43 protein-coding genes and 2 pseudogenes (1 of these 45 running past the window's edge) are annotated in these 57671 nt (G+C 63.3%); 27 read left to right on the top strand and 18 right to left on the bottom strand.

The features are described from left to right. Together NKJ40_RS09315 and NKJ40_RS09310 are read right to left on the bottom strand one after the other, a co-directional pair. On the bottom strand, positions 1-347 hold the 5' portion of the coding sequence (locus NKJ40_RS09315) for a LysR family transcriptional regulator (protein WP_352465825.1). 553 nt of this gene lie to the left of the window's left edge; 347 of the gene's 900 nt are visible here — the first part of the coding sequence; the start codon lies at positions 345-347; its stop codon lies beyond the left edge, outside the window. Between the two features lies 1 nt (position 348). Beyond that, complete coding sequence (locus tag NKJ40_RS09310) at positions 349-1548, bottom strand: amidase (RefSeq protein WP_352465824.1); 1200 nt, start codon at positions 1546-1548, stop codon at positions 349-351. A 563-nt stretch (positions 1549-2111) separates the two neighbouring features. Between NKJ40_RS09310 and odc2 the strand changes: the two genes are divergently transcribed. Continuing rightward, complete coding sequence (odc2, locus tag NKJ40_RS09305) at positions 2112-3245, top strand: ornithine/lysine decarboxylase (protein ID WP_023675424.1); 1134 nt, start codon at positions 2112-2114, stop codon at positions 3243-3245. A gap of 262 nt (positions 3246-3507) precedes the next feature. Beyond that, on the top strand, positions 3508-4071 hold the full coding sequence (locus tag NKJ40_RS09300) for a GNAT family N-acetyltransferase (protein WP_502903698.1): 564 nt from the start codon (positions 3508-3510) through the stop codon (positions 4069-4071). Between the two features lie 50 nt (positions 4072-4121). Here the strand turns inward: NKJ40_RS09300 and NKJ40_RS09295 are convergent, their stop codons facing one another. Continuing rightward, positions 4122-4406 carry an SCP2 sterol-binding domain-containing protein gene (locus NKJ40_RS09295; protein ID WP_352465823.1) on the bottom strand — a complete coding sequence of 95 codons (285 nt, stop codon included), beginning with the start codon at positions 4404-4406 and terminating at the stop codon, positions 4122-4124. Positions 4407-4676: 270 nt separating this feature from the next. Between NKJ40_RS09295 and NKJ40_RS09290 the strand changes: the two genes are divergently transcribed. The 3 genes and pseudogenes from NKJ40_RS09290 to NKJ40_RS09280 form a co-directional block, all read left to right on the top strand. Then, positions 4677-6458: a chloride channel protein gene (locus NKJ40_RS09290; RefSeq protein ID WP_352465822.1), complete on the top strand. Its 1782-nt coding sequence runs from the start codon at positions 4677-4679 to the stop codon at positions 6456-6458. A gap of 256 nt (positions 6459-6714) precedes the next feature. Continuing rightward, on the top strand, positions 6715-7827 hold the full coding sequence (locus NKJ40_RS09285; RefSeq protein WP_352465821.1) for a TauD/TfdA family dioxygenase: 1113 nt from the start codon (positions 6715-6717) through the stop codon (positions 7825-7827). 143 nt (positions 7828-7970) lie between these two features. Next, positions 7971-8153: pseudogene (locus tag NKJ40_RS09280) on the top strand (chloride channel protein); the annotation flags it as partial. 233 nt (positions 8154-8386) lie between these two features. On the opposite strand, the gene NKJ40_RS09275 reads toward NKJ40_RS09280, so the two are convergent. Both NKJ40_RS09275 and NKJ40_RS09270 read right to left on the bottom strand, forming a co-directional pair. Further along, positions 8387-11590 carry an efflux RND transporter permease subunit gene (locus NKJ40_RS09275; RefSeq protein WP_352465820.1) on the bottom strand — a complete coding sequence of 1068 codons (3204 nt, stop codon included), beginning with the start codon at positions 11588-11590 and terminating at the stop codon, positions 8387-8389. Beyond that, positions 11587-12717, bottom strand: coding sequence for an efflux RND transporter periplasmic adaptor subunit (locus NKJ40_RS09270; RefSeq protein WP_352465953.1), 1131 nt, complete (start codon positions 12715-12717; stop codon positions 11587-11589). The genes NKJ40_RS09275 and NKJ40_RS09270 overlap by 4 nt, the downstream gene beginning before the upstream one ends. Positions 12718-13039: 322 nt before the next feature. Here NKJ40_RS09270 and NKJ40_RS09265 point away from each other — a divergent pair, with 322 nt between their 5' ends. The 3 genes from NKJ40_RS09265 (at position 13040) to NKJ40_RS09255 (ending at position 17294) form a co-directional block, all read left to right on the top strand. Beyond that, positions 13040-13699: a L,D-transpeptidase gene (locus NKJ40_RS09265; RefSeq protein ID WP_352465819.1), complete on the top strand. Its 660-nt coding sequence runs from the start codon at positions 13040-13042 to the stop codon at positions 13697-13699. Positions 13700-13709: 10 nt separating this feature from the next. Then, positions 13710-14222 carry an OmpA family protein gene (locus tag NKJ40_RS09260; RefSeq protein WP_352465818.1) on the top strand — a complete coding sequence of 171 codons (513 nt, stop codon included), beginning with the start codon at positions 13710-13712 and terminating at the stop codon, positions 14220-14222. Positions 14223-14993: 771 nt separating this feature from the next. Then, positions 14994-17294, top strand: a complete 2301-nt coding sequence (locus NKJ40_RS09255) for a hypothetical protein (RefSeq protein WP_352465817.1) — start codon at positions 14994-14996, stop codon at positions 17292-17294. Positions 17295-17511: 217 nt separating this feature from the next. Here NKJ40_RS09255 and NKJ40_RS09250 read toward each other — a convergent pair whose 3' ends face one another. The 7 genes from NKJ40_RS09250 to NKJ40_RS09220 form a co-directional block, all read right to left on the bottom strand. Next, positions 17512-17613: a hypothetical protein gene (locus NKJ40_RS09250; RefSeq protein ID WP_352465816.1), complete on the bottom strand. Its 102-nt coding sequence runs from the start codon at positions 17611-17613 to the stop codon at positions 17512-17514. Between the two features lie 42 nt (positions 17614-17655). Beyond that, the gene (locus NKJ40_RS09245; protein ID WP_352465815.1) at positions 17656-17901 is read right to left on the bottom strand and encodes a MoaD/ThiS family protein; all 246 of its coding nucleotides are present in this window, start codon (positions 17899-17901) and stop codon (positions 17656-17658) included. Beyond that, complete coding sequence (locus tag NKJ40_RS09240; protein WP_352465952.1) at positions 17901-20165, bottom strand: xanthine dehydrogenase family protein molybdopterin-binding subunit; 2265 nt, start codon at positions 20163-20165, stop codon at positions 17901-17903. Before NKJ40_RS09240 ends, NKJ40_RS09245 begins: the two co-directional genes overlap by 1 nt. Before the next feature lie 2 nt (positions 20166-20167). Further along, the gene (locus tag NKJ40_RS09235; RefSeq protein ID WP_352465814.1) at positions 20168-20644 is read right to left on the bottom strand and encodes a (2Fe-2S)-binding protein; all 477 of its coding nucleotides are present in this window, start codon (positions 20642-20644) and stop codon (positions 20168-20170) included. After that, positions 20644-21504, bottom strand: a complete 861-nt coding sequence (locus NKJ40_RS09230) for an FAD binding domain-containing protein (protein ID WP_352465813.1) — start codon at positions 21502-21504, stop codon at positions 20644-20646. Before NKJ40_RS09230 ends, NKJ40_RS09235 begins: the two co-directional genes overlap by 1 nt. Positions 21505-21640: 136 nt before the next feature. Then, positions 21641-23284: an MFS transporter gene (locus tag NKJ40_RS09225; RefSeq protein WP_352465812.1), complete on the bottom strand. Its 1644-nt coding sequence runs from the start codon at positions 23282-23284 to the stop codon at positions 21641-21643. Between the two features lie 232 nt (positions 23285-23516). Then, positions 23517-24548: a histone deacetylase family protein gene (locus NKJ40_RS09220; protein ID WP_352465811.1), complete on the bottom strand. Its 1032-nt coding sequence runs from the start codon at positions 24546-24548 to the stop codon at positions 23517-23519. 141 nt (positions 24549-24689) lie between these two features. On the opposite strand from NKJ40_RS09220, the gene NKJ40_RS09215 reads away from it, so the two are divergent. The 9 genes from NKJ40_RS09215 to NKJ40_RS09175 all read left to right on the top strand — a co-directional run bounded on the left by NKJ40_RS09215 (position 24690) and on the right by NKJ40_RS09175 (position 36733). After that, on the top strand, positions 24690-26357 hold the full coding sequence (locus NKJ40_RS09215) for an amidohydrolase (protein ID WP_352465810.1): 1668 nt from the start codon (positions 24690-24692) through the stop codon (positions 26355-26357). Positions 26358-26496: 139 nt separating this feature from the next. After that, positions 26497-27597, top strand: coding sequence for an ABC transporter ATP-binding protein (locus tag NKJ40_RS09210; RefSeq protein WP_352465809.1), 1101 nt, complete (start codon positions 26497-26499; stop codon positions 27595-27597). Further along, on the top strand, positions 27597-28526 hold the full coding sequence (locus NKJ40_RS09205; RefSeq protein ID WP_292661567.1) for an ABC transporter permease: 930 nt from the start codon (positions 27597-27599) through the stop codon (positions 28524-28526). Before NKJ40_RS09210 ends, NKJ40_RS09205 begins: the two co-directional genes overlap by 1 nt. Next, on the top strand, positions 28519-29331 hold the full coding sequence (locus NKJ40_RS09200; RefSeq protein WP_352465808.1) for an ABC transporter permease: 813 nt from the start codon (positions 28519-28521) through the stop codon (positions 29329-29331). The genes NKJ40_RS09205 and NKJ40_RS09200 overlap by 8 nt, the downstream gene beginning before the upstream one ends. Before the next feature lie 42 nt (positions 29332-29373). Then, positions 29374-30402, top strand: a complete 1029-nt coding sequence (locus NKJ40_RS09195) for an extracellular solute-binding protein (protein WP_292661573.1) — start codon at positions 29374-29376, stop codon at positions 30400-30402. 62 nt (positions 30403-30464) lie between these two features. Beyond that, entirely contained in the window at positions 30465-31661 is a 1197-nt protein-coding gene (locus NKJ40_RS09190) for a serine hydrolase domain-containing protein (RefSeq protein WP_352465807.1), read from the top strand. A gap of 28 nt (positions 31662-31689) precedes the next feature. Beyond that, positions 31690-32871, top strand: a complete 1182-nt coding sequence (locus NKJ40_RS09185) for a serine hydrolase domain-containing protein (RefSeq protein ID WP_352465806.1) — start codon at positions 31690-31692, stop codon at positions 32869-32871. A gap of 119 nt (positions 32872-32990) precedes the next feature. Further along, positions 32991-35303: a Tex family protein gene (locus NKJ40_RS09180; protein ID WP_352465951.1), complete on the top strand. Its 2313-nt coding sequence runs from the start codon at positions 32991-32993 to the stop codon at positions 35301-35303. Positions 35304-35542: 239 nt separating this feature from the next. Then, positions 35543-36733, top strand: a complete 1191-nt coding sequence (locus NKJ40_RS09175) for an acyl-CoA dehydrogenase (protein ID WP_352465805.1) — start codon at positions 35543-35545, stop codon at positions 36731-36733. Positions 36734-37818: 1085 nt separating this feature from the next. On the opposite strand, the gene NKJ40_RS09170 is transcribed toward NKJ40_RS09175, so the two are convergent. Next, a complete protein-coding gene (locus NKJ40_RS09170) occupies positions 37819-38295 on the bottom strand; it encodes a hypothetical protein (protein ID WP_352465804.1) in 477 nt (158 codons plus the stop codon). 685 nt (positions 38296-38980) lie between these two features. Between NKJ40_RS09170 and NKJ40_RS09165 the strand changes: the two are divergent. From NKJ40_RS09165 to amaB, 7 genes and pseudogenes are all read left to right on the top strand, one after another. Continuing rightward, a pseudogene (locus tag NKJ40_RS09165) lies at positions 38981-42352 on the top strand (transglutaminase family protein). A gap of 6 nt (positions 42353-42358) precedes the next feature. After that, positions 42359-44770, top strand: a complete 2412-nt coding sequence (locus NKJ40_RS09160; RefSeq protein WP_352465803.1) for a circularly permuted type 2 ATP-grasp protein — start codon at positions 42359-42361, stop codon at positions 44768-44770. A gap of 7 nt (positions 44771-44777) precedes the next feature. After that, a complete protein-coding gene (locus tag NKJ40_RS09155; protein WP_352465802.1) occupies positions 44778-45662 on the top strand; it encodes a transglutaminase family protein in 885 nt (294 codons plus the stop codon). 119 nt (positions 45663-45781) lie between these two features. Next, complete coding sequence (locus tag NKJ40_RS09150) at positions 45782-46900, top strand: DNA topoisomerase IB (protein ID WP_352465801.1); 1119 nt, start codon at positions 45782-45784, stop codon at positions 46898-46900. Positions 46901-46985: 85 nt separating this feature from the next. Next, positions 46986-47360 carry a YciI family protein gene (locus NKJ40_RS09145; protein ID WP_254817007.1) on the top strand — a complete coding sequence of 125 codons (375 nt, stop codon included), beginning with the start codon at positions 46986-46988 and terminating at the stop codon, positions 47358-47360. Beyond that, entirely contained in the window at positions 47357-48619 is a 1263-nt protein-coding gene (locus NKJ40_RS09140) for an RNA polymerase sigma factor (protein WP_352465800.1), read from the top strand. Before NKJ40_RS09145 ends, NKJ40_RS09140 begins: the two co-directional genes overlap by 4 nt. 184 nt (positions 48620-48803) lie before the next feature. Beyond that, on the top strand, positions 48804-50315 hold the full coding sequence (gene amaB / locus NKJ40_RS09135) for an L-piperidine-6-carboxylate dehydrogenase (protein ID WP_352465799.1): 1512 nt from the start codon (positions 48804-48806) through the stop codon (positions 50313-50315). A 59-nt stretch (positions 50316-50374) separates the two neighbouring features. Here amaB and NKJ40_RS09130 read toward each other — a convergent pair whose 3' ends face one another. After that, positions 50375-51238 carry a hypothetical protein gene (locus NKJ40_RS09130; RefSeq protein ID WP_352465798.1) on the bottom strand — a complete coding sequence of 288 codons (864 nt, stop codon included), beginning with the start codon at positions 51236-51238 and terminating at the stop codon, positions 50375-50377. A gap of 707 nt (positions 51239-51945) precedes the next feature. Here NKJ40_RS09130 and NKJ40_RS09125 point away from each other — a divergent pair. Both NKJ40_RS09125 and NKJ40_RS09120 read left to right on the top strand, forming a co-directional pair. Then, the gene (locus NKJ40_RS09125; protein ID WP_352465797.1) at positions 51946-52758 is read left to right on the top strand and encodes a nucleotidyltransferase family protein; all 813 of its coding nucleotides are present in this window, start codon (positions 51946-51948) and stop codon (positions 52756-52758) included. Continuing rightward, positions 52751-53503, top strand: a complete 753-nt coding sequence (locus NKJ40_RS09120) for a metallophosphoesterase family protein (RefSeq protein WP_352465796.1) — start codon at positions 52751-52753, stop codon at positions 53501-53503. The genes NKJ40_RS09125 and NKJ40_RS09120 overlap by 8 nt, the downstream gene beginning before the upstream one ends. Before the next feature lie 48 nt (positions 53504-53551). Here the strand turns inward: NKJ40_RS09120 and NKJ40_RS09115 are convergent, their stop codons facing one another. From NKJ40_RS09115 to NKJ40_RS09105, 3 genes are read right to left on the bottom strand one after another with little or no spacing between them, the layout of a single operon-like run. After that, positions 53552-53806 carry a hypothetical protein gene (locus NKJ40_RS09115; protein WP_352465795.1) on the bottom strand — a complete coding sequence of 85 codons (255 nt, stop codon included), beginning with the start codon at positions 53804-53806 and terminating at the stop codon, positions 53552-53554. A gap of 18 nt (positions 53807-53824) precedes the next feature. Further along, positions 53825-55438: a DHA2 family efflux MFS transporter permease subunit gene (locus NKJ40_RS09110; RefSeq protein ID WP_352465794.1), complete on the bottom strand. Its 1614-nt coding sequence runs from the start codon at positions 55436-55438 to the stop codon at positions 53825-53827. After that, entirely contained in the window at positions 55435-56403 is a 969-nt protein-coding gene (locus NKJ40_RS09105; protein WP_352465793.1) for an HlyD family secretion protein, read from the bottom strand. Before NKJ40_RS09105 ends, NKJ40_RS09110 begins: the two co-directional genes overlap by 4 nt. Before the next feature lie 476 nt (positions 56404-56879). Here NKJ40_RS09105 and NKJ40_RS09100 point away from each other — a divergent pair, with 476 nt between their 5' ends. Then, positions 56880-57311: a hypothetical protein gene (locus NKJ40_RS09100; protein ID WP_352465792.1), complete on the top strand. Its 432-nt coding sequence runs from the start codon at positions 56880-56882 to the stop codon at positions 57309-57311. Between the two features lie 80 nt (positions 57312-57391). On the opposite strand, the gene NKJ40_RS09095 is transcribed toward NKJ40_RS09100, so the two are convergent. Further along, positions 57392-57671, bottom strand: a 280-nt coding sequence (locus NKJ40_RS09095) for a hypothetical protein (protein ID WP_352465791.1), incomplete at its 5' end; no start/stop codon positions are given.

The following is a 57671-nucleotide window of genomic DNA, read 5'->3' as shown; positions in this document are numbered from 1 at the left end:
TTGGCGAAGTCGATCAGCGACTGGCCGATCGGCGCGTCGGCAAAGGTGCGCGGCGCCGACAGCTTGATCCTGCCGCGCACGTCACCGGAGGATTCGCGCACGGCATCGGCAAGGCTGTCGACCTCGCGTACGATCTCCGAGGCGCGCCGATAATAGGTGTGGCCGGCCTCGGTCAAGGAGAACTGCCTGGTGGTGCGGTTGAGCAGCAGCGCGCCGAGCTCGTCCTCCAACTCGCGCACATATTTCGACAGCAACGCCTTCGAGCGGCCGATCTTGCGCGCCGCCGCCGAAAAGCCTTCGGCCTCGACCACGTCGATGAAGGCGCGCATGCGGGTCAGCGTATCCATGTCATGCGCCTCCTTGGTGGGCCGAAAGGATGCGGGCGGCGAGCGCAATCAGCTGCCGGTCGCTGTTCTTCGGGCCGAGCAGCGAAAGGCCGAACGGCGCCCCGTCGACCTTGCCGAGCGGCAGCGTGATTTGCGGAAAACCGGACAGGCCGGAAAGGCATAGCAGTCTCAGCGCGCGCTCGCGGTAGGTCTGCAAATCGTCGAATAATTCGGCCTTGAGCGGCGCTGCACCCGGAGCGGTCGGAAGCACAAGAACGCCGTCATCGCCAAGCAGGCCGGCAAGCTCGAGGCGAAACGAAACGCGACGTTCCGTTTCACGCTGCGCGGTTGCCGCGTCGACGGTCGCGCCGTGCTCGAAACGCTCCTTGACACCGGGTCCCAGCATGCGGTCGCCGCCGGCGATCCAGGCGCCGTGACTTTGCCAGGCTTCATAGCCTTGCAGCTTGCGGAAGCACCAATAGAGATCGTCGGTGGAATGCGACAGCGGGCCGACGGTGCGCGGCGCGCCCAGCACCGACGCGACACTGCGGAGCATGGCGCGATATTCGTCGGCCTCGTGCGGGCCGCGCACGAGGCCGTCCAGCGCAGCGAGGGTGACGGGGCGTGCCAGTTCGTGGGAATGCGAATCATCGCCGAGCAGCACCGTGCCGACCTTTTCGTAGATGACGATGTCGCTTGCGAACCAGCCGAACGTGTCCAGCGAAGGGGCCAGCGGCATGGCGCCGTCGAGCGGGATGCGGCCATGCGTGGTCCTGAGGCCGACCAGGCCGCAGAAGCTTGCCGGCGCACGGATCGAGCCGCCGGTGTCGGACCCGGTGGCGATGTCGGCAAGCCGGCCGGCAACCGCCGCGGCAGAACCCGAGGATGAGCCGCCGGTGACTCGGTCGGGCGCCGCCGGATTGACCGGCGACGGGAAATGCGCGTTCAGCCCCAGCAGGGAAAACGCCAGCTCATCGGTCTGCGTCTTGCCGACGAAGCGCGCGCCCGAATCAAGCAGCGCCTGGACGGCCGGCGCGGTCGCCATGGCCGGCGAAGCCTCCCGGTATCTCTGCGGATTGCCGCAGCCGGTGCGGTAGCCGGCGACGTCGAAGATATCCTTGACGGCAAGCCGCAAGCCGGCAAGCGGGCCGGATTGCGCATTGGCTACAGGGATTGGATCAAGGTCGAGAAAAGCGTTCAGCGGGCCGCGAGTGCCTGTCATGCGTTCGATATCCGAATGTGCTTGCCGCAGCATTGTTCTTCCGGTTGCCGCACCATTGTTCGATGCCACAAATTTTACAACCTGCCATACGATTTTTATTGATTGTGAAATCTTTCGATCTTATATCGCGCTTGCCCAAAGTCGCACGTGCCTGTGGGTGTCCGCCGATCCTCGAATGGTGAGGGCAATCGGTAAGGTAACTGGAGCCAACCCCTCCAGTCGGTTTAGCGGCCAACCGCCAACCGAGGACACCTTGAAGCAACGACGGTGCGGGCCTTTCTGGTGTTCTGCCGGTCGTCCAAAGATCGGGGTTACTGAAGAGGCACACCTTCATTGCCGGCAGTGCGGACGGGTCTCCCATCCAAGCCAAGGCAGACAAAGCGAACCGAGGCCGGGCAAGGCCAAGGTTCACCGCCGCGAGACGGCGCTTCATGGTTCCGGGGTCTCCACCGGCTGGTTCCATGGATTTCCGTCCCGCCTTTGTCCACCGCGTGTTCGCGAGGCCGAGAGCCCGCGTCCGCAAGCCTTTGTGCGCGCCGAAAGGCGCTGATGGAGAGACCCCGATGGCTACCCAGCGCATCCTTGACTTTCTCGCCACCCGACGTCCGAACGGCCCGTGCCTTGTCGTCGACCTCGATGTCGTGCGCGACAATTTCCGCGCCTTCGAGAAGGCGCTTCCCGATTCCAAGATCTACTATGCGGTGAAAGCAAATCCGGCGCCGGAAATCCTGCGCCTGCTTGCTGCGATGGGCTCGTCCTTCGACACCGCTTCCGTTGCCGAAGTCGAGATGGCGATGGACGCCGGTGCGCCGGCGGACCGCATCTCCTTCGGCAACACCATCAAGAAGGAGCGCGACATCCAGCGCGCCTACCAGCTCGGCATCCGGCTGTTTGCAGTGGACTGCGTTGAGGAGGTCGAGAAGATCGCTCGTGTCGCTCCCGGCGCCCGCGTGTTCTGCCGCGTCCTGACCGACGGCGAGGGCGCCGAATGGCCGCTGTCGCGCAAGTTCGGCTGTGTGCCGGCGATGGCGGTCGACGTGCTGCGCCATGCCAGGGCGCTCGGCCTCGACGCCCATGGCGTGTCGTTCCATGTCGGCTCGCAGCAGACCGACCTGACCGCCTGGGACCGCGCGCTCGCCGACGCCAAAAAGGTGTTCGCGACGCTCGCCGACGAAGGCATCGTGCTGAAGATGGTCAATATGGGCGGCGGCTTCCCGACTCGCTATCTCAGGGATGTGCCGGTGGCGCAGGCCTATGGCCAGGCGATCTTCTCGGCGCTCAGGAAGCATTTCGGCAACGCCATCCCCGAGACGATCATCGAGCCGGGCCGCGGCATGGTCGGCAATGCCGGCGTCATCAAGTCGGAAGTCGTGCTGATCTCGAAGAAGGCCGACAACGACAATGTGCGCTGGGTGTTCCTCGACATCGGCAAGTTCGGCGGTCTCGCCGAGACCATGGACGAGGCGATCCGCTATCCGATCGTCACCGCGCATGACGGCAGCGAGACCGCGCCTTGCGTGCTCGCCGGCCCGACCTGCGATTCGGCCGACGTGATGTACGAAAAGACGCCGTATCCGCTGCCCCTGTCGCTGACCATCGGCGACGAGGTGCTGATCGAGGGCACCGGCGCTTACACGACGACCTACGCCTCGGTCGCCTTCAACGGCTTCGAGCCTCTCCGATCCTACGTGATCTGACGGTTCGAAGAACCGATCAGATCATCCCGAGGTGGGCGCCTGTCGCCCGCCCGGGCTCGCCTGTGGACCAATCCGCTCGTGAAGGATCGCGGAAATGGACGTTTTGGATTTCATTGTTGAAGGCGCCGCGGGAATCTCCCCCCTCGAGGGGGAGATGTCGCCAAAGGCGACAGAGGGGGTCGCCGCGCGTGAAGCGCCGGCTTCCCACGGTCCAAGAGAGGTCGCGGCAGCCGAACCGACCCCCTCTGTTCGCTTCGCGGCCATCTCCCCCTCGAGGGGGGAGATTGCTGGCGCTTTTGTCATCACTGCCGAAACCGCCGCCGACGTTGGCGCGCGCGAGGCTTTGCTCGATCGCGCCATGGGGCCGAAGCGCCGGAAAAAGTCGTCGGAGAAGCTGCGGCGCGGCCGCCGGCCTTCGGAGGGCCTGGCCTTTGTCGCGCGCGATGCGTCGGGCACTGTTGCCGGCACCGTGCGGTTGTGGGACGTGGTGCTGGGCGAGGGCGGCAAGGCAGCGCTGCTGCTCGGCCCACTTGCGGTCGACCCGGCGCTGAAAAATGCCGGCATCGGCTCGGCGCTGATGCGCCATGCGGTCACTGAGGCCGAGCGGCTTGGCCATGCGGCGATCCTGCTGGTCGGCGACGCGCCCTATTACGAGCGCTTCGGGTTTTCGGCCGCAAAGACCGGCTCGCTGGCCATGCCGGGGCCTTACGAGCGGCACCGCCTGCTGGCGCGGGAACTGGTTGTCGGCGCGCTCGACGGCGCGCAAGGCACGCTGAAGGCGGCCGGGCGCAAGCTGAAGGCGCAGAGACTGCCGCTCGCTGCCTGATGGTTCGAAACAAGCCGCCGATCGCGGCGGCTTGTTTCACCTTAACTGGATCAGCCGATCAGCTGGCTGAGCGCCATGGCGACTGTCATGTCGCCTTCGACCTTTATCTTGCCGGACATGAAGGCCATGGTCGGGTTGAGATCGCCTGATATCAGCGAATCCAAATCGTCGAGCGACAGCTTTATGGTGCAATCGGCTGGCGCATCGGTAGTCGAGACATCGGCACCGTCGATGACGATGACGCCGTCGCCGCCGGTGTCGAATTTCACCGAGCGATCGAACCCGGCACTCGCCACGCGCGACCTGATCTTGTCGGCAATCTCCTGAACGCTCATGGCGGTTCTCCTCGTCTGGTTGCGTTTGTCGCGCCTCGACGCTTCGACCTAGGGCGCTTCGACCTGGTCGAAGCCACTTGCCTGGTTTTACAGCCACGGCCGCCGGCGCATATAGCTTCGGGTTGACGTTTACGTCAACGCAGTTCCCGAGCTGAAGATGAGCTTTATCGCCGCAGCATCACGCGGGCATGACACCTCGGCGGCCGGCATTGTTGCCATGCGATGTTGCCGGGGGTATCAGGCACCCACGAATATCGGCGAGCCGCTCCGGTGCTTTCCAGAAACGAACCGCAAGTTTACGCCCGCCGGCTGCGCGCGGTGCTGATCCGATCGATCCCGCTGCTCGAGGCCCGCGGTATCGCCGTCGTTATCCTGGCCGCTCTGGTCGGGGTGATGGCGGGCGCGCTGGTCACCGGCATGAGCGAACTGGTGCAGGTCCTGCACGGGCTTATGTTCGGGGTCCAGCCCGGCGGCCGGCTTTCGGCGATGTTTTCGCTGCAAAGGCCGGAGCAGGCGCTGATACCGGCGTGCGGCGGCATCCTGCTCGGGCTATCGGTGATCTGGCTGAGAAAGCGGAAGTTCCGCACACCGGTCGATCCGATCGAAGCCAACGCACTTTACGGCGGCCGCATGTCGCTGACCGATACGTTCATCATCGCCGGGCAGACGATGATTTCGAGCGGCTTCGGCGCTTCGGTCGGGCTCGAGGCCGGCTATACGCAGGTGGGTTCGGGCTTGGCGTCGCGGCTGGCGCGCTTGTTCAGGCTGCGCCGCAACGATGTCCGCATCCTCGTCGGCTGCGGTGCCGCCGGCGCGATCGCCGCCGCCTTCGACGCGCCGCTGACCGGCGCCTTCTACGGTTTCGAGCTGGTCATCGGCATCTACTCGGTCGCCAATGTCGCACCGGTGATGGCCGCCGCGATCTCGGCCTCGCTGACCGCCGAGGTGTTCGGCGGCGTGCCATTTCCGCTGGAGCTCGCCGGTCTGCCGCAGCTCACGGTCAGCCAGTATTTGCCGTTCATGCTGCTCGGGCTTCTGGGCGGCGGTGCTTCCATCGCCATCATGCATCTGGTGAGCCTGATCGAGCGCGTCTTTGCCAGGCTGTCGATCGACGCCTCGCTGCGCCCCGCCATCGGCGGCGTGATGGTCGGGCTGCTGGGGCTGGTCACGCCGCAGGTCCTGTCGAGCGGCCATGGCGCGCTGCACCGCGAATTCGCGATGAATTACGGGCTGGCCGTGGTGGCCAGCGTCTTCGTTCTGAAGCTGGCGGCCTCGGCGATCTCGCTCGGCTCCGGCTTCCGCGGCGGCCTGTTCTTTGCCTCGCTGTTCCTCGGCGCACTGCTCGGCAAGATGTTTGCCGGCGCGATGGCGTTCGTCTCGCCGGCGACCGGCATCGACCCGGCCGTCGCCGCCGTCGTCGGCATGACCTCGCTCGCCGTCGGCGTCGTCGGCGGCCCGCTGACGATGACCTTCCTGGCGCTGGAATCGACCCGCGACCTGACGCTGACCGGCGTGGTGCTGGCCGCCTCGCTCATGGCGGCGATCCTGGTGCGCGAAACGTTCGGCTATTCCTTCTCGACATGGCGCTTCCACCTGCGCGGCGAAACCATCCGCAGCGCGCATGACGTCGGCTGGATGCGCAGCCTGACTGTCGGCTCGATGATGCGAAAGGATGTCCGCACCATCGACGCCTCGACGACGCTTGCGGAATTCCGCAAGCAGGTGCCGCTCGGTGCCTCGCAGCGCGTCATCGCGGTCGACGCCGACCTGCATTATGTCGGCGTGCTGATCGTCGCCGAATTGCACAGCGATTTGTCGGATGACGAGATGCCGGTTAAGTCCTTCGCCAAATTCAGGGATGCGGTGCTGGTGCCGAGCATGAACGTGCAATCGGCGGCCGAGACCTTCCAGCGCGCCGGCGCCGAGGAATTGGCGGTGGTCGAGGATTTCACCGACCGCAAGGTGGTCGGTCTGCTGACCGAAGGCCATCTGATGCGGCGCTATGCCGAAGAACTCGACAAGGCGCGGCGCGATCTGTCGGGCGAAGGGTAGCCGAGAGGGGATGGCGATCCCGTTGCATTTAGCTGGACACCGCCGGCGAATGATCGCTACCATCGCGGTGGCTTTGAACCAGATTTCATCTGGAGCCAGATTCCGCCTGGAGATGGCGTGCTCGAAGAACCGAACAGAAATCCCGGATCCCATCGCTATGGGAAGCCGAGCTTGTGGTGGCCACCACCGTTGGGTTGATGGCCTGCGGGCCTGATCCAAGCTGAAAATCAAATTCTGTGTTCAGAGAGACATCATCATGAATACCCTGCTTTCCGTGGAGGCCCGGGAGACCGCGCTTGCCGTGACTTTCGTGTCGGGCGAAACAGTCTGCTATCCCTGGCTTTGGCTAAAGGACAATGCGCCATCGGCGTTTCACCCGCAGACCGAAGAACGAACTTTCGACCTGACCAGCGTAGACCCTTCGCTCAGACCCATCAGCGTGCGGGACAGGGGCAGCGCTGTGGGCATTGTCTGGCAGAACGACCAGGCTGAGGAGGAATTCCCGAGCCAGTTCTTTGAGTCCTACCGTCCCGGCAGAAAGCGGGACGATCCGGCCGACATCGCTCCGAAACTCTGGGACGCCTCGGTCGATCTTGAAACCATACCGCGTCACGCCGCCGGAGACATCTTGCAAAGCGATGACGATCTGCTCGCTTGGCTGAGGGCAACGGCTGCATACGGGCTCTCCATCGTCGATGGGCTTGACGATGATCCCGACGCGGGGCGGCGTGCGGCCGAGCGGATTGGTTTCCTGCGCCAGACAAATTTCGGCACGATGTTCGAAGTCGTGTCGATGCCGAACCCGAACAATCTGGCCTATACGCCGGTCGCCTTGCCGCTACACACCGATCTCGCCAACCAGGAGGTGCCGCCCGGCTACCAGTTCCTGCATTGTATCGCCAACGACGCTGAGGGTGGTGGATCGATCTTTGCCGACGGGTTTGCGGTCGTCGCCGCGCTACAGGCGGAAGATCCGGAAGCCTACCGCCTGTTGTGCGAGGTCGAGATCCCCTATCGTTTTCACGATGAAAACTACGATTTGCGGGGCAGGTTTCCCGTGATTGTAACTCGACACAACGGCGAAGTGTCGGAGTTGCGGTTCAACGCCCATCTTGTCGATGTCATCGACCTTCCCTCCGACCGATGCGCGCCCTTTTATGCGGCTTATCGCAAGCTGATGATGATGATCCGCGGGCCGCGTTTCCAAATAGCCTACCGCCTGAAGGCCGGCGAAATGGCGGTCTTCGATAATCGCCGGGTGTTACATGGCCGCCAATCGTTCAACCCGAACACGGGGCGGCGACATCTGCGCGGATGCTATGTCGATCGTGGTGAGTTCCAGAGCCGGATTCGCGTCCTGTCCCGATAGCGGCATGCACCGAAAGAGCATCGACTTGCCGAAGATCGCATTCGGCAGAGTTCGTTAGTAGGTCAGTCAAGACATAGCCCTTATTAGCCGGAGGCACTTTGGCGCAATCGGTGGTGCTGTCGTTCGCCAATTTGAATGAATCGCTGCTGGTGCCGAACGTGCAATCGGCGGCAGAGACCTTCCAGTGCGCCGGCGCCGAGGAATTGGCGGTGGTCGAGGATTTCACCGACCGCAAGGTCGTCGGCCTGCTGACCGAAGGCCATCTGATGCGGCGCTATGCCGAAGAACTCGACAAGGCGCGGCGCGATCTGTCGGGCGAGGGGTAGGGCGGGGGAGAGCCAACGTTTGGATACAAGCCCGACGTTGACCTTCGCACACCGAATCCTGAATGGCTGCTTTGCGCCTCATTTCGGTCATAGAGATCAGCTTCGCCGCGTCCTGAAAGCAGACATCGCAAGCGAGGACTCCGGAGGCCGCGGTTGTCGCGCAGATCGTGGCCGTTACGCGCCGCCGATTTTCTGGAGTGATAAGCCGCGCCCGACGCGGCGAATTCGTTACCCTACTCGGCGGCCGTCTCCGATGGCGCCTCTGCCGGCTCCGAAGGCTCGGCCTCGGCACGGGGCTTGCGCCGTGAAAACAGCGACCTGAGCGTGACGTAGAACACCGGCGTCAGGAACAGGCCGACGAAGGTGACGCCGAGCATGCCGGAGAACACCGCGGTGCCGAGCGACTGGCGCATTTCTGCGCCCGGGCCCGTTGCGATCACCAGCGGCACGACGCCGAGGATGAACGAGAAAGCGGTCATCAGGATCGGCCGCAGCCTGAGCCGGCAGGCTTCGACGGCAGCCTCGGCGGCCGACAGGCCGCGTTCCTGCGCCTGGCGCGCGAATTCGACGATCAGGATCGCGTTCTTGGCGGCAAGCCCGATCAGCACGATGAGGCCGATCTGCACGAGGATGTTGTTGTCCAGCCCTCGGAAAGACACGCCGAGCAACGCCGCGAGCACGCCGAGCGGCACCACCAGCACAATGGCGAACGGCAGCACCCAGCTTTCATATTGCGCCGCCAGCGCCAGGAACACGAACAGCACCGACAGTCCGAAGATATAGACAGCGGCATTGCCGGTGTTGCGCTCCTGATAGGCGAGCTCGGTCCATTCATAGGAGGTACCGGCCGGCAGCGTCTTTGCCGTGATCCCTTCCATCAATGCCAGCGCGTCGCCCGTGGAAACGCCGAGCGCGGCGTTGCCCTGCAGCGGCACCGAGACGTACATGTTGTAGCGCTGGACCAGCGCCGGGCCGGTGACGTCGCGGATCTCGATCAACGTGCCGAGCGGAACCAGCGCGCCGGTCGCCGAGCGCACCTTCAGTTTCAAGATGTCGGCGCGATCGAGGCGGAACGCCTGGTCGGCCTGCGCACGCACCTGGTAGACGCGCCCGAAAGCGTTGAAGTCGTTGACGTAGGCGGTGCCCAAATTGATCGACAGCGTCTCGAAGATGTTGGGGATCGGCACGTTCAGGATGCGCGCCTTGTCGCGATCGATCGCCAGGAAGAATTGCGGGCTCGACGCGGAGAACGTGGTGAACACGCCCGTCAGCCCCGGCGTCTTGTTGGCCTTGCCGGCGATTTCGTTGGCAAGCGCCAGGATCTGCCGCATGTCAGCGCTGTTGCGCTCCTGGATCTGCAGCTTGAAGCCGCCGGCATTGCCGACGCCGCGGATCGGCGGCGGCGGCAGTGCGATAATGAAGGCTTCCTTGATGCTTTGCAGGCTGCCGAACAGATTGCCGATGACCTGGGCCGCCGACTGGCCGGCTTTCAGTCGCTCGTCAAAGGGCTTGAACCTGGCGAAGATCACGCCCGCGTTGCTGGCGTTGGTGAAGGTCGCGCCGGAGAAGCCGGCGAAGGCGACTGCGTAGTCGACGCCTGGCGTTTTCTGGATGATCTGCGACGCCTGCTGGATGACCGCATCGGTCCTCGACAGCGAGGCGCCGTCCGGCAACTGGACGACGACGATAGCATAGCCCTGGTCGAGCGACGGAATGAAACCGCGCGGCACCGCCTGCACCATGTAGACCGTGGCGTAGATGAGGGCCGCGAAAACGGCCAGCATGGCGGCGATCGTTATCCACGAGCCGACCAGCACGCGGATGATGCTCGAATACCAGTGGGCGACCCTGTCGAAGCCGCGATTGAAGCCGTCGGCGAGCGCCCGTCCGAACCGCGCCAGGAAAAAGCGCGGCGGCGCCGCCGCGGCGTGGTGCGGCTTGAACAGCAGTGCGGCCAGCGCCGGCGAAAGCGTCAGCGAATTGAATGCCGAGATCGCCGTCGACACCGCGATGGTGATCGCAAACTGCAGGTAGAACTGCCCAGAAATGCCGGGGATGAAGGCTGTCGGTACGAACACGGCTATCAGCACCAGCGAGATCGCGATGACCGCCGTTCCGACTTCGTCCATGGTCAGGTGCGACGCCGGATTGGGCGCCAGCCCTCTGGCGATATTGCGCTCGACGTTCTCGACCACGACGATCGCATCGTCGACGACGATGCCGATCGCCAGAACGAGGCCGAACAGCGTCAGCATGTTGAGCGAGAAGCCGGCGGCGTAAAGCACCGCCAGCGTGCCGATCAGCGACACGGGGATCGCCACGATCGGCACGATCGCCATGCGCCACGATTGCAGGAAGACGATGATGACGATGATGACCAGCAGCATCGCCTCGAGGATTGTCTTATAGACCTCCTGGATCGACTCGGCGACGAACTCGGTCGGATTGTAGACGATGTCGTAGCTCAACCCCTTCGGGAAGTCGCGGGAAAGCTCCTTCATCTTGTCCTGGATCTCCGCGGCTGCGGCGAGCGCATTGGTGCCCGGCCGCTGGAAGATGGCGAGCGCCACCGCCGGTTTGCCGTTGAGATAGGAGTTGGTGACGTAATCCTTGGCGCCGAGCTCGATGCGCGCCACGTCCTGCAGCGAGATCAGGCGGCCGTCGTCGGTCGATTTGACGATCACGTATCGGAAGTCGCGTGCGTCGTTGAAGCGGCCTTGCGTGGTGACCGTGTACTGGAACGCCATGCCAGTGCTGGTCGGCGGCGCGCCGATCGAGCCACCCGACACCTGGACGTTTTGGTCGCGCAGCGCCTGCACCACATCGCCCGAGGTCATCCCCAGGGCGGACAGTTTTTCCGGATCGAGCCAGATGCGCAGCGAATATTCGCGTTCGCCGAAGATGATGAGGTCGCCGACGCCGTCGAGTCTGAGCAGTATGTCGCGCACCCGCGAGCGGGCGTAGTTCGAGACGTAGAGCTGGTCGTAGGTATTGTCGGGCGACAGCATGTGCACGACCATCATTAGGTCGGGCGAGCTCTTGGTGGTGGTGATGCCGAGGCGGCGGACTTCTTCGGGCAGGCGCGGCTCGGCGACCGACACGCGGTTCTGCACCAGCACCTGCGCCTGGTCGAGATCGGTGCCCAGCTTGAAGGTGATGGTCAGCGCCATCGCCCCGTCGCCCGACGAATAGGACGACATGTAGAGCATGCCCTCGACGCCGTTGATCTCCTGCTCGATCGGCGTTGCCACCGTCGCTGCAACCGTCTCGGCGTCGGCGCCCGGATACTGCGCGCGAACGACGATGGTCGGCGGCGCGATCTCGGGATATTGCGCGACCGGCAGCTGGGTATAAGCAATCCCGCCGAGGACCAGCAGGACGATCGAAACGACCGATGCGAAGATCGGACGGTCGACGAAGAAATGTGCGAACCTCATTGCTGCAACTCGGCGGTCTCGGCCTTGGGCGGCAACGTCACCATCTCGACCTTCACCTTGGTGCCGGGCCTGGCGTGCATCAGCCCGTTGACGATGATCGTCTCGTCGCCGGTCAGGCCCCCGCGGATCACCCGGTAGCCGTCGAGAAGCGGGCCGGTGCGCACGGGCTTCGCCGACACCATCCCGGCCTCATCCACCAGGAACACGATGCGGCGATCCTGATCGGCGCCGATCGCCTCGTCGGGCACCAGCACGCCGCTATGCGGCAGCGACCCCGGCACGTTAATGCGCCCGAACATGCCTGGCTGGAGAATGCCGTCGGCGTTGGGAAACCTTGCACGCACCCGCATGGTGCCGGTCGCGTTGTCGATCCGGTTCTCGGCGAAATCGAGCTTGCCTTTGAATACCGCCTCCGCGCGGTCGGCGACGCGAACCACCACCTCGAGCCCGCCGGCGCCTTCCTGCATGCTGCCGCCACGCTCCTTCGCGTCGCGGGCGTAGCTGAAATACAGGCGCTCATCGACGTCGAAATAGAAGTCGATCGGATCGCGCGTAACGATGGTCGTCAGCAAGGTGGTATCCGGCTGCACGAGGTTGCCGACCGACACCAGCCGGCGGTCGATGCGGCCGGACAAGGGCGCCTTGATATCGGTGAATTCCATGTTCAGGCTGGCCGTCGTCAGCGCAGCCGTCGCGCCCTGCATCTGCGCCTGCGCCGAAAGGTATTCCCGCCGGCGGTCGTCGACCGTCGCGGTTGAGATATTGCCGGTCTTGGCGAGTTCGTCGGCGCGATCCAGCTGCATCTTGGAGAATTCGAGCAGACTCTTGGCGACGTCCACTTGCGACTTGGCGGCATCATAAGCCGCCTGGTACGGACGCTGGTCGATGGTGAAGAGCAGGTCGCCCTTGTTGACCAGTGCGCCGTCCTGGAAGCTGACCTTGTCCAGATAGCCGCTGACGCGCGAACGGATGGCGACCTGGTCGACGGCTTCGAAGCGCCCGACGAACTCGTCGTCTTCGACGATTTCACGGACCACCGGCTTGGCCGCCGTCACCACGGGAAGCTGCTGGTCCTGCGCAAACGCAGTGCTGCTGAAAGCCATGCCGAGCAGGAATGCCGCCGACATGGCGGCGCGGGCAAGCCAGCCGGCCGATCGACGGGGTCGCCCGCCCGCGTCGCGATGCAATTGCCCATTCCCTGGGGTGTCCATTTGCGTCCTCGCTCGCTGGACCGGAGGTCGGTTGATCCGCTTCTACGCTCAGGCTTCTCGTCGAGATCAGAGCATTGCAGTGTTGTGCATGGCAACATGATCATTTTCCATGTGGGCTGAAATGTCCACCCTGTGGCGGCTGCCCCGGCGGACTGAAGCACCGCAGCATTTTCCACTTTGAGGCGAAATAATTCTCAACTATGGTTAGCCAGGCTTTATGCATGGGGGAATATTGCCGATGGTTTTGTCACGCAGGGGTGTCGTGCTTGGCGGCCTGGCGCTGGTCGCGGTGGGTGCAACCAGCAATATTGCTCAAGCCGCGGCGGCAAAATCCTTTTTCGCCGGCACCGCCAGCGACAACAATTTTGTCTATCGCAAGACCAACTTCGCCAAGATCGACAAGAGATGGCATCGCCAGATCGTCAAGTATTTCAGCAGCGAGCCGGTCGGCACCGTCGTGGTCGATACGCGCCACCACTTCCTCTATGTCATCATGGAAAACAAGACCGCCATCCGCTACGGCGTCGGCGTCGGCAAGGACGGCTTCAAATGGTACGGCCGCGCGACGATCGACCGCCGCGCACTGTGGCCGGAATGGGTCCCGCCCCCCGAAATGCGTAAGCGCAGGCCGGAGCTACCCCCCATGATCGCAGGCGGCGCGTCCAACAATCCGCTCGGGCCGCGCGCGCTCTATCTGCACCGCGACGGCGCCGACACCGGCTACCGCCTGCATGGCACGCTGGAGCCATGGAGCATCGGCACCGACGCTTCCAGCGGCTGCATCCGCATGTTCCCGGAAGACATCATCGACCTCTACCAGCGCTGTCCGATCGGCACCGCGGTGCAGGTCCTGCCGCACATCGCCGACCAGGCGCCCGCTTCCACCACTGTCGAATGATTGGCGCCTCATGAACCGCATGATTGAAAACACGCGCCGGCTGCTCGCCGCCGGCCTGCTGCTGCTGGCTGCATCCTGCTCGACCAGCAACACGCTGGCCCCTCCCACGCCCGACGTCACCAACACCGAGATTGCCGGCTTCCAGAACGTGCAGCCGGGCAGCGAGGAGGATTTTATCCTCAATGTCGGCCGCCGCACCTATTTCACGCAAGGTTCGGCCGCGCTCGATTCTGTCGCCAAGGCCACCCTCGACACCCAGATCGCCTGGTTAGCAAAGCATCCGCGCTGGCTGCTCAAGCTGCAGGGTTTCGCCGACGATCCCGGCGCAAGCGAAACGGCGCTGTCGCAGCAGCGCGCCGATGCGGTGATGGACTACCTCGCCGCCGGCGGCATAGACCGCAACCGCATGTGGGCCAAGGGCTACGGCAAGGACAGGCTCGTCCGCGAGTGCCCCGACACCGCCTGCAGGTCGCAGAACCGCCGCGTTGTGTCCAATTTGCGCGATGTGAGGGACGAGTCGTAGGGGGCTGCTGTTTTGCTTTTCGCCAAATCAGGGTCTCAAACCCGACGGCGGCATGGCTGCTTGGCGCCTCATCTCTGACATTGAGACCAGCGTCACTGTGCGCTCAGAACGGACCCTCGCGATCCAGAAGCGGAACTCGATGGACCAGCAAGCCGACGAGCAAGCGCGCCGAGCCGCAGACGCGCTCGGCCGAAATGCCTAGCACCTGGTCTGAGATCGGTTGGGTCCTAGCCAATTCTTGGCCATCGCCAGGGAGGGGCGGCGTCGACCAGGTGACGGTGCGTGAGGCCGACAAAAGGGCCGGGGTGTCGTCCAGAGCGCCGTTCCGGCATTTTCCGACCAAGAGGCGATGCGCCGGTTTCGGGCCGAGATCTCCGTCGAACTGGACAGAGCAGATCAGCTTGATCCGCTCTCGCGCTTTCGGGCGCTGGGCTATGTCGCTTGTTCGGCTCAACGAAGAAATCCGCGGTCTGATGGTCCAGATACTGGAAGACGCGCGCACTGCCGGGCGATTGCGGAAAACCAATATCGAAGGCATTCCCTTATAGGCACGCGCGATTGTCTATGGGCTTGCCCGAATGTGGGTCGATGGCCAGTTCGCCCAATGGGGCGGCATCGACAAGGCTGAATTGCTGATGAAGCAAAGTCTCTACGAAAATAAGCAGTCCAGCACCGCGCCGACCCATCCGTAAGTCATCCGTAAGTGCGCTCCCTCTACGTCCTGTTCTGAACCAGGCGACATGTCTGCGCCATACAGAGAGGGAAACGACTATGAGCACGCTCCTTGCACCAATTGTGATTGGCCCCGTATCGGTCTTGAGTACCTCGGTACGCATCGATGGGCCGCTTCCCGGGTCGAGCATTTCCCTGCTGGTAAATGGCGTACCTGTCCCTGCGGTAAATGCCGGCGCCACAACCACTACCTTCGTGCCGATCGCCGCAGGCTCCCTCAACCTGGGGGATGCGTTGACCGCACGCTGGACACTCGGCGCCGAAACCAGTGATCCAAGCCCGGTCCCGATAACCGTGCTCGGGCTTCCCTCGACGCTAAGCCCATTGGTGTATTTGAGCCAGGTGCACGAGTGCGTTGACTGGATGCTGATCGGCGCAGCCTATCCTGGCGCCACGGTCGAGATTTTCAACGGCGGCGCATTGATCGGCAGCGATACCGCACGCGGAAATGTCGTACCAGTGCGCATTCGCGGGGCGATCCAGGCCAACGATGTGCTTAGCGCGGTGCAGTCCGTTCAGACGCCTGCCGGACAGGTGAAGAGCAGTCCGACCCCGAGCTTGCCCGCCGAACAGACGCCGTATCGGGAAAATACCATGCCGGCACCGGCAATCGGCCCAGTTTCCGGGTGCGCGCAAGCAGTGCCCGTCAGGGGATTGGCTCAAGGGGCCACCACGAAGGTCCACTTCAATGGCGACGTGCTGGAATATCCTTTCGTTGGTGCCAACCTCCTGGCGCTGCTTGGCCGCACCGCGCACAATCCGGATGTCTTCAGCGCCACGCAGCACTTCGAGCGCTGCAATGCATCAAGTCCGTCATCTGCTCCTCCGGTGATCGTCGACGAAACCTTGCCGGTTCGAAAGCCCGTAATAGGGACCTCACAGTATTCCTGCCCGGCAGCCCGCGCTTTGCCTATCTCCAATCTCGAGCCCGGCGCGACATTGACGATCCAGCTTGTCGATCCGACTTCGGGTGCAGCTACCGTGCTCGGGAGGATCGGAGTCGGCGAGGATGTGAGTTCCGGCCAATACTGGATTCCCGACGTGTCGGCCTTGATCCCGGCATCGCCGCCGTTTCCATCGCTCGTCGTTATCCAGGAGCTATGCGGCAAGACAGCCACATCCGATAAGTTGCTGGTGGTAGGGTCTTATCAGGGCAGCGTATTTCCGCCGACCGTCATGGAGCCCCTATTGGAATGTGTAAGCGGCGCTTTCGTCAACAGCGTCGACAATGCGGTCGTGCGTTTGTACTCGGATGCGCCGGATTCTCCTGTGATCAGCAAGCCTCTGTTCAATTTTGGCGGCGCCGTCTGGGTCGAGACATTTCGGCCGTTGCGCGCCGGCGAGCACATTCACGCCGAGCTGGAGCTTACTTGTCAGCCCCCCGCGCTTCGGGTCGGGAGCCCGGTCAAAGTATCCGACCTGACCCCACTCAAGGCCCCGGATATTCAACAGCCCGTCCGGGTCTTCCAGCGGTTCATTTACTTGTCAGGCACAATTCCCGGCGCGCGCGTGCATGTATTCGTGAACGGGAAGTGGCGCGCCAGCGATACGCCAATTGGTTCGACGACGCTCTACTTCGCGATTTACGTGGGCGGGCTCAAGGTGGAAGACCAAATTACGGTGCTGCAGACATTGTGCACGAAGATGTCTCCGCTCACCAGGGTTCCCGTCAACGTTTTCCCCGGGAAAATGGTGCTCTCCGCGGCTCCCCCGTCCCTGACGGCGGGCCAGCCGGCGACGTTAATCATCAAAGCAGTCGATGCCGATGACAAGTTCAAATCGGTTGGAGGGACCGTATCGCAAGGGGGCGTGGTGGTCGGGGCCACCAACACAGCGTTCACCCTGTCTCCGCCGGCCGGCCAAGTATCGGTCAGCTTGCAGGTTGCAGCCGTTGGTTACAACACCGAGACCATCAGTATTCCCCTTACAGCGCCACCGGTCGTCAAGCCGGCGATGCTGACCATAGCGACAGGTCTCTGGTTCAACGCCTCCAAGAAAGAAATCACTGAAATCACGTGGCACCTGCAGGGGCCATCCGGCAGCTTTTCAAAGACCGAAAAGCCGAACGCAGAGCCGGCGTTGGTTCAGTTCGCGTTGCCCAAGCCAGCCGGCGGCGGGTTCACGCCGTTCACTCTCAGCTGCGAGGTCACATTCCAGTTCCAGGATTTCAATTTCATCTCGGGCGTATCCGGTACGGGGTCGAGTAACTTTATCGAGGGAGGCCTCATAAAGCCGTCTCCATCGACCGTGGAGATGCATTGGAGCGGTACCGACCTGACGATCAACTTCCTGGTAAAGTGGATACAGCAGGGCGATTATTTCGTCATAGAGCTCATGTAGTCGAACCACCGGCGGAAGGGGCGTTAGGTTGACTGGGGCGGTTCATCGTTTCACGGAAACGGCGAACCGCTCTATCTCTTTGTTTTGCGCAATTGCGGACGGAAACCGTTTCACACTTTTCCTGGAATTGCGCTAATGCTCGATCGGTCCCTTCGGCATGACGAGCGCCGTGCCGGCAGTCGTCGGCCGCTCGATCATGCGGCGGACGCGCGGCGGCTCATTGCCGCTGTGCGCCATCACGGCGGCGGATGCGGCCGCGGTCGGCCATGGTGGCGAGGAATTCCGTCACGTCCTCGTTGCGGATGACATATTCGATCATGATGGCGATGGGGCCGTTGCGCGGCTTGAGGTCGAGCCCAAATTATCCCCCAGCCAACCTCGGCAGCAGGAAAATCTCAGCCCCTTCCGGCAGTTCCTTCGACCAGGTGTCGCGGTAGATCACCCCATCGATGGCGACGGCGATGCCGCGATCGACGTAGGGCTCGAGGCCGGGATATTGTTCAGCCAGTTTCCTGAACAGCTCCCGAATATCCTTCGCCTCGATCTCGACCTTGCTCTTGCCTCCGGCGATCGCGGCGAGCGATCCCCAGAGCGTTACTTCGACCATCAGCCTTCCCGTTCTGCCTCGAGCGCCGCCAGGATGCGCGGCGGCGACATCGGGATGTGCGTCATGCGCACTCCGACCGCGTTCGACACCGCATTGGCGATCGCCGCCAGCGGCGGCACGATCGAGGTCTCGCCGACACCGCGCACCCCGTAGGGATGGTTAGGGTTGGGGATCTCGAGGATCTGTGTGTCGATCATCGGCAGGTCCGAGCAGACCGGGATCCGGTAGTCGAGGAAGCCGGGGTTCTGCAACCGCCCGTCCTTGCCGTAGATATACTCCTCGTTGAGCGCCCAGCCGATGCCTTGCGCGGCACCCCCCTGATACTGCCCCTCGACATAGGTCGGATGCACCGCCTTGCCGGCGTCCTGAACGACGGTGTAGCGCAGCACCCTGGTGGAGCCGGTCTCGGGATCCACCTCGATATCGCAGATATGGGTGGCGAAGGAGACGCCGGCGCCGTCGGCGACGAGCTCACTGTGGCCTGCGATGGGTCCGCCCGTCTTTCCGGAAGCGGCCGCGATCTCCTTCAGCGACAGCGGCGAAAGGTTGCCGTGCGTGGCGCCTTTGGCAATGGCGCGGCCCTCTTCCCAGACCACATCGTCGACGGGTATGTCCCACATCTGCGCGGCACGCTGCCTGAGGACCTTGATAGCGTTGCGGGCGGCCGAGATCGTCGCCATGGAGGAGGAGAACGTGCCGCGGCTGCCGTCCGTCATGTCGTTGTAGCCGAGGCTGGAGGTATCGGCGACCACCGCCTTGACCTGCTCATAAGGGATACCGAGCTCCTCCGCCGCCACCAGCGACAGCGAGGCGCGCGAACCACCCACGTCCACGGTTCCGACGGCGAGCGAGACCGAACCGTCCATGCCGATGTTGAGGTCCGTGCAGGTCTGGCCACCGAAATTGAACCAGAAGCCGCAGGCCATTCCGCGGCCCTGATTCTTGCCGAGCGGCGCCTTCATGTGCGGGTGGTTCTTCACCGCCTCCAGCGTCGGCCCGATGCCGATCGGGCCGTATACCGGGCCGTAGGATGATCTGGTGCCTTCCTGCGCCGCGTTCCTGATCCGGAACTCGACGGGGTCCATTCCGATCTCCTTGGCCAGTTCGTCGACCGCGCTTTCCACCGCAAACGCCGCCATCGGCGCCGACGGCGCGCGATAGGCCGCGGTCTTGGGCCGGTTGACCAGCACTTCGTAGCCGACGGTCTTGACGTTTTCGAGCCTGTAGCAGGCAAAGGCGGTCATGGCGCCGATTTCGGCCCACATGCCGGCATAGGGGCCGCAGCTATAGCGCAGCGTCGCCTCGGCCGCCGTGATCGTGCCGTCCTTGCGGGCGCCGATCCTGACATCGATCGAGGTGGCGCTGGTCGGGCCGGAAGCGCGGAACACCTCGTCGCGCGTCATGACCAGCTTGACCGGCCGGCCGGCCTTGCGCGACAGCGCCAGCGCCACCGGCTCGGCCCAGACATGGGTCTTGCCGCCGAAACCGCCGCCGATCTCCGAGGAGGTGACGCGCAGCTTCGAGGCTTCCATGCCAAGCAGCTGGGCGCAGTGCTGGCGGTAAACAAAATGGCCTTGCGTACAGACCCAAAGATCGGCGGTGCCGTCGGAACTGACATTGGCGACGCAGGCATGCGGCTCGATGTAACCCTGGTGCGTCTGCTCGGTCTTGAAGGAGCGTTCGACGACGAAATCGGCCTGGCCGAAACCCTGGTGGATGTCGCCATGGCCATACTGGGTGCGCTTGGTGACATTGGAAGGCTTGACGGGCTTCTCCTCGAGGCCCTCGGTGAAGATCGCGTCGTTGACCAGGGGTGCGGAGTGCTTCATCGCCTCGTCGACGTCGGTGACATGCGGCAGCACCTCGTAGTCGACCTCGATCAGCTTCAGTGCCTGCCTCGCCGTGCGGGCATCGACCGCAGCGACCGCGGCCACGGCATGGCCGTCATAGAGCGCTTTCTTGCGCGCCATGCAGTTGTCGAGGATGTCGTACATGGCGGCATCGCCGTCAGTCAGGTCGGGCAGGTCGGCCGCGGTGATCACCGCCTTGACGCCGGCGAGCTTCTCCGCCTTCGACGTGTCGATCTTCCTGATCGTGGCATGCGCATGAGGGCTTCTGAGAATGCGCCCGACCAGTTGCCCGGCCATGTTGAAGTCGGCGCCATAGCGTGCGCGGCCCGTCACCTTGTCGACGCCGTCGGGACGGATGGGACGCGTGCCGACAGAGGTGAAATTGCGTCCGGAGTAACGCGGATCGAAATTCATCGTCATGCTCCCTTCATCACGCTGGCGGCGTCCTGAACGGCACGCACGATCTTGTCATAGCCGGTGCAGCGGCAGAGGTTCCCGGCAAGGCCGAAGCGGATTTCCTCCTCGGTCGGATCGGGGTTCTTGGCCAAAAGGTCCTTGGCCGCCATGAGGAAGCCCGGCGTGCAGACGCCGCATTGAAGTGCGGCGTGTTCCAGGAATTTCTGCTGCAGCGGATGCAGCCTGTCGCCATGCGCCATGCCCTCGATGGTCTCGACGTGCCGGCCCTCGGCTTCCGCGCCGAGCACCAGGCACGAGCACACCAGCCGATTGTCGAGGATGATGCTGCAGGCGCCGCAGTCGCCGGTGCCGCAGCCTTCCTTGGCGCCCGTCAGCCCCAGGCGATCGCGCAGGACGTCGAGCAGCGTCTCGTCCGGCTGGCAAAGGAACTCGACATTGTCGCCGTTGATTGTCGTTGATACTGCCACACCAGCCATCATTTGCCTCCTGCGCGTGCATAGGCGGTCGTGGCGGCCCGCTTGGCCAGCACACCCGCAACTTTCCGTCTGAATTCGATAGTGCCCCGCTTGTCGTCGATCGGGCGGCAGGCGCCCGAGCAGACCTTGGCGAGCCTTTCCAGCGTGGCTTCGTCCAGCTTGGAGCCGATGAGAACCTCGGCGGCCTCCTCGACCAGAACCACCGTCGGCGCCACGGCGCCCAGCGCCAGACGGGCGGATTTGACGCGACCTTGCTCATCGAGCGTCATGTTCACGCCGGCGCTTACCACCGCGATGTCCATCTCGGTGCGCGGAATGAAACGCAGATAGGCATCGCCCGAACGCGGCAGACGTTTGTGGAGCAGGATTGCCTCGATGATCTCGCCCTTGGCCAGCGACGTCTTGCCCGGCCCGGTCGGCACCGCCTCCACGGCAATCGTGCGCCTGGTTCCCGGGCCGACGACCACCGCCTGGGCGCCAGCGGCCACCAGCGCCGGCACGCTGTCGGCGGCCGGCGAGGCGTTGCACAGATTGCCGACGATGGTGCAGCGTCCCTGCACCTGCTTGGAACCGATCAGCTTGGCCGCTTCGACAACGCCGGGCCATGCCTTCTGCAGGGCCGTGTTCTCGCCCAGCACAGCGCAGGGCACCGCCGCGCCGATGCTGAAGCCCTCGGCTGTTTCCCTGATCTCGCCAAGCCCGTCGATCGCCTTGATGTCGACGATCAGGTCGGGTTCGATGAAGCCGCCTTTCATTCTCACCAGAAGGTCGCTGCCCCCGGCGAGAATGGCGGCCGTACCGCCTGATCCGGCCAACTGGCCAACGGCATCTTCGATTGAAAGCGGACGTATGTAGCGCATCGTCTCCCCTTAGTGGTCATAGTCACATCCACTGATATAAACCGTCTCTCCGCAATGGCCATCCCGTTCGTGCATTCGCGGATTGGGCCAGGCGCCGCAATTTCATTTGCTCGACCAACTGGACGCGCCGCCGCCATTAATGCTCGATCGGCCCCTTCGGCATCACCAGCGCCGTGCCTGCTGTCGTCGGGCGCTCGATCATGCGACGGACGCGGGGTGGCTCGTTGCCGCTGTGCAGCGCCCTTATACGCTCACCGATGACGGCGTCGGCGTAGGTGGCGCGCCTGTTGTGGCGGATATATTCGACCCAGGTCGGCGTGTGGTAGTGCTCGATCCATATCGACGGATTTTCGAGATCGCGCGCCAACGTCCAGTTGCGGGCGCCGTCACGCCGGCGAACGCGGCCGCGCTCGGCCATGGTGGCGAGGAATTCCGGCACGTCCTCGTTACGGATGACATATTCGATCATGATGGCGATGGGGCCGCTGCGCGGCTTCAGATCAAGCGCCAGATGCGGCTCCTGAAAACGGTTGAGCGGGTCGAGGTTGAGCACCGCCTGCTGCGGCAGCGGCAGCAGCAGGCCGATGGCGCCTCCCGCCAGCATGGCGACGCTGGCCGCCATCAGGGCGGCCTCGGCGCCATGGGCGTCGGCAACGACACCCCAGACCCAGCTGCCGAGCGCGATGCCGCCGAAGGTCGCGGTCTGGTAGACCGAAAGCACGCGGCCGACCACCCAGCGCGGCGTCGACATCTGCACGGTGACGTTGAAGTGCGACAGCGCAGTCACCCAGCAGGCGCCGCCGACCAGCAGGCCGAGCGACGTCTGCCAGGCATGATTGCTGACGGCGGCGTTGAAGGCGCAGACGGCGAAGCCGGCAAAAGCCATGCGCACCATGGTTTCGCTGGACAGCAGCTGCCGCAGCCTGACGCTGGTCAGCGCGCCGCCGACGGCACCGATGCCGAAGGCGCCGAGCATGATGCCGTAGCTCAAGGCATCGCCCTTGACGACGTCACGCGCCACCAGCGGCAGCAATGCCAGGACCGCGCCGGCGCTGAAGCCGAAGGCCGAGCTTCTGACCAGCACCTTGCCGATATTGGGCGACATGGCGACGTAGCGCAGGCCGGCGCCCATCGCGGCGCCCAGCGTCTCGCGCGGCAAGGTCGATGCCGGCAGTTCCGGCTTCCAGCGGGCCAGCACGACGATGAGGCCGATATAGCTCAGCGTGTTGACGGCAAAGGCCGCGGCGGCGCCTGCGGCGGCAACGATGATGCCGCCGATCGCCGGGCCGACGCTGCGCGTCAGGTTGAAGCCCATCGAGTTGAGCGCGATCGCCGCCGGCACCTTGGTGCGAGGCACCATGTCGCCGACCGAAGCCTGCCAGGACGGGCTGTTGAGCGCGGTGCCGCTGTCGATCAGGAAGGTGAAGGCAAGCAGCGTCCACGGCGTCATCAGGTCGAGATAGGTGAAGACGGTCAGAAGAGCCGAGACGACGAGCATGAAGATCTGCGCGACCAGCATGATTTTGCGCCGGTTGAAGCTGTCGGCGACGGCGCCGGCCAGCAATGCGAAGAGCATGATCGGCAAGGTGGTCGAGGCCTGGACCAATGCGACCTGGTAGGACGAGGTGGCGATCGTCGTCATCATCCAGGCGGCGCCGACGCCCTGGATCAGGCCGCCGAAATTGGAAACAAGGCTGGCGGACCACACCGCCCGGAAGATGCCGTGCCGGAACGGCGCCAGCGCCGAGGCGCTTTCGCTTTCCGGTGTGTCGTCGTTCATAAATGCTTTCCCGGGCTCAAATGCGTTTGTTCTTCCGATGAATCGGCCCCTCAAGCCAAGGATTCAAAAAATAGAACATCATTTCGCAAAGGGCGAACGCATTCTGGAAAAACATCATGGTCCAACAACAAGATAGCGGACCGTCAGCGCGTGCCGCTGCAGGCGAGGCGGTCGGTCAGGCCGGCGGCACCGCTTGCCACGCGCTGCCATGTGATTGCAGGCACCGGCGGTTCTAGCGGTCCTCGAAACCGGTCAGCACGCCGACGGCGTTGATGCCGATCTCCTCGACGGCGTAGCCGCCTTCCATGACGAACAGCGTCGGCAGGCCGAGCCTGGCGATGCGGCGGCCGATCCTGGGATAGTCGGGGGTCTTCAGCTTGAACTGGCTGATCGGATCCTTCTCGAAAGTGTCGACGCCGAGTGAAACCACGACGACGTCAGGAGCATAAGCCGAAAGCCTCGTGCAAGCGTCCTCGAGCGAGGCGTTCCACACGTCCCAGCCGGTGCCGAAGGGCATCGGATAATTGTCGTTGAAGCCTTCGCCGTCGCCCTCGCCGCGTTCGTCGGCATGGCCGAGGAAGAAGGGATATTCGGTCATCGGATCGCCATGCAGGTTCAGCACCTGAACGTCGCCGCGGCGGTAGAAGATCTCCTGGGTACCGTTGCCGTGGTGATAGTCGACGTCGAGGATCGAAACGCGCGCAGCGCCATGGTCGCGGAACCATTGCGCGGCGACGGCGGCGTTGTTGATGAAGCAATAGCCGCCCATGAAGGCCGCCCCGGCATGGTGCCCCGGCGGGCGGCAGAGCGCAAAGGCGGAAGGCTCACCGGCCTTGACCAGTGCGGCGGCGGTCAGCGCGACGTCATAGGACGACTTGATCGCGTCCCATGTGCCTTTGACGAACGTCGCGCCGCCGTCGAAGGAGTAGAAGCCGAGCAGCGCATCGATGCCGTTCGGGCGCACGTCGCCGCGCAGGCCGCGCGTCGGCCAGGTGAAGGGAATGGCCGAACCGCTGCGGCCCGACGCTTCCCAGAGCGGCCACACGGTCGGCAGGAAATCGATGTAGTCGCTGGCATGCACCTTCTTGGCGGCGGCAAGGTCGTGGATTTCCGGCGGCAGGATCGGACCGAGCTTCTCGCTCTCCACCCGCGCCCTGACGAACTCGGCGCGCGAAGGCTTTTCAAAAGCCGGCACGATGGCGCCGGCGATCAGTTCGACGTTGCCGGAATGGCCGGCATGAAGAGGCGAAAAAACAGTCTTCATGAAATTGTTCCGTGGTGAGACGCGGCGACCCTAACCGTCCTGCACTGCCTTTCACAAGGCGCTGGGCCAACCAGCCATGGCTTGCTGGCACGGTAGCCGGTCGTCTAGCCTGCCGGCAGCGCAACCGAACCGCGGGTAATCATGAGTTCAAATGCCGACCTAATCGTCACCAATGCCCGTGTGCTGACCATGGACGAAGGCAATCCGACGGCCGAGGCGGTGGCGGTAAAGGACGGCAACATCCTGGCGGTTGGCGATCGTCGGACGATCGAGGCGCTGAAAGGGCCGGCCACGAAGATTATCGATGCGCAAGGCGGTTCGGTGGTGCCGGGCTTCATCGAAGCGCATATGCATCTTTTCGGCGGCGCGGCCGAGCTCGATAATCTGCACCTTCAGGGCGTGCATGGCTTCGATGCGCTGAGCGACGCGATCCGCGCCTATGCGGCAGCACGGCCGAACGCCAAATTGCTGCTTGGGGCCGGCGTCGACTACACCATCCTTTCGAAGGAAGAGCCGGTCACCCGCCATCATCTCGATCGCATCATCGCCGACCGGCCGTTCGCGATGTCGGCTTCCGATCACCACACGATGTGGGCCAACACCAAGGCGCTTGAGCTGGCTGGCATCCTGCACGGCAAGCAACTCGGCCCCGGCAATGAGATCGTCATGGGCGCCGACGGGCTCGCGGCGGGCGAATTGCGCGAGGGCGAGGCGTTCGGGCCGATCCTCGAGCTTTCCGGGCAGAACCGCGTGCGGCTCGGCATTGCGACAGGCGGAGAGCCCGAGCCGTACCCTTCCGCCGCCGAAGTCGCGGCAGATCGTAACCTGATGCATCGCGGGCTGGAATGGTGCGCCCGCCACGGCATCACCTCGATCCAGAACATGGACGGCAATCTTTACCAGCTCGAGCTGCTAGCCGGGCTGGAACAGGAAGGGCGGCTGCTCTGCCGCACCAAGATACCCTTTCATTTCAAGAACTTCATGACGCTCGACAGGCTGGAAAAGGCATCGAGCATGGCCAACTCCTACCAATCGGAATGGCTGTCGTCCGGCATGGTCAAGATGTTTTACGACGGCGTGCTGGAAGGCTGGACCGCGGTCATGGTCGACGACTATGCCGACCGGCCGGGCTGGCGCGGTGAGCCGCTGTTTACGCCGGAGCATCTCGCCGAGGTGGCGGTGGAGGCCGACCGGCGCGGGCTGCAGGTCGCCGTGCATTCGATCGGCGACGGCGCGGTGCGCGCGGTCCTCGATGGTTACGAGGCGGCGCAGCGGAAGAACGGCAAACGCGACAGCCGGCACCGGGTCGAGCACATCGAGGTCACCACTGCCGCCGACGTGCCGCGCTTCGCCGAACTCGGCGTCATCGCCTCGATGCAGCCGCCGCACCCGCCCGGCGCCATGGACTTCCCGCTGGAGCCGACGCTTTCACGCATCGGCCGCGAAAGATGGCCGCTGAGCTATGCCTGGCGGACGCTGAAGCAGGCGGGCGCGCATATCGTCTTCGCTTCCGACTGGCCGGTGTCGCGGATCGAGCCGATCCTGGGCATTCAGGCGGCGATGCTGCGCAAACCTTGGGCAGACGGCGTTCCCGACCAGAGCTTCTCGCTGTTGGAAGCGCTTGCGGGCTATACAGTCGAAGGCGCTTATGCCGAATTCATGGAGCACCGCAAGGGCCGGCTGAAAACCGGCTATCTGGCCGATCTGGTGGTGCTGTCCGCTGATATCGAGGCAGCTGAACCGGGTTTGTTACACAAGGTGCATCCGGTGACTACCATCTGCGGCGGCAAGATCACTTATCAGGTTTGATGATGGCACTGACGATGGCACGGGGCTTGCGTTGTGAACCGAGATTCAGACGCATGGTTGCCAAGCCGACCGGCATGTGCTGACAATCGAATGGGAACTGGATCCGCCAACAAGAGCGGACATAACAATGGGGAAGTGCGTGCCGGATCAACCGGGTAAGAGTGCAATCGAGGTCCGTGGCGTTCGCAAGGTGTTCGGTACCGGGGACGCACAGGTCGCCGCTCTCGACACGGTTTCGGTGTCGATCCGCGAGAACGAGTTCTTCACGCTGCTGGGGCCGTCGGGCTGCGGAAAGACGACGCTGCTTCGGCTGATCGCCGGCTTTGATTTCCCCAGCGAAGGCGAAATCCTGCTGCACGGCCAGGATATCGCGCCGCTGCCGCCGTTCAAGCGGCCGGTCAACACCGTCTTCCAGTCCTATGCGCTGTTCCCGCACATGACCGTGGCCGAGAATATTGGCTTCGGCCTTGAGATGCTGGGCAAGCCGAAGGCCGAAATCAAGGCGCGTGTCGCCGAGATGCTGAAGCTGGTCAAGATGGAGGCGCTGAGTGCCCGCCGCACCAGCCAGATCTCCGGCGGCCAGCAACAGCGCGTGGCACTGGCGCGCGCGCTGGCGCCGCAGCCGAAAGTGCTGTTGCTCGACGAGCCACTGTCGGCGCTCGACTACAAGCTGCGCAAGGAGATGCAGATCGAACTGAAACGGCTGCAGCACCAGACCGGCATCACCTTCATCTTCGTCACCCACGACCAGGAAGAAGCGCTGACCATGTCGGACCGCATTGCCGTGATGTCGGCCGGCAAGATTTTGCAGGTCGGCACGCCGCGCGATATTTACGACCGGCCGGCCGAGCGCTTCGTCGCCGACTTCATTGGCGAAACCAATTTCCTCAAGGGCACTGTCGTGTCGAAGAAATCCGGCGTCGCCATGGTGAAGATTGCCTCCGAAGCTACGGTGGCGGCTGGATTTCCGGAAAACTTCGATCCTTCCGGCGCTGTGACTGTGGTGGTGCGGCCGGAACATGCTGATCTCGTCGCCGATGCCGCCAAGGGCATGGTCTCGGGAACGCTGGCAAATGTCGTCTATTTCGGCACCGACACCCACTATCACGTGAAGCTCGAAGGCGGCGACGATTTCATCGTGCGCCACCAGAACAGCCGCTCGGGCGCCGTCTCATTCGAGCCGGGCGCCAAGGTGGGCATCGTGTTCGAGGACGATGGCGCGCGCATTTTGAGGGATTGATGGCAATCACCTTTTCCAAGGCGGCGGTATTCGAAGCGGAGGCGGAGAAAGCCACTGCAAGGCGCCACCGCCTGCTTTCGTTGCCGGCTTTGGTAATCATCGGCGTCTTCGGCGTGCTGCCGCTTCTCATCATCCTCATCTATTCATTTCTCGCCGCAGCACCCTATGGCGGCGTGCAGTGGAAGTTCTCGACAGACGCCTATCTGAACTTCCTGTTCCAGCGCGATATTTTCGACGACACGCTGCAGTTCACGCCGGATTTCCTGATCATCTATTTGCGCTCGTTTCTGTTTGCCGTGGTGACGACGATCATCTGCCTGCTGCTCGGCTTTCCGACCGCCTATTTCATGGCGACGCGACCGCCGGCGCAGCGCAACTGGTGGGTGCTGCTGATGACCATCCCGTTCTGGTCGAACCTTCTGGTGCGCACACTCGCCATCATGTTCATCATCCGCGACGAGGGCCTCATCAACAACGCGCTGATGGCACTGGGGGTGATCGAGAAGCCGATCACCATGCTCTACACCAACTTCGCCATCCAGCTCGGCCTGCTCTATTCGTTCCTGCCGTTCATGGTGCTGCCGCTCTATTCCAGCCTGGAGAAGCTGGATTTCCGCCTGGTCGAGGCGGCCTACGATCTCTATGCGACACGTCGGCAGGTGCTGTGGCGCGTGATCATCCCGCTGTCGCTGCCCGGCATCATCGCCGGTTGCCTGCTGGTCTTCATTCCAGCCCTCGGCGCCTATGTGACGCCACTGATCCTGGGCGGCGGAATCCATCTGATGATCGGCGATCTCATCGCCCAGCAATTCGGTTCCGGGCGCAACTGGCCGCTCGGTTGCGCACAGGCGCTGATCCTGATGGCCGCGGTGCTGGTGGCGCTCTACTTCTATGTCCGCAACACGTCGGGGAAGATGCGGCATGGCTGACCCCCGCAGTGCCGATATCAAGGACCAGCCGGGGTTCCGCTCGATCGCCATCATCTGCCTCTGCGTGCTTTACGCGCCAATCCTGATCCTGATGATCTTTTCGCTGAACACCGGTTCGCTGGTGACGCGTTGGGAAGGCATCGGATTCGGTTGGTATGGCAGTGCGCTGCTCAACCAGGAATTCCACAACGCCGCCAAGAACACGCTGATCATCTCTGTCACCGCCACGATCATTTCGACGATCGCCGCGACGCTGGCGGCAATCGGCATGACCCGGGTGAAGCCGTGGCGCGGCCTGTCGGCCGCCTTCATGGTCATCAATCTGCCGCTGATGGTTCCGGAAATCATCACAGCGGTGGCAACGCTCTCCTTCTTTGCGCTGATCGCGGGCACGCTCGGGCTCAATTTCGGCATCGGCAATCTGATCCTCGCCCACACCGTCTTTTGCATTCCATTCGCCTATATGCCGATCCGGGCGCGGCTCGAGGACATGGACCTGACGCTCGAAGCTGCGGCGGCCGACCTCTATGCCACGCCGTGGCATGCTTTCAGGCGCATAACGCTGCCATTGCTGGTTCCCGGCGTTCTGTCGGGTGGGGCGCTCGCCTTCATCGTCTCCTTCGACGATTTCACCATCACGCAGCTGGTCGCCGGCCCCGGGCAGACGACGCTGCCCCTCTACATCTGGAACCAGATCAGGCGGCCGATGACGCCGGAGATCAACGCCATCTCCACCATCCTGCTGCTGGTCTCGATCCTGTTCGTCTCGATATCGTTCCTGATCGCGCGCCGCCGCGCCAAGTGACTCAAGGCCAAGTGAATCAATGGGAAGGCAAAGGAGAGTGTGATGTCTAGGAAACTGATGGCTGCCGTGTCGACGGCGGCGCTTTTATGGGCGGTGCCTGCGCTCGCTGACGGCGAGCTGCACATCTACAATTGGGGTGACTACACCAACCCCAAGCTGATCGAAAAATTCGAAAAACAATACAACGTCAAGGTGACGCTGGACGACTACGATTCCAACGAGACCATGCTGTCGAAGGTGCGCGCCGGCAATTCCGGCTACGACATCGTCGTCCCTTCCGACTACACCGTGAAGATCATGATCGATGAGGGCCTGCTCGAAAAGACCGAGCCCAATGCGATGCCAAACGGCAAGAACCTCGACCCGCGCTTCGTCGACATCTACTGGGACAATGGCCGCCACTACACCGTGCCGTGGCAGTTCGGCACCACGACCTTCGAAGTCAACACCGACAAATACAAGGGGAACATCGACACGCTGGCTATCCTGTTCGACCCGCCGGACGAGTTGAAGGGCCAGATCAACATGCTCGACGACGTCAACACTGTGATGCATGCGGCCGAGCGCTATGCCGGCGTGCCGCGCTGCGGCGCCGATAAGGCCAATCTGAAGAAGGTCAACGACATACTGATGGCCGCCAAGCCGTCATGGAAGACCTTTAGCTACGACACCATCACCAAGATCACCTCTGGCGACGTGATCGTTACCGAGGCCTGGAATGGCGCGACCTATCGTGCGCGCCAGAAAATCCCGGCGATCAAATATGCCTATCCCAAGGAAGGCATCGAAGGCTGGATGGACAATGTCGCCGTGTTGAAGGGCGCCAAGAATCTCGAAAATGCCAAGCTGTTCCAGGACTTTGTCATGGCTCCCGAAAACGCCGCGCTGATTTCGGAATTCGCCGGCTACGATAACGGCATCACCGGCAGCCACAAGTTCCTGCCGCCCGATTTCGCCAGCGCGCCGGAAATCAATCCGCCGGCCGGTGCACCGGCGGCGGAATTCGTACCGCCTTGCCCACCGGAAGTGGTCGAGATCTACAACAAGATCTGGACCAATTTGCGCAAGTAGCCTTGCTCTAGGATCAGACCGAAGGGAGGCTTCGGCCTCCCTTCCTTGTGCAAGGGGATTGGATGAATTCTTACCGCAACAGCGAACCGGCGCCGCCGATCATGCAGGGTTCGCCGCCGCAGATGGTTCCGCCGAAGCTCGACTGGGACCGGCCGCCATGGAACCGATGGGCGTTCCAGCATATCCGCGAAATTCTGCCGACCGTCGAAGTCTGGCGCGGCAATGGCCATCGCCACAGGCTGGAGCGCGCCGAGGTCAACCTCGACCCGCTGCCGGTGGACGACAGCATGGGGCAGCCGACGACGCTGGCCGGACTGCTTGACGAGACTTACACCGACGGCTTCCTGGTGCTCAAGGGCGGCAAGGTCGCCTATGAGCGCTACTTCAACGGCATGACCGAGCGCACGCTGCATCTGTCGCAGTCGATGGCGAAGTCGCTCACCGCCTCGGTGTTCGGCATACTGGTCGGGCGCGGGCTGATCGATCCGGCTTTGCCGGTGACGACCTATCTGCCGGAGCTGGAAGCGACCGGCTGGGCAGGCGCCAGCGTGCAGCATGTGCTCGACATGACGAGCGGGGTGCGCTTTTCCGAGGAATACACCGATCCCTATTCGGACATCGGCCAGGTCGACGTCGCCACCGGCTGGAAGCCGGTGCCGCCGGGCAGCGATCCGGCCTTCCGCTGGCCGTCGCACATGTTCGAATTGATCCTGGGGCTTGAGGAAAAGAGCCGGCCACACGGCGCTGCCTTCGAATACCGCTCGATCGAGACCGACGTGCTCGCCTTCATAATGGAACGCGTGAGCGGCAAACGGCTGGCGCAGCTGGTTTCGGAAGAGCTCTGGCAAAAACTCGGTGCGGATGAAAGCGCCTGCTTCACCGTCGACAGCGCCGGTTATGCAGTCGCCGATGGCGGCTTCAACGCCACGCTGCGCGACTATGGCCGCTTCGGCCAGGTGATCCTCGACGATGGTGGCGGCGTGGTGCCGGCCGACTGGATCGAGGCGACGCGCAATGGCAGGCACGGACCGGATTTCAGCCCCAGCCTGCCGGAAGGCAGCTACCGCAACCAGTTCTGGATCGAGGATCCGCGCTCGCGGGCGCTGATGTGCCGGGGCGTGTTCGGGCAGCTGATCCACATCGACTGGAATATGAAAATGGTCGTGGTGAAGCTTTCGAGCTATCCGGATTTTACCAACGTCGCCTATTCGGTGGCGACACTGAAAGCGGTGCACGCCATCGCCGCGGCGCTCGCCTAGAACGCCAAAGACCCGGAAGGAAGCGCCTATGGCCGGCAAGACCGCGTTCGAGACCAGGTATGGCTTTGCCCGAAACCAGGTGGTGCTCGGCAATTGGCGGGAAAGCCCGTTCAGCCGGTGGTCGTTCCAGAATGCCGGCGAACTGGTGCCGAGCGCTGCCGTGGCGGCAAAGCCGGGCAGCAGCGAGGCGCCGGCGCAGGATTTCGGCGGGCTACTTGGTGAAAAGGTCGCTCTTGCAGGCGGCGCGGAGACTGTCGCGGCTTTTCTCAGGCGCTCCGAAACCGACGCGCTGACGATCATGAAAGGCGGCAAATTCGTCGGCGACTGGTTCGCGCCGCATATGGAGTCCGGTGCACACCACATCGTCTTTTCGATCAGCAAGTCGCTGACCGCGATTGTCGCCGGCATATTGGAAGGGGAGGGATTTTTCGATCCGCAGGCTCCGGTGACCCATTATATCCCGGAAACCGCAGGCTCGGCCTATGGCGATGCGCGTGTGCGGCACTTGCTCGACATGAGTGTCAGCCTCGATTTCGAAGAGGCCTATCTCGATCCGGAAAGCGCCTTCGCCCGCTATCGCCGTGCCATGCTGTGGAATCCAGGCGGGGGCACCGAGAGCCTGGCCACTTTCCTCATGACGCTGCAGGGCCTGGCCGAGCCGCATGGCCGGACGTTCCGCTACCGCTCGCCCAATTCCGACCTGCTCGGCATCCTGCTCGAACGCGTGTCGGGCCGGCGCTTCGCCGATCTGATGCGCGAGAAATTATGGGAGCCACTCGGCGCCGTCTGCGACGCCTCGGTAACCGTGGACATGGAAGGCACGGCGCGTACGGCCGGCGGCATTTCGGTGACACCGCGCGACCTTGCACGTGTCGGCGAGATGATGCGGCAAGGCGGCATGGCCAATGGCTGCCGTATCGTGCCGGAGAGCTGGGTGCGCGACACGACCGAAACTGGCGGTGACGCCGAGGCCTGGCGGCGCGGCACGATGGCGTTCCTCTTTCCGCAGGGCCGCTACCGCAACAAATGGTACCAGACGGGCGCGGCAAGCGGCGCCTTCTGCGGCATCGGCATCCACGGCCAGTGGCTTTACGTCAATCCGAAGGCCGAAATGGTAATTGCAAAGATGTCGTCGCAGCCGGTACCGGTCGACGATCCGCTCGATCTGGATATGATTTCTTTCTTCGAGGCGCTGGGCCGGATGGTCTGATCCGATCCAGACAGCCGCGCCTTTCCTGTGGACCTCTCGCCGGGTTGAAAATGGCGCAGTTGGCGCAGCAGTGCTCTGCGCCTATGGTCGCTGCTCTTTCGACCAACGACAGGTACGACATGGCAGCCGACATCAAGCGCATCGCAACCATCATAGCCGCCGAGATCGGCGCGCGGCCCGAACAGGCCGCGGCGGCGATCGGCTTGCTCGACGACGGCGCGACCGTGCCGTTCGTGGCGCGCTACCGCAAGGAGGTCACCGGCGGCCTCGACGACACGCAGCTGCGCGACCTTGCCGAGCGGCTGGCCTATTTGCGCGAACTCGACGCGCGCCGCGACACCATCCTTGGTTCGATCCGCGAGCAGGGCAAGCTGACCGAGGAGCTCGAGGCAAAGATCGCCGCGGCCGTCACCAAGGCCGAGCTCGAAGACATCTACCTGCCTTACAAGCCGAAGCGTCGGACCAAGGCCGAGATCGCGCGCGAGCGCGGGCTGGGACCGCTGGCGGAAGCTATTCTCGCCGACCGTACGGCCATGCCCGCCGAGCTGGCGCTGGCCTACATCAGCGAAGACGTGGCAGACACCAAGGCGGCGCTCGAGGGCGCGCGCGACATCCTGTCCGAACAGTTCGCCGAGAATGCCGATCTGGTCGGCAAGTTGCGGACCTACATGAAGGAACGCGCCTTCCTGCGCGCCCGCGTCGTCGATGGCAAGCAGGAGGCCGGCGCGAAATTCTCCGACTATTTCGACCATGTCGAGCGCTGGGCCAACGTGCCGAGCCATCGCACGCTGGCCATGCTGCGCGGCCGCAACGAGGAGGTGCTGTCGCTCGAGATCGAGGTCGATGCGGACGATGTGTCACCGGTGAAACCGGTCGAGCGGATGATCGCCGATGCCTACGCCATCGGCCGCCAGTTGCCGGGCGACCGCTGGCTGATGGAAGTAGCCGGCTGGACCTGGCGCATAAAATTGTCGCTGCACCTGACGCTCGATCTGATGCGGGATTTGCGCGAGCGGGCCGAGGAAGAAGCGATCCATGTGTTCGCCCGCAACCTCAAGGATTTGCTGCTCGCCGCACCCGCCGGCTCGCGGCCGACGATGGGGCTCGATCCGGGCATTCGCACCGGCATCAAGGTGGCGGTGGTGGACGGCACCGGCAAGGTTCTGGCGACGACAACCGTCTATCCGTTTCCGCCGAAGAACGATGTCCGCGGCACGCAGGCCGAACTGGCCAAGCTCATCCGGCTGCACAACGTCGAGCTGATTTCGATCGGCAACGGCACTGGCAGCCGCGAGACCGAAAGGCTGGTGGCCGACATGCTGGCTGATATGCCTGCCGGATCCGGGCCGAAGCCGCTCAAGGTGATCGTCAGCGAGGCCGGCGCCTCGGTCTATTCGGCCTCGGCAACGGCGGCGGCGGAATTTCCCGGCCTCGACGTGTCGCTGCGCGGGGCGGTGTCGATCGCGCGGCGCCTGCAGGATCCGCTCGCCGAACTGGTCAAGATCGAGCCCAAGTCGATCGGCGTCGGCCAGTACCAGCACGATGTCGATCAGTACCGCCTCGGCCGCTCGCTGGAAGCGGTGGTCGAGGATGCGGTCAATGCCGTCGGCGTCGACCTCAACACCGCGTCGGCGCCGCTTCTGGCGCGGGTTTCGGGTCTTGGCGCATCGCTTGCCGAGGCGATCGTTGCGCACCGGGACGCGACCGGCCCGTTCGCCAGCCGCCGCGAACTGTTGAAGGTGTCCCGCCTTGGACCCCGCGCGTTCGAGCAGTGCGCAGGCTTCCTGCGCATTCCGAACGGCAGCGAACCGCTCGATGCCTCGGCGGTGCATCCGGAAGCCTATGGCGTGGCCAAGAAGATCGTTGCGGCCTGCGGACGCGACGTCCGTTCGCTGATGGGCGACAGCGCCGCACTCAAGGCGCTCGATCCGCGCATCTTCGTCGATGAGCGCTTCGGCCTGCCGACGGTGCGCGACATCCTGGCGGAGCTGGAAAAGCCCGGCCGCGATCCGCGCCCCGGCTTCAAGACCGCGACTTTTGCCGATGGCATCGACGACATCAAGGATCTGAAGCCCGGCATGCAGCTTGAAGGCACCGTCACCAATGTCGCGGCCTTCGGCGCCTTTGTCGATATCGGCGTGCACCAGGACGGATTGGTGCACGTCTCGCAACTGGCCGACCGTTTCATCAAGGACGCGCATGAGGTGGTCAAGGCCGGCGACGTGGTCAAGGTGCGTGTCGTCGACGTCGATATCAAGCGCAAGCGCATCGGGCTGTCGATGCGCAAGGACGGCGACGGTGGCGCACCGAAGCCGCGCGACAATGGCAGCAGGCCGGTGCCGCGCGCGCCGGCGCCCCAACGCCAGCCGGAGCGGCCGGTGCAGCAGGGCGCGTTCGGCGCCGCTTTGGCCGATGCGTTGAAGCGGAAGTAATTTCGCGAGCCTGGCTGTGGCAGGTCAGACGGCGGCGCTCGACATTGATGATCCATCACCAATGCTCATGGATCGGCGAAGCTATTTCGTTTGATTTTTTCAGGACGGGAGCCGATAAGCCGCGCGTTTCAAGATTTCTGTTTCGATGCATGTCGTTATCTCCAAGCTGCCGAACACCCTCGGGTCAGGCCCGCGGGCAAGCTTTGGGCGACATACATGAGTTTGGGAGACCGAGAGCCATGGCCGCCGATAAGAACGCATTCGTCTGGGATGATCCTTTCCTGATCGAGGACCAGCTTTCGGAGGACGAGCGCATGGTGCGCGATGGCGCCGCGGCGTTTGCCGCCGACAAGCTCGCGCCGAAGATCGAGGAAGCCTATCTCGAGGAAAAGACCGACGCCGGCATCTTCCGCGAAATGGGCGAGGCCGGTCTGCTCGGCATCACCATCCCCGAGGAATATGGCGGGCTCGGCGCCAACTACGTCACCTACGGGCTGGTGGCGCGCGAGGTCGAGCGCGTCGATTCCGGTTATCGCTCGATGATGAGCGTGCAGTCGTCGCTGGTGATGTATCCGATCCATGCCTATGGCTCGGAAGAGCAGCGCAAGAAATATCTGCCGAAGCTGGCGTCGGGCGAATGGATCGGCTGCTTCGGCCTGACCGAGCCGGATGCCGGTTCCGACCCGGGCGGCATGAAGACGCGGGCCGAGAAGAGCGCGAACGGCTACAGGATCTCCGGTTCGAAGATGTGGATTTCCAACGCGCCGATCGCCGACGTGTTCGTCGTCTGGGCAAAATCGGCCGCGCATGACAACGAGATTCGCGGCTTTGTCCTTGAAAAGGGCATGAACGGGCTGTCGGCGCCGAAGATCGGCGGCAAGCTGTCGCTGCGAGCCTCGATCACCGGCGAAGTGGTGATGGAAGGCGTCGAGGTCGGCGAGGACGCGCTGCTGCCCAATGTCTCGGGTCTCAAAGGACCGTTCGGCTGCCTCAACCGGGCGCGCTACGGAATTTCCTGGGGCGCCATGGGCGCGGCAGAAGATTGCTGGCACCGCGCCCGCCAGTATGGCCTCGACCGCAGGCAGTTCGGCAAGCCGCTGGCCGGCACGCAGCTTTTCCAGAAGAAGCTCGCCGACATGCAGACCGAGATCGCGCTCGGCCTGCAGGGCAGCCTGCGCGTCGGGCGGCTGATGGATGAAGGCAAGATGGCGCCGGAGATGATCTCGCTCGTCAAGCGCAACAATTGCGGCAAGGCGCTCGACATCGCCCGCCAGGCCCGCGACATGCATGGCGGCAATGGCATCCAGATCGGCTACCACGTCATGCGCCACGCCCAGAACCTGGAGACCGTCAATACCTACGAGGGCACGCATGACGTGCATGCGCTGATCCTCGGACGGGCGCAGACCGGGTTGCAGGCGTTCTTTTAGAGCAATTCCAGGAAAAGTGTGAAACGGTTTTCCGTCCGGAATTGCGTCAAAACAAAAGGATAGAGCGGTTCGGCGTTTCCTTGAAACGATGAACCGCTCTAGCATTGCCAGGTGGCCTCCGCTTCCAGGGCGCCTCTGCCTGGCATCTCCCCTCGCAAGGCGGGAGATCGGCAACTTTTGCCGACGATGCCACATTTTGTTCTTGCTTTGTACCGGAAGCTATGCTACTAATTTCGGTATTAGGCAGCAGTTACACCTAAACCCCACTGGTAGACAAAGACTCGGCAACGCGCTATTGCGGGCTTGAGTGTCTTCGGGGGGGTCATATTGCAGGTTCATCAAAGCAGACCAAAAGGATGCCCGCCGTCCGACGCAGCAAAAGTGGACGCAGACTTGTACAAAGCGATAGATGGGACCCAAGCGAATGCAAGGGATTTCCAGTCGTTTGCTGAGCGGAACCGACCCGGAATAGATGTGACCAAATGTGATAGCTGGGGCCTTTCAGTGTGGCCTAGCATGGATGCGGTCAATCACGCGCTGGACGCCTTTCCACATTTTCGCAAAAAAAGAATTATTCAGTTTTCGGTCACAGCCTTGGATGGCTGTCTAAAGTACACGCCTAGCATAGCGCAACCAGATCACCATACTTTTTGGAAAAGCGCCGGTAGGACGCTGCTCAACACATTGTCACGTAGTGACTCGCTGGCTTTTTTAACGTGGTCGGTCTGCGATCTGCCAGAAGATATGCTTGCCAAGGCCTTCGCTAGATACAAGCAATCTCCTAGCGCGGTGATGACGCAAGCAAAAGCCAACACGTTTGCCGGCTGTTCCGATCGGCAACAACATGAACGCGTTGCGAGCGGCGTTAGAATCGCGAGGCATTCAATTCATAGAAAAAGGAATAACCGGGCCGCCTTCCTGAGACGGTCCCGGTTTGACGAATCTATCAGACTCTGTTACAGAATCTGGTGGACCGACGGGGAGTCGGACCCCGCGCCCCATGGTGCAAATCCCGGAGCGGAAACCACTTCCCGGCCCAACAAGGGCGACTTAGGCGCTCGTAACGCCAAGCCGCCCAAAAAGGGTCAACTGTTTATGTTGTCATGTGCCACCTCCTGGACGGGCTCTCCGTCTCGTGCTGGTTGATCGGACAAACCCGCTGGCTGTTCCCCGGTAGGAGATAGCAAGTCAGCGGGTTTTTGTTTGTCAGGCAATCGATAGGCAGAGGTTCCCTCTACCTTTTCGAGTTGTCCGCGTTTCCACATTCGCCACGTGATCGAGCTAACGGCCGCGCCGCCTGGATCGACAGAATATTTCCTTTCGATCTGCTTCCCGATCTCTTTCGGCTCCCATCCGTCGAAGTGAGATGACGTTTCCTGTTTCTCGCGGACAACCGCCTCAATCATTTCAGGGAGCGTGAGCTTTTTCGCCAGTATGCCTTTGAAAGGCGCCGCTGTTGGTTGATTTGCCGGGCGAGCCTCAACCCGCTCTGCGCCAGAGAGACGCGCCAAGACGCGCTCGGCAATTTCCAGCTCAATCAATTCCTTTTCGAAAACAGCCATATCAGATTTCATCTGAGCTATGCGCTGTTCGATCTCGCGTCTGCGAAGGGTGATAAGATTGTGTTCCATCCCTCAGCAACTAACACCAGCGGCCACGATTCGCAAGCAGCCTGTGATAGGAATGCCATAACTGTGATTGATTGTTCCGCTTTTATTCACAGGAGAGAATCTCGGCGTCATGACAATAGCATTTACAGCCGACCCGTTCACACCGCTAAGCCGCGATCTCGTCCGGGAACAAAATAGTCGGAAGCGCTGTGGAAACGTCTGTGGCCTCCGACCGTAGCAAAGAAGCTAGACGGTTTCGGAGGCGAGGTCGGTCAGTGGGGGTCTAGGTTTAACTGCTACCTAATATCGCTAATTTCGTTATGGTGCTAATTTGCACCGGCGACCCGCCTACCGAGACGGGTTTTTTCTTTTCAGCTCTTTTCGACCAAAGCATCGCGTGTGCCGCCGATCATCGATACCGGCGGGACAGCGCCCGGTGCTGACCCGCCGGCCTTCGGCTCTGCAGCGTTGCAACGTCTTGCCGCCACGCTGCGGAATCCCAAGGTCGGCGCTCCGTTTCGTGAAGCGATGAAAGCTGCTTAATTTAGGTGCAGCGCAACATCTCTGCTTGGAGAATGGTCAGCATTCGTGTCAGGGTTCAGCGAACTCCTTTTGAAACGCCGACTTCAGGGGCACCATGGCAATTCTGGCAGCCGTCTATCACCTGACCCACTACAAATACGACCGGCCGGTCGTATTGGGACCGCAAGTCATAAGGTTGCAGCCTGCGCCGCATTCCCGCACCAAGGTGCTCAGCCATTCGCTGAAGGTCGGGCCGGCAAACCACTTCGTCAATTTGCAGCAGGACCCTTACGGCAATTTCCTTGCCCGCTTCGTCTTTCCCGACCCGGTAACGGAATTGAAGATCGAGGTCGACCTCGTTGCCGACATGACGGTCTACAATCCGTTCGATTTCTTCGTCGAGCCCTCGGCCGAGACCTTTCCATTCGAATACCCCGAAGAGATCAGGGACGATCTGACCATCTACCGTACGCCGGAACCGGCAGGGCCACTGTTGCAGGCGTTCCTCAAAACCGTCGACCGCAGTGCGACCAATACCGTCAATTTTGTCGTCGACCTCAATGCGCGGCTGCAACGCGAGATCGCCTATATCGTGCGCATGGAAACCGGCGTCTTCTCGCCCGAGGAAACGCTGGCCGCCGGCAAGGGATCGTGTCGGGATTCCAGCTGGCTCCTGGTGCAGATACTGAGAAACCTCGGCATCGCCGCGCGTTTCGTCTCCGGCTACCTGATCCAGCTCAAACCCGACCTCGTCGCGCTCGACGGGCCGCCTGGCACGGCGACCGATTTCACCGATCTTCATGCCTGGTGCGAGGTGTATCTGCCGGGCGCCGGCTGGATCGGCTTCGACCCGACCTCCGGCCTGCTCACCGGCGAAAGCCATGTGCCGCTCGCGGCAACGCCGCATTTCCGCAATGCCGCGCCGATCTCCGGCATGGCGAGCTTCGCCAATGTCGAGTTCGGCTTCGACATGCGGGTCGACCGCATCGCCGAACATCCGCGTATCACCAAGCCGTTCTCCGACGAGAGCTGGCAGGCGCTCGATGCGCTCGGCAACCAAGTCGATGCCGCGCTCCTGGCCGGCGACGTGCGGCTGACCATGGGCGGCGAGCCGACCTTCGTCTCGATCGACGATTTCGAGGCGGCCGAGTGGAACACCGCAGCCGTCGGGCCGACCAAGCGGGAAAAGGCCGATGCCCTGATCCGCCGGTTGCGCGAACGCTTCGCGCCGGGCGGCTTCCTGCATTACGGACAGGGCAAATGGTACCCCGGCGAAAGCCTGCCGCGCTGGACGTTCTCGCTCTACTGGCGCACCGACGGCGAGCCGGTGTGGAGCGACCCGTCGCTGATCGCACATGAAAAGAGCGAGGCGGATGTCGGACCAAAGCAGGCCGAGAGCCTGCTGACGGCGATTGCCGACGAACTCGGCATCGACAAGACGATGGTCAGCGAAGCCTATGAGGATCCGGCCGAATGGCTGCTCAAGGAAGGCAAGCTGCCTGACAACGTCGATCCTTCCAATTCGAAGCTGGAGGACCCGGAGGAGCGCAGCCGCATGGCGAGGGTGTTCGAACGCGGGCTGACCAAGCCGTCGGGCTATGTGCTGCCCGTCCAGCGCTGGAACAGCCAGGCGTCCGGACCGCGCTGGCGCTCGGAGAAGTGGAAGACGCGGCGCGGCAGGCTGTTCCTGGTGCCCGGCGATTCGCCGGTCGGCTACCGCCTGCCGCTCGGCACGCTGCCTTATGTGCCGCCGGCGCAGTTCCCCTATATCGTGCCCGTCGACCCATCGCTGCCGCGCGGACCCTTGCCGGCGCGTGAGGCGATCTTGCCCGGTGCTGCTTCTTCGCCCGCTCCGGCCGAACTGGAAGGCGCCGACGAAATGGCGCGCCGCCAGCAGGCGGTATCCTTCACGGCCGTTACAGGCCAGCAGGACCGCGTCGAACAGGAGATTACCGAGATCGGCGGCGCCGTGCGCACCGCCCTTTCGGTCGAGCCGCGCGACGGACGGCTTTGTGTGTTCATGCCGCCGGTCGAAGCGCTGGAGGACTATCTCGAGCTGGTCGCTGCGGCGGAGAACGCGGCAAGGGCGATCGGAATGCCGGTGCATATCGAGGGCTACGGCCCGCCGCACGATCCGCGCCTCAATGTCATCCGTGTCGCACCCGATCCCGGCGTCATCGAGGTCAATATCCACCCCGCCGCGAATTGGCAGGATTGCGTGGCGACGACCACGGCGATCTATGAAGAGGCGCGGCAAACGCGGCTTGGTGCCGACAAGTTCATGATCGACGGCCGCCACACCGGTACCGGCGGCGGCAACCATGTTGTCGTCGGCGGCGCAACGCCCAATGACAGTCCGTTCCTGCGCCGCCCCGACCTGTTGAAAAGCCTGGTGCTGCAATGGCAGCGGCATCCGTCGCTGTCCTATCTGTTCTCCGGCCTGTTCATCGGCCCGACCAGCTAGGCGCCGCGCTTCGACGAGGCGCGCCATGATTCGCTCTACGAACTCGAAATCGCGATGGCGCAGGTGCCGCATCCGGACAAGGGCGCGGCACCCCTGCCGTGGCTGGTCGACCGGCTGTTCCGCAACCTTCTGACCGACGTGACGGGCAATACCCATCGCTCGGAAATCTGCATCGACAAGCTGTTTTCGCCGGACGGGCCGACCGGCCGGCTCGGGCTGGTCGAATTCCGCGGCTTCGAGATGCCGCCCAACGCGCGCATGAGCCTGGCGCAGCAATTGCTGGTGCGCGCCATCATCGCCCGGGCCTGGAAGAACCCGCTCGACGGTCGCTTCGTACGCTGGGGCACCTCGCTGCACGACCGTTTCATGCTGCCGCATTATGTCTGGGCGGATTTTCTCGATGTGCTGGACGACCTCAAGCTGAACGGCTTTGCATTCCGTCCTGAATGGTTCGACGCGCAGCTCGAATTTCGCTTCCCGTTCTGCGGCGAGGTCCAGCATGCTGGCATCAAGCTGGAGCTCAGGCAGGCGCTCGAGCCGTGGCATGTGATGGGCGAGCAAGGCGCGATCGGCGGCACCGTGCGCTTTGTCGATTCCTCCGTCGAACGGCTGCAGGTGAAGACCGAGGGACTCAACCCGGAGCGTCACGCCGTCGTCTGCAACGGTCGCGTCGTGCCGATGAAGGTGACCGACAACAGAGAAATCGCGGTGGCTGGCGTGCGCTTCAAGGCCTGGCAGCCGGCGTCGGGCCTGCATCCGGCGCTACCGGTCAACACCCCGCTGGTCTTCGATATCTATGACCGCTGGTCGGGCCGCGCGGTCGGCGGCTGCGTCTACCATGTGGCACATCCCGGCGGGCGCAGCTACGACACGTTCCCGGTCAATGGCAACGAAGCGGAGGCGCGGCGGCTCGCCCGCTTCGAGCCGCGTGGCCATACGCCGTCCAGCTATGTGCTGCGCAACGAAGAAGCCTCTGAAGATTTCCCGATGACCCTTGACCTTCGGCGGCCGCAAAGACTCTGATCAGCAATGGCGAAGGGGAATCACAAAAGGCTGCGCAGCAAGCCGCAGACCCACAGTCTGCTGGAGCACTACCAGCCGATCGACGGCGTCGTCGACGAGATGGTCGATGCGTCGGGCAATCCGCGGCCGGCCTGGCGGCACTTCATCGAGGCGCTGGAGGACCTGGGTCCGGAAAAGCTTGCCCAGCGCTTCGCCCGCGCCGACCAGTACCTGCGCGATGCCGGCGTCTATTACCGCGTCTACGACAAGGCCGGCGCCAACGAGCGGGAATGGCCGCTGGCGCATGTGCCGCTGCTGATCGAGGAGCAGGAATGGGCTGACATCAGCGCCGGCCTGGTCCAGCGCGCCGATCTGTTCGAGGAGACCATCGCCGACATTTACGGGCCGAACCGGCTGGTCGAGAAAGGCATTCTGCCGGCCGGACTGATCGCGGCCAGCCCCGAATATTTGCGGCCGGTCGTCGGCACCAGGCCGGCCAGCGGCCATTTCCTGCATTTCTGCGCCTTCGAGCTCGGCCGTGGCCCGGATGGCCGCTGGTGGGTGCTTGGCGACCGCACACAGGCCCCATCTGGCGCCGGCTTCGCACTGGAAAACCGCGTCGCCACCACAAGGGCGCTGTCCGACATTTACGGCGAGATGCATGTGCACCGCCTGGCCGGTTTCTTCCGCCGTTTTCGCGATGCGCTGATCGGCATGGCCAAGCAAGCCGGTGGCCGTGTCGCCATCCTGACGCCGGGACCGCTGAACGAAACCTATTACGAACATGCCTATATCGCCCGCTATCTCGGCATCATGCTGCTCGAGGGCGAGGACCTGACCGTCTCGGGCGGCAGGCTGATGGTGCGCACGGTTTCGGGGCTGATGCCGGTGAGCGTCTTGTGGCGACGGCTCGACGCCGCCTTCGCCGATCCGCTCGAATTGCGGCCGGACTCGCAGATCGGCACGCCGGGGCTGGTCGAAGCGGTCCGGCAAGGGGCGGTTTCGGCCGTCAACGCGCTGGGTTCCGGCCTGATGGAGACACGCGCGCTGCTCGCCTTCCTGCCGAAGATTTCGCGCGCCCTGCGCAACGAGGAACTGCTGCTGCCGACGGTCGCGACATGGTGGTGCGGGCAGGAGACGGAGCGCGAGCATGTGCTCGCCAATATCGACCGCATGGTGATCGGCCCGGCGCTGTCGACGCGGCTTGCCTTCGAGGACGATGGCTCGACCAAGCTCGGGTCAGCGCTGTCGGTCGAGGAACGGGCCGAGCTCGTCGCCCGGATCGAACAGGACGGCGGCGACTTTGTCGGCCAGGAAGCGGTGACGCTTTCGACCACTCCTGTCTACGTCGGCGGCTGGCTGGAGCCACGGCCGGCAAGCCTGCGCGTCTATCTGGCGCGGACGCCGGAAGGCTGGACGGTGATGCCGGGCGGTTTTGCGCGTGTCGGCTTTTCGCTCGACCCGACGGCCATCGCCATGCAGCGCGGCGGCCAGGCGGCGGATGTGTGGGTGGTCAGCGACAGGCCGGTGGAGCGCGAGACGCTGCTGCCGCAGGAGCACGACAGCTTTACCCGCACCTTGCCGGGCAGCCTGCCCAGCCGCGCGGCGGAGAACCTGACATGGCTCGGCCGCTATATAGAGCGGTCGGAAGACACGGTGCGCATCCTGCGCGCCTACCATGTGCGGCTGGCCGAGACATCCGATCCCGAGATGCCGCTGCTCGCCGACATCAGCGACTATCTCGCGCCGTTCGGCATCGACGTCGAGACGGCAATCCCATTGGGGCTCATCGGCACGCTGGACAGCGCCGTCTACAGCGCCGGGCAGATCCGTGACCGCTTCTCGCCCGATGGCTGGCTGGCACTGAAGGATCTGTCGAAGACCATCCATCAATTTGCCGCGACAGTGGCGCCGGGCGACGACGCGACAAGGGCAATGACGGTCATCCTGCGCAAGCTGGCCGGGTTTTCCGGCCTGCTGCACGAGAACATGTACCGCTTTGCTGGCTGGCGTTTCCTCGAAATCGGCCGCAGGCTCGAACGCGGCATCCAGATCGCCCGCACACTCGCCCGGCTGACCAGAGCCCAGGCGCCGGAAGGCGCGCTCGACATGATGCTGGAGATCGGCGACAGCGTCATGACCCACCGCCGGCAATATCCGGTGCAGGCGGGACGGCGCACCGTGGTCGACCTTCTGGCGCTCGATCCGCTCAACCCGCGCTCAATCCTTTTCCAGCTCGAACGGCTGAAGGCCGAAATCGCGCTGCTGCCCGCTGTCGGCGCTGAAGGCCATATGTCGCCGGCGGCCAAGGAAATCCTGCAGCTCAACACGTCGATTGCCATCAAGGAGCCTTCGGACATGACGGCCAAGGCCCTCGGCGATCTCGCCAATGAAATCGGCGGGCTCTACAACAGCCTCGCCAAAGCCTATTTCGGATAGAGACGGCATGCTCTACGACATCAGGCTTCACCTGCGTTACGACTATGATGCGGCGGCCGGCGGCGGCCGCCATCAGGTGCGCGTGCTGCCGCCGACCATCCCTGGCGTGCAGCGCGTCATCGCCGCTACACTGTCTTTTGTGCCGGCGCCCAGCGAACGCTCCGACTTTTCCGACTTTTTCGGCAACAGTGTCACCTCGATCGCCTTTCGTGACGCGCATGATGCGCTCGACATCAGGATGAGCGCGCGTGTTTCAGTGTCGCGTCCGGAGCCCGGGCTCGACGTATCGCCGGACATACGCCGGCTGAGGGAAGAACTCGGCGCAGTGCACTCGCTGGCGCCGGCTTCGCCGCATCACTTTCTGGCCGCCAGCGATCATGCCGGCATCGATGCGGCAATCACTGCCTATGCGAAAGGCAGTGCCGGCAGTTCGACAGTCGGCACGGCCATGGCTCTGTGCAACCGCATTCACCGCGATTTCACCTATGACGGCGAGGCGACCACCGTGCAGACGCGGGCCAGCGACGCCTTCGGCCTGAAGCGCGGCGTCTGCCAGGATTTTTCCCACATCATGATCGCCGGCCTGCGCGGCCTCGGCATCCCTGCAGGCTATGTCAGCGGGTTCCTGCGCACCATTCCGCCGCGCGGGAAGCCGCGGCTCGAAGGCGCCGACGCCATGCACGCCTGGGTCAAGGTGTGGTGCGGGCGCGATGCCGGCTGGCAGGAATTCGATCCGACCAATGGCATGCGGGCAAGCAACGACCATATCACGGTCGGCTATGGCCGCGACTACTCCGATGTGGCGCCGATCGTCGGCGTGCTGAAAACCACCGGCGGGCAGGTCGGCGAGCAAGCGGTCGACGTCATTCCGGTCGTGCTCGAAAAGGCGTGACGACGCACGTCTTCGTTGCACGGCGACGTCGATAGGCTGTTCTGGAACCAAGAGATCAAGAGGCGGGTGGAACCCGCAGCCGGCAAGCGGCTTATCTACGGAAATTCCGTGGAGAGGACATGCTGGACAAATCCGGGTCGTCGTCTGGCCAATCGGCTGTGAGGAAAGCTGCACCAAAGAACGGGGTGCCGCAGAACGGAGCGCTGGAGAACGGCGCGCAAGTCTCGGCCGTTCGGGCCTCGCTCAACTATGTCACCGACACTGATCCCGGTATTCGCCGGCTGCGTTCAGGTGAGGGGTTTTCGTACAAAGGACCGGACGGGCGGATTGTCGACGGGGAGGCGCTGGCACGCATCAAGGCGCTTGCCATTCCACCGGCCTGGACGGATGTCTGGATCTCGCCGGACGCCGACGGTCACATTCAGGCGACCGGTCGGGACCAGCGCGGGCGCAAACAATACCGCTATCATCAGCACTGGGCGGAGGAGCGTGACGGGGTCAAATATTCGAGCCTGATCGCCTTCGCCGAGAGCCTGCCCGAACTGCGGCGGCAGATCGACGTCGATTTGCGCCGTCACGGCCTGCCGCTGGAACGCGTCGTTGCGGCTATCGTCTGGCTGCTCGACAACACGATGATCCGTGTCGGCAATGCCGCCTATGCCCGCGACAACAAGAGTTTTGGACTGACCACGCTGCGTGACCGCCATGTCGACATCAAGGGCTCGAGCCTGCGCTTCGCCTTCATCGGCAAATCCGGCAAGGAATGGAGATTGAAGCTTGTCGATCGCCGGATCGCCAAGATCGTGCGCGGAGCGCAGGACCTGCCGGGCCAAAAACTGTTCCAGTATCTCGACGAGGACGGAAAAAGGCATCCGGTCCGCTCAGACGACGTCAACCGCTATGTCAGGGATAACGCCGGAGCGGAGTTCAGCTCCAAGCACTTCAGAACCTGGGGCGGCACCATTCATGCCGCGTCGCTGTTTGCCCAAACCGAACGTCCCGAAAGCCAGGCGCAGCAAAAGCGGGTGATGAACAGCGTCATCGACAAGGTTGCCGAGCGGCTTGGCAACACACGCGCGGTTTGTCGCCAATGCTACATCCATCCGGAAGTCTTCCGCGCCTGGTCCGAAGGACGGCTGCTCGACGAAATGGCGGATGCCAACAAAGGCAAGCGCTCGATCGCCGGACTCGACGACGAGGAGGCCTTGGTCTTGAGATGGCTGAAGGCGAGGGAATGACGCCGGACCGGGGCGTATTTTTTTGTCGACGCCATGTCGGCATCGGTCCTAGTGTTTCGTCCTTTGATAAAGAAAAGGACGACCCATGCTCTACGCGATCCTCTGCTATGCCTCTGAAGACGTCGTCTGCTCCTGGAGCAAGGAGCAGGACGACGCCGTCATGGAAAAACTTCTGGGTGTGCAGGAAAAATATGCCCAGGCGGGCCGGCTTGGCCCAGTGGCGCGGCTCTTGCCGACGACCGCGGCGACGACGCTGAGGAAAGTCAAGGGCGAATCGATTGTCATCGACGGCCCGTTTGCCGAAACCAAGGAACAGTTCCTCGGCTTCTACACGCTCGAATGCGCCGACCTCGATGAGGCCGTCGACTTCGCGCGCGAGCTTTCCGAGGTCAACCCGAGCGGCGGCTCCTATGAAATCCGGCCGGTCTCGCTCTTCAATCCCGCCAAGGTTTCCGCATGACCGAACTCGCCTGGATCAGCACGGCAATCAGCACCGCTCGCCCGCAGGTGATGGGGGCATTGCTGCGCTACTTCCGCGACCTCGACGCGGCGGAGGAAGCATTCCAGGACGCCTGCCTGAGGGCACTGAACAACTGGCCGAAAAACGGTCCGCCGCGCGATCCGGCAGCCTGGCTGATCTTCGTCGGCCGCAACAGCGGCATCGATGCGGTGCGCAAGCGCGCCAAGCAGGCGCCGCTGCCGGAGGAGGACCAGATCTCCGATCTGGAGGATGCCGAGAACGACGTCGCCGAGCGGCTTGACGGGGCGCATTACCGCGACGATATTTTGCGGCTGCTGTTCATCTGCTGCCATCCCGACCTGCCGGCCACACAGCAGATCGCGGTGGCGTTGCGCATTGTCTCCGGCCTGACGGTCAAGCAGATCGCCCGTGCCTTCCTCGTCGGTGAAAGCGCGATGGAGCAGCGTATCACGCGCGCCAAAGCGCGTATCGCCGATGCCGGGGTGCCGTTCGAGACGCCGGGAGCGGTCGAGCGCTCCGAACGGCTCGCCGCCGTCGCCGCCATGGTCTACTTGATCTTCAACGAAGGCTACTCCAGCAACAGCGGCGAGGCTGCGGCGCGTGCGCCGCTTTGCGAAGAGGCGATCCGGCTGGCCCGGCTGCTGCTCAGGCTATTCCAGACCGAGCCGGAGATCATGGGGCTGACGGCGCTGTTGCTGCTGCAGCATGCACGCTCGCCTGCTCGCTTCGACGAGAACGGCGGGGTCGTGCTGCTCGAAGACCAGGACCGCAGCCTGTGGAGCCGCAAGATGATCGATGAAGGCCTGGCGCTGGTCGACAAGGCGTTGCGCCATCGCAAGCCCGGTCCCTACCAGGTGCAAGCGGCGATCGCCGCACTGCATGCGCGGGCGGAAAAGCCCGAGGATACGGACTGGAACGAGATCGACCTGCTCTACGGCCTGCTCGAGCAGATGCAGCCGTCGCCGGTGGTGACGCTCAACCGCGCCGTCGCGGTCTCCAAGGTGCGTGGACCGGAAGCCGCACTCGCCATGATCGAGCCGCTGGAGGGAAGGCTTTCCGGCTATTTCCATTTCTTCGGCCTCAAGGGCGGACTGCTGATGCAGCTTGGCCGCGGCGAGGAGGCGCGCGTCGCTTTCGACCGCGCCATCGCGCTTGCCAATACGGCCGCCGAGGCAGCGCATATCCGCATGCATATCGACCGGCTGATGAAAGAAGGCGCTAAGCAAACGGCGCATTGATCCGACGCCTCCGCCTGGTTCAACAGTCTGACCTTTGCTTAGACCATGCCGGGGTGGCGATTTTTCCGTGAAACGCGTAATGCCACGCCATGACAGCGCCTGGTGTGCCAACCGGCAGGGAGCGGGTATGGCGCAAGGCTTGGACCGACGCCATATGAGCGACGGGATCTGGAAAGGGATGAAAATGACGATTGCGAAGGAAACGGCCGGGCTTCTGGCGAAACTGGGCGTTGCCGAGGGCGCGCTTACGGGCGGCGACCTCATCGTGCGCAGCCCGGTGACCGGCGAGCAGATCGCCGCGCTGAAGACCATCTCGCCGGCCGATGCGGCAACGACCATCGACAATGCCCACAAGGCTTTCCTGGCGTGGCGGCAGGTGCCGGCTCCCAAGCGTGGAGAGCTGGTGCGGCTGCTCGGTGAGGAATTGCGCACACACAAGGCCGAGCTTGGCCGGTTGGTGTCGATCGAAGTCGGCAAGATACCGTCCGAGGGTCTTGGCGAAGTGCAGGAGATGATCGACATCTGCGATTTCGCCGTCGGTCTTTCCCGGCAATTGTACGGCCTGACCATCGCCACCGAGCGTCCCGGCCATCGCATGATGGAAACCTGGCATCCGCTGGGCGTCGTTGGCGTGATCTCGGCCTTCAACTTTCCGGTGGCGGTATGGTCGTGGAACGCAGCACTTGCGCTGGTCTGCGGCGACGCGGTGGTGTGGAAGCCGTCCGAGAAGACACCGCTGACGGCGCTCGCCTGCGAAGCGATCTTCAAGCGCGCGGCAAAGCGTTTCGGCGATGCGCCGGAAGGGCTGGCGCCGGTGCTGATCGGCGATCGCGCCGTCGGCGAGATCCTGGTCGATCATCCGAAGGTGCCGTTGGTCTCCGCGACCGGCTCGACGCGCATGGGCAGGGACGTCGGCCCACGGCTGGCGAAGCGCTTTGCCCGTGCCGTGCTGGAGCTCGGCGGCAACAATGCCGGCATCGTCTGCCCGACGGCCGATCTCGACATGGCGCTCCGCGCCATCGCCTTCGGCGCCATGGGCACGGCCGGCCAGCGCTGCACGACGCTCAGGCGCCTGTTCGTGCATGAGAGCGTCTATGACCAACTCGTTCCGCGCCTGAAGAAAGCTTATGAAAGCGTCTCGGTCGGCAATCCGCTGGAGACAAGCGCTCTGGTCGGCCCGCTGATCGACAAGGCTGCCTACGGGAATATGCAGAAGGCGCTCGAGGAGGCGGCTTCGCATGGCGGTAAAATAACCGGCGGAATACGGGTCGAGAACGGCCATCCCGAGGCCTACTATGTGCGTCCGGCGCTGGTCGAAATGCCGCGGCAGGTTTCGCCGGTGACGGAGGAGACCTTCGCGCCTATCCTCTATGTGATGAAATATTCGGACTTCGACGCCGTGCTAGAAGAACACAATGCGGTGGGAGCGGGGCTGTCATCGTCGATCTTCACCCGCGACCTGCAGGAATCCGAGCGCTTCCTCGGCGTCGACGGATCGGATTGCGGCATCGCCAACGTCAACATTGGCACATCCGGGGCCGAGATCGGCGGCGCCTTCGGTGGCGAGAAGGAAACCGGCGGCGGCCGCGAGAGCGGCTCCGATGCCTGGAAGGCCTATATGCGGCGCGCCACCAATACGGTGAATTATTCCAAGGCGCTGCCGCTTGCGCAGGGCGTGTCGTTCGACATCGATTGAAATACCAGACCTTCGGCGCGGCGGCGCCAAACCCGCCACGACGGCGTTCGGCTCGCGGTTCAGCTGGCGTCGGAAGTTACAACACAATTGTCGAAGGCTGCATCGATGATGGCGAGCTTGACCGCCTGGGCGGTCATGTATTCCTGATAGAACGCGCTCGACACCCACATGACCGAATGACCGCGCTGGCCCAGCCAGCCGATGCTGCCGAGTTCCTCGGCATCGCGCAATTTGCGTGACAGGTGGGTCCGGGAAAGCTTGAGCCAGTTCGCGAAATCTCCGATTGAGACGACACCGGTCGGAATTCGGTCCAGGTCGGCATGATCGGGATCGACGCCGGACATCAGCCAATCCATGACGATGCCGCCATTGTCGAGCCAGGTGAACAAGGAAAAAGTCTGACTTGGCTCGCGCACGGCATGCGACGAAAGCAGGCCGTCGGCCACCAACGGCTGCAGTTCGGCGAGCACGTCCGGATATGCGACGAATGCAGCCAGTCGAGATCCATTGTCCAGGCTGTCCAGCGTTTTCAGATGCGCCATGACCCAGCCGGCAACCGTCTCCAGAGTGCCCGCGGTCGGCTCAAAGGGGCGGATGCGCCCATATTTAATCGGCAGAGGCCGGATGAAACCGTAATGCAGCATCTCCTTCAGGAAGGCATCGGCGGTGTTGCGGCTGGCCACCGAATGCCGGCAGATGCCGTCCATGAACCGTGTAGACGTAAGTCCCTTGCGATGATCGTCCGGCTCTCGATCGAAATACAGGGCAAGCCCGATATGGGCCATCAGCCAGCGTTGTTGCGTGGCGAATACGGAAGCCAGCCGCGGGTTCGCCTCATAGGTCTGGAGCAGCGTCCGCGACTGAGCCTGGACATGGCGACGCAATGCCGGATGGCCGGCAATGTCTTCAGAAACCAGCGCCATCCCCGCCGAGCCCAACCAAATTTGCAACTGGAAATGCCGGTAACAATTTCAGCCTTCGCGGGCCGTGTCCAGAGCCGGCGGATCAGGATACGAGCTGAATCCCGCCGGCTAGTAGCTGAATTCCGCGACTTGGTCGCCGAGGACCCTGATCTCGCGAGCGCTGATCTTGCCGCACGAGGCTAGCCTGCTCGAACCCACAAATGGTGGCTTCGCCTGGCCAGCCCGTGCTACCGTCGATGGCGATGCGGAACCAACACAAGTTTTGCTCGTTGAAGAACGCTGATTGGACTGAGACAGTAAGGAACTACAAATGGAGAATGGCCTTCTTGCCACGCCGCCTGCAGCTTTCCGGCAAACAGAGTCGGTCTGGCCACGAGCGCTCAAGTGGCTGTTGCGCCGGGTGCGCAGTGCCTCCGACAGCTCGGGAACCATGTTGAAGCCAATCCTTTCCGAACCGGAGGACGATAGCGGGCCTACTCCGCCTCGACGCGCTTGAGGCTGACCGCGCTGCGATGACCGCTCACATGTCTTTTCACGGCTGCCGCCGCAGCCGACAGCCATGACCGCTTCGAAGGCCTGCCACGGCGGTGTGTCCGCCTGATGCAGCAGGCGAGAGCGGCCGTGGCACGCAGCGGCGGGAACCATCGGGCGTGCTTGGCTATTAGATATAGGCGGCTGCTGGTTTGCCGGGCCAGGAGCCATTGCTTATGATCATCAATCCCCCACCGGAAAGCGCTATCCCGGCATCCGTTCCGTCGGTCGATCCAAAAGCCGCCCCGACGCTTCGCAATGCCGAAGCGGAGGTCTTTTATATCGAAGCGATCCGCGAACTTGTCGCGACCGGCATCCCCTTTCTTGTCGCCGGCACCTATGCCGTAAGCGCCTATACCGGGATCATCCGCCCGACCAAGGATCTCGACATTTTCTGCAAGGCCGGCGACTGCCCGCGCATCCTCGCCCATTTCAAGCGGATCGGCTACGCCGTCGTGGTCGAGGACGACCGGTGGCTCGGCAAAGTGTTCAAGGGGACGCATTTTTTCGACGTCATTTTCGCCTCAATGAACGGCACAATGCCGGTCGACGACCAGTGGCTGGAGCACGCCCGTCAGGGCGAATTGCTGGGCAGCCAGGTGCGGATCATCGGTCCCACCGAGCTTGTCTGGTCCAAATGTTTCATCCAGGACCGCGGCCGCCACGATGGCGCCGACGTTTCGCACACCATCCTCAAGACGCACGATCAGATCGACTGGCAACGGCTCCTTTCCTACATGGAAGTTCATTGGGAAGTTCTGCTGATGCATCTCTTGAACTTCCGATGGATCTATCCGTCGGAGCGGGGCCGCGTACCCGCCTGGCTGCTCGATGAGCTGCTTGACCGGCTGGCCAAGCAGCGCGAATTGCCACCTTCCCGGATGAAAATCTGCCGCGGGCGCATGCTTTCACGAACCGACTATGAGATCGACGTCAAGGACTGGGGCTTTGCCGACGTCGGCGGTGAAGGAGAACATAGCAATGGCTGACGAGCTCGAAACTGCTTCGGCAAAGGCGGAAAACGGCAGCGCACTCAAAGTCGCCGCCATTGGCGATCTGCATGTCGGCAAGGAAGACCAGGCCTCGTACCGCGATCTTTTCGGCGAGATGTCGCGTGAAGCCCAGGTTCTCGTGCTGACGGGCGACCTTACCAATCTCGGCAAGCCTCGGGAGGCCGAAATCCTTGCCGAGGAACTGCGTGCCTGCACGATCCCGGTCGTCGCCGTACTTGGCAACCACGACTATGAGTCAGGCGCCGTCGAGCAGGTCACCGACATTCTGCGCCAGGCGGGCGTTCACCTGCTCGACGGCGAGGCGACAGAGATTCACGAGGTCGGGTTCGTTGGGGTCAAGGGTTTCGTTGGCGGTTTTGGATCGCGCATGCTCGGCTCCTTCGGCGAACCAGCGATCAAGTCAATGGTGGCGGAAAGCGTGAACGAAGCGATGCGGCTTGAAAACGCGATGCGGCAGGTCCGCGCCAAACGCACGCTTGTCGTTCTGCACTACGCGCCTGTCGTCGAGACGGTCGAAGGCGAGCCGCTGGAGATATTCCCGTTTCTCGGTTCGTCACGCCTGGCCGAGACAATAGACCGGTTCCAGGTCAGCGCGGTGGTGCATGGTCATGCGCATCGCGGCGCCTATGAGGGCCGCACGCCGGGCGGGGCGCCGGTCTATAACGTTTCCATGCATGTCGCCAAGCCGACCGGCCGTCCCTACGCCATGCTCGAAATCTGACAGGCGCTGCCACTGGCACAAGCAATCGGCCGACACGCTGCAGAGCGATCACGGTAACTGCCGGCTGAAAGACATCCGCTTCGGCGGAATATCGTTTTCATCCGGATTGGGAATGGGGTCCTCGTCGGGGAGCCTGTCGGGGTCCGGCTCACGCACGGGCTTGGGATCGGGGATGGGAGGCGGCGGTACCGGGGTCGGTGTTGGCTCGGGTGTGGGAATAGTGGCCATCGTGATCATCTCCTCTTGGCGCAGAACAACGCAATGGGTCAGCTGGTTCCCGGCTTCCTCGTTTTTGAAAACCACACGGTCGCACTTGGCCGGTCAGCCCATCTCCGGATTCGGCTGGCTGCTGCCCGACTTGCTTGACCGCAGCAGCAGCGCAAGCGGAACGAACAGGGCGGTTGCCACCGCGCAGTAACGGAAGACATCGACATAGGCGAGCAGCGTGGCTTGGCGGGCGATCAACTGGCCAAGCCAGCCGATCGCCTGCTGCTTCGCCTCGACCATCGGCGAACCCTGGGCGACGAAATGCTCGGTCGCCTGCCGAAGCACCTGCTGATAGGCGGGCGACGATTGCACGGTGTGGCCGATCAGATTCGATTGATGGATCTGGGAGCTTTGCGCAATGACGGTGTTGGACAGCGAGACGCCGATGCTGCCGCCGATATTGCGTGCAACGTTGATCAGCGCCGATGCCTGGTTGGTCTTTTGCGGGGGCAGGCCGACATAGGCCGCGGTCGAGATGGGAATGAACAGGAACGGCAGCCCGACCATCAGGAAGACACGGGCAAAGGCAAAGAAGCGGAAGCTGGCGTCCGGGGTAAGAGAGGTCATGTGCCAAAGCGCGATTGCGACCACCGACATGCCCATCATGATCAGGTATTTGGGCTGCACGATGCTGCCTACAAATCCGGACACCGGCATCAAGATCAGCATGGCGATGCCGCCCGGCATCATCGAAAGGCCCGAGAGCGTCGCGGTGTAGGCAAATGTCGTCTGCTGCAGCTGCGGCACGATCTGAGTGGTGCTGAACAGGATAGCACCGACCGCCATCATGACCAGGAAGGCCGTACCGAACTGGCGCGTGAACAATAGGCGCATGTCGACGACCGGATCGCTGCGGCTGATTTCCCATGGGATAAGCAGCAGGAACGCGATCGCGGAAATCACTGCGAAAGCGGTGATGAAATTCGAGGCGAACCAATCGTAGCGCTGGCCCCGGTCGAGGAAGATCTCCAGGCATCCCAAGGCTATCGCCACCAGGACGAACCCGACCCCGTCTATCTTCAGACCGCCTTTCAGCCGTTCCTTGCGTTCGCGTTCGAGTACGTCCGGTTCGACCAACAGCCATTGCACCAGCGCCAGCGACAGGATGCCGAACGGCACGTTGATGAAGAAGATCCAGTGCCAGGAGAAATGGTCCGTCAGCCAGCCGCCGATCGTCGGCCCGACCGTCGGTGCGACGATGACTGCAATGCCGTAAAGTGCGAAGGCTTGCGGGCGCTTTTCAGGCGGAAAGGTGTCGGCAAGGATCGATTGCTCGCTTGGCGCCATGCCGCCGCCACCGAGGCCCTGAAGGACCCTGAACAGGATGAGTAGTTCCAGGTTGGGCGCCAGTCCGCACAGCAGCGACGCGACGGTGAAGGTCGCCACGCAGAGCATGTAGTAGCGCTTGCGGCCGATGACGCTTGCCAGCCAGCCGCTGACCGGGATGATTACCGAGTTGGCAACGAGATAGGTGGTAATCACCCAGGTGCTTTCGTCCATTCCGGCCGCCAGGCTGCCGGCGATGTTGCGCAGGGCGACATTGGCGATCGAGGTGTCCAGCACCAGCATGAAAGTGGCGATGGAGACGACGACGGCGATAAGCCAGGGATTGTGCGTCCCGGCGGCGGATCGGCTTTCGCCCTGATTTCTGGCGGTTTCGCCGCTCATCGCACCTTGACCGTCGGCACCACCGACAGGCCCGGGCCGAGAAGCACATCCGGCGGCTTGTCGAAGACGATCTTGACCGGCACGCGCTGCACCACCTTGACGTAATTGCCGGTGGCATTTTCGGCCGGCAGGAGGCTGAAGGCGGTGCCGCTGCCGGCTTGGATGCTGTCGACGCGGCCATGGAAGGACTTGTCCGGGTAGGCGTCGATGTCGATGTCGACCGGCTGTCCCTGCCGCATCAGGTCGAGCTGCGTCTCCTTGAAATTGGCCTTCACCCAGACCTCGTCGGGAACGAACATCATCAATACCTGGCCGGGTTGGGCGTAGGTGCCGTTCGCGGCCGAAATGCTCGTTGCCCGCCCGGCGGCGGGTGCTGTGATGGTCGTGCGTGACAGCGTCGTGCGGGCTTGCTCCTGGGTGGCCTTGGCCTGCTCGAGTTGCGCCTCGGCGCTCCTGGCCTGCGCCTGCAAGACCGAAACCTGGCTTTTTGCGGAGGCGACATTGGCCTCGGCGCTGTCCAGCGCGGCCTGATCCTGACGCAGCGTTGATGCTGCCTGCTGCGCCTGCTGCTGCGTTGCCGTGCCCCTGGCCAGGAGTTCGCGATTGCGTTGATCCTCGGCCTTGGCGAAATCCAGCGCTGCCTTGGCCTGTGCAACCTGCCTCTGGGCAGCGTTCACCTTTGCGTTTTGAGCCTCGATCTGGGCGGTGACATTGACTATTTCGGCCTCGGCCGCGGCGACGCCGGCATCGGCCTGCTTCAGGTTTGCCTGATAATCGCTGTTGTCGATGCGCAGGAGGACATCGCCCGCCTGTACATGCTGATTGTCGGTAACCGCCAGCTCGGTGATACGGCCGGCGATTTGGGCGCCGATCGTCACCGTGCGTGCGTCAATGAAGGCGTCGTCGGTCGATTCGTACTGGCGAGCGTTCAGCCACCAGATCACGACGCCTGCCGCGACGAGCAACAGCGCAAGCGCGATGGCTGCGGTCGCATAGGGATGGCGCTTGGGAAAGCCGAGCAGACCGGCCTTTCGTTGCGAGGCATTTCCGTCGGGCTTTTCCTGCCGGGGCCCTGCCGATCGCTCACGAGATTCTCCAACCGGGGCCGGTTGCTCCCGGGTTTCATTTACAGGCTCGACGTCTTGTTCGACGCTTTGAGGCTTCGTGTCCAACGGAATTGCTTTCAAGACTGATAGTGCAGCCGCCGAAGCGGACGCAAAGCCAAACGGCAAGCTTCCGCAAAAGTTCCTGTCCGGAACGGGTTCGGTTAACGGGTCGACATCGAACCCACAGGCGCGGGCGCGTTGGAATACGAGTGCCGCTTCACCGGGCTGGTGATCCGTACGCTTCATGTTGCGGCGGTCCGGCCTTGTCAGCGCTCCACGGCGCGATAATTGCTCATATAGGCGTGGGCAAATTCACCTGTCGACAGGAGCCGACCATGAAACATCAAACACTCGACCAACTGCATGCCGTCGCGGAAGTTGAGTCCTTCGCGGCGTATCCGGCGATGACTCGAAACCAGCGGATTGAACGTTGGGCAGAACTTCTCGAACAAAACCCGACGCGATGCCTTGGGGCGCTTCCAGGCACCGAATATATGAACAGGGAAGCGCGTGACAGATCGCGTGGGGCTGGGACGCCGCTCACTGTCGCGTTCGAGGATCCGGTTCTGCGTGCCATGGGCCTGAACGATGATACCTATGGTGAGGCAAAGCGCTTCTTCGAACTGAGCGACCGGCAGTTGCACCAAATCGTCTGCCATTGCCATGTTGGCGCTACGATGCAAGCGAGATGGGCCGCTGCCAGGGTGCGCGGGATAGTTCGCGGCAACAGATTTGTTGCCTGGATGAAGGGCTTGATCGTGCATTGACGCGGTACGAGGAACGGCGGAACACGCGTTCTTTCCGCGCCGTGGAGAGCGCTTCCGAACTTGGAAGGGCTCGTGGCCCGTCAGGCCGCGCAGATTGTGAAACTCCTCGACGCTTGGCTGCGCCTCGTCGCGGCCATGCGTCCGTTTTTGATGTGAGAATTTGAGTTGGCCCGCCGCAAGTGAGAGCCTTCGTCCGACTGGCGTTCGAGCGCAGTCCAGACAGGTGCGATCTGGCTAAGGATGGACCCGCGATCCTTCGACGTGGCTAGAGCGGTTCCCCCTTTGACGGAATCAAAGGGGATTCCAGATTTATCTGTTTTGTGATTCAAGATGCTGGCTGGAGTGGAGGCCAGCATCGGA

It is taken from the genome of Mesorhizobium sp. M0119 (assembly GCF_040322615.1).
Lineage (GTDB): Bacteria > Pseudomonadota > Alphaproteobacteria > Rhizobiales > Rhizobiaceae > Mesorhizobium.
The sequence above is the reverse complement of the archived record's forward strand: the minus strand, read 5'-3'. Positions and strand labels throughout refer to the sequence as shown.

Excerpts from the sequence above, each read along its gene's own strand:
- NKJ40_RS09310 (WP_352465824.1), bottom strand. The coding sequence starts at position 1,548 with ATGACAGGCACTCGCGGCCCGCTGAACGCTTTTCTCGACCTTGATCCA.
- odc2 (WP_023675424.1), top strand. The coding sequence starts at position 2,112 with ATGGCTACCCAGCGCATCCTTGACTTTCTCGCCACCCGACGTCCGAAC.
- NKJ40_RS09295 (WP_352465823.1), bottom strand. The coding sequence starts at position 4,406 with ATGAGCGTTCAGGAGATTGCCGACAAGATCAGGTCGCGCGTGGCGAGT.
- NKJ40_RS09285 (WP_352465821.1), top strand. The coding sequence starts at position 6,715 with ATGAATACCCTGCTTTCCGTGGAGGCCCGGGAGACCGCGCTTGCCGTG.
- NKJ40_RS09275 (WP_352465820.1), bottom strand. The coding sequence starts at position 11,590 with ATGAGGTTCGCACATTTCTTCGTCGACCGTCCGATCTTCGCATCGGTC.
- NKJ40_RS09270 (WP_352465953.1), bottom strand. The coding sequence starts at position 12,717 with ATGTCGGCGGCATTCCTGCTCGGCATGGCTTTCAGCAGCACTGCGTTT.
- NKJ40_RS09265 (WP_352465819.1), top strand. The coding sequence starts at position 13,040 with ATGGTTTTGTCACGCAGGGGTGTCGTGCTTGGCGGCCTGGCGCTGGTC.
- NKJ40_RS09260 (WP_352465818.1), top strand. The coding sequence starts at position 13,710 with ATGAACCGCATGATTGAAAACACGCGCCGGCTGCTCGCCGCCGGCCTG.
- NKJ40_RS09255 (WP_352465817.1), top strand. The coding sequence starts at position 14,994 with ATGAGCACGCTCCTTGCACCAATTGTGATTGGCCCCGTATCGGTCTTG.
- NKJ40_RS09250 (WP_352465816.1), bottom strand. The coding sequence starts at position 17,613 with ATGATCGAATATGTCATCCGCAACGAGGACGTGACGGAATTCCTCGCC.
- NKJ40_RS09245 (WP_352465815.1), bottom strand. The coding sequence starts at position 17,901 with ATGGTCGAAGTAACGCTCTGGGGATCGCTCGCCGCGATCGCCGGAGGC.
- NKJ40_RS09240 (WP_352465952.1), bottom strand. The coding sequence starts at position 20,165 with ATGAATTTCGATCCGCGTTACTCCGGACGCAATTTCACCTCTGTCGGC.
- NKJ40_RS09235 (WP_352465814.1), bottom strand. The coding sequence starts at position 20,644 with ATGGCTGGTGTGGCAGTATCAACGACAATCAACGGCGACAATGTCGAG.
- NKJ40_RS09230 (WP_352465813.1), bottom strand. The coding sequence starts at position 21,504 with ATGCGCTACATACGTCCGCTTTCAATCGAAGATGCCGTTGGCCAGTTG.
- NKJ40_RS09225 (WP_352465812.1), bottom strand. The coding sequence starts at position 23,284 with ATGAACGACGACACACCGGAAAGCGAAAGCGCCTCGGCGCTGGCGCCG.
- NKJ40_RS09220 (WP_352465811.1), bottom strand. The coding sequence starts at position 24,548 with ATGAAGACTGTTTTTTCGCCTCTTCATGCCGGCCATTCCGGCAACGTC.
- NKJ40_RS09215 (WP_352465810.1), top strand. The coding sequence starts at position 24,690 with ATGAGTTCAAATGCCGACCTAATCGTCACCAATGCCCGTGTGCTGACC.
- NKJ40_RS09205 (WP_292661567.1), top strand. The coding sequence starts at position 27,597 with ATGGCAATCACCTTTTCCAAGGCGGCGGTATTCGAAGCGGAGGCGGAG.
- NKJ40_RS09200 (WP_352465808.1), top strand. The coding sequence starts at position 28,519 with ATGGCTGACCCCCGCAGTGCCGATATCAAGGACCAGCCGGGGTTCCGC.
- NKJ40_RS09195 (WP_292661573.1), top strand. The coding sequence starts at position 29,374 with ATGTCTAGGAAACTGATGGCTGCCGTGTCGACGGCGGCGCTTTTATGG.
- NKJ40_RS09190 (WP_352465807.1), top strand. The coding sequence starts at position 30,465 with ATGAATTCTTACCGCAACAGCGAACCGGCGCCGCCGATCATGCAGGGT.
- NKJ40_RS09185 (WP_352465806.1), top strand. The coding sequence starts at position 31,690 with ATGGCCGGCAAGACCGCGTTCGAGACCAGGTATGGCTTTGCCCGAAAC.
- NKJ40_RS09180 (WP_352465951.1), top strand. The coding sequence starts at position 32,991 with ATGGCAGCCGACATCAAGCGCATCGCAACCATCATAGCCGCCGAGATC.
- NKJ40_RS09175 (WP_352465805.1), top strand. The coding sequence starts at position 35,543 with ATGGCCGCCGATAAGAACGCATTCGTCTGGGATGATCCTTTCCTGATC.
- NKJ40_RS09170 (WP_352465804.1), bottom strand. The coding sequence starts at position 38,295 with ATGGCTGTTTTCGAAAAGGAATTGATTGAGCTGGAAATTGCCGAGCGC.
- NKJ40_RS09160 (WP_352465803.1), top strand. The coding sequence starts at position 42,359 with ATGGCGAAGGGGAATCACAAAAGGCTGCGCAGCAAGCCGCAGACCCAC.
- NKJ40_RS09155 (WP_352465802.1), top strand. The coding sequence starts at position 44,778 with ATGCTCTACGACATCAGGCTTCACCTGCGTTACGACTATGATGCGGCG.
- NKJ40_RS09150 (WP_352465801.1), top strand. The coding sequence starts at position 45,782 with ATGCTGGACAAATCCGGGTCGTCGTCTGGCCAATCGGCTGTGAGGAAA.
- NKJ40_RS09145 (WP_254817007.1), top strand. The coding sequence starts at position 46,986 with ATGCTCTACGCGATCCTCTGCTATGCCTCTGAAGACGTCGTCTGCTCC.
- NKJ40_RS09140 (WP_352465800.1), top strand. The coding sequence starts at position 47,357 with ATGACCGAACTCGCCTGGATCAGCACGGCAATCAGCACCGCTCGCCCG.
- amaB (WP_352465799.1), top strand. The coding sequence starts at position 48,804 with ATGACGATTGCGAAGGAAACGGCCGGGCTTCTGGCGAAACTGGGCGTT.
- NKJ40_RS09130 (WP_352465798.1), bottom strand. The coding sequence starts at position 51,238 with ATGGCGCTGGTTTCTGAAGACATTGCCGGCCATCCGGCATTGCGTCGC.
- NKJ40_RS09125 (WP_352465797.1), top strand. The coding sequence starts at position 51,946 with ATGATCATCAATCCCCCACCGGAAAGCGCTATCCCGGCATCCGTTCCG.
- NKJ40_RS09120 (WP_352465796.1), top strand. The coding sequence starts at position 52,751 with ATGGCTGACGAGCTCGAAACTGCTTCGGCAAAGGCGGAAAACGGCAGC.
- NKJ40_RS09110 (WP_352465794.1), bottom strand. The coding sequence starts at position 55,438 with ATGAGCGGCGAAACCGCCAGAAATCAGGGCGAAAGCCGATCCGCCGCC.
- NKJ40_RS09100 (WP_352465792.1), top strand. The coding sequence starts at position 56,880 with ATGAAACATCAAACACTCGACCAACTGCATGCCGTCGCGGAAGTTGAG.